Below are 57134 nucleotides of genomic sequence, written 5' to 3'. Positions count from 1 at the left end.
CGCAGGTCGGGGGCGATTTCTACGACATCCAGCCCGGGCCGTACGGCACCCGGGTGCTGGTCGGGGACGTCCAGGGCAAGGGGACGGGCGCGGTGGAGGCGGCCGCCGCGCTGCTCGGCAGCTTCCGGGAGGCGGGCTACTACGAGAAGGACCTCGGCACGGTCGCCGAGCGCCTGGAGATCCGGATGCTGCGGCTGCGCATCCACACCACCGCGATCGGCCGCCGCGACGGGGACCGGTTCGCCACCGCGGTGCTGGTCGCCTTCTCCCGGGACGCCCCCGACACGGTCGAGATCGTCAACTTCGGGCACGAGGCCCCGCTCGTGGCCGGCCCGCGCGGGGTGCGCGAGCTGCCCTGCGGGGAAGGGCTGCCGATCGGCCTGAGCGATCTGGCCGACGGGCTGCCGCCGGTGCACCAGGTGCCGCTGGCCGAGGACGAGACGCTGCTGCTGTACACGGACGGGGTGACCGAGGCCCGGGACCGGCACGGCGAGTTCTACGACCTGCTCGGCGACGTCACCGAAGCCGTCGCGGCCGATCCGTGCTGCGCCGAGCCCGAGCGCCTGGTGCGCCGCGTCCACGACGGCGTGCGGCGGCACAGCGGAGGCGTGCTCGCGGACGACACCACGATCTTCGCGGTGCGCCGCCTCCCGGTCGGCGACGAAGCACCGCGGACGGCGGTGTTCCCGGGGTGGGACAGCGGGAGATGGCTGCCGGACCGGGTGTGGGCGGGCGAGGACCCGGAACGGGGAAGTTCGGCGTCCTGAGGCGCGTCGGGGCGGTCGCAGCGGTTACGGTGCTGGCGGGAGAGTGCGGATCCACAGGGACCGCAGGGCCTACAGGGGGAGGGACCATGCCCGGAACCGTGCTGCTGCTGGCGGCCGCGCCGCTGGGCCGGGGACGCCTGGTGGACGCGGCCTCCGTGCTGCCGGTGCTGGCCGCCGTCGCCCCCGCCGTGCTGTCCGGCACCGACACCGCCAACGTCGTGGAACTCGCGGACCCGGTGGACCCGCAGGGCGTGCTGACCCGGCTGCGGGCCGCGGCGGCCGCGCCCGGACCGCTCACCGTGTACCTCACCGGCCAGCTGCACCTGGACCGCCGGCAGCGGCTGCCGCATCTCGCGCTGGCCCGCACCACCCCGGCCACGGTCCGCTACACCGCGCTGCCCTGGCACTGGATCCGCGAGGAGCTGCGGCTGCGGCCGCCCGGGCGGACCGCGCTCCTCCTCGATCTGCACGCGGACCCGGAGGCCTGGCGGCACCTGCACGAACAGCCGCTGGACGCGGGCCGCACGGCCGCGGTCTACGGCCGTGTCGCACCGCCGCGCGGGCGCCGGGGGCCGGCCGAGCCGACGTACATGAAGACGGTCGCCACCCTGCTGCGCAGCGGTCACCGTCCGCCGCTGGACGAACTCCACCACCAGGCCCTCGCCCGCATCGCGGAGGAGACCGCCGTCGACATCCTGCTGGGACCGCCGCAGGTCGCCGCGTACGCCGGTCCCGGTGACCACGGGTTCGGCGCGCCCCCGGGCGCCGCCGTGGCCGGCCCCGGACGGGCGGATCCCGCCGCGCCGTCCGGCGGGTTCGGCCCGGTGGCGGGCGTCGAGCACCCCGGCGGGTACGCGGAAACCGGCGGGTACGCGGGGACCGGCGCGATCCCGGGGCAGCGGGTGGACGTGCCGGACGCGGTGCGGGCCGGCGCTTTCGGACCCGGGTCCGCCGAGGACGTCCGGCCGGCTTCCGGCGCGGCCGTCGACGCCGGGGGCGCGGCCGGGGACGCGGGCGTGGCCGAACCGGCGGAGCCCGGCGCGGGCGAGGGGCCGGGGGACGTCGTGCGGGCGGAGGGCTCCGCCGCTCCGCTGCCGCCGGCCCCCGCGGCCGGGCTCCCGGAGGCCGGGGGCGATCCGCACGTCGCCATCAGCGACGCCGTGCGGGACGGGCGGCACGAGGAGGCCGACGCGATCGCGGCACGGCTCCAGGAGGCGGCCGTCGGGGAGCACGGGCCGGCGTCCGAGGACGCGTTGCACTGGGCCGAGGTGCGCGCCGACCTGGCGATGTTCGCGGGGGACGCGGGGCGCAGCTGCCGGGGCTGGATGACGGTGGCCGAGACCAGGCTCGCGGCGGGTCAGGCCCCCGACGCGCCCGCCGTGGAGGCCGCCGTCGACCGGGCGCACCACCAGTGGACTCGTGTCGACGACCCCGCGCGGGCCCGTGAACTGGGGCCCGCGCTCGCGGAGTTGCGCTCCAGGGTGCCGGGGCGCCGGCAGGGCGCGCTGGAGGACGTACAGCGGCAGCTGCGCGGGTTGCAGCGGACCTGAACCGGCTCACGCCTCCGACAGCAGCGCCAGGGCCCCCGACACCAGCGTCCGCACGCCCGGGGCGACCGTGGCCGGGTCGGGGGCGAAGTGGGGGCTGTGGTTGCTGGGAACGGCGGCGAGCTTCTCGGCGAGGGTGTCGCCGGACGAGCGGTCCCAGACGTCGGCGGGCGTGGTGGTGACGAACCAGTACGAGTAGGGGATGGCGCTGTTCAGCGAGAGTTCCGGGAAGTCCTCGCTGCCCATCGCCGGGCCCGGGTCGAACACCGTGCCCGCGCCGAACACCTCGGCGTGCACGGCGGCCACGGTCCGGTCGGTGTCCGCGTCGTTCACGGTCACCGGGAAGGTGTTGCCGAGGGTGACGTCGGGCTCGCGGGGGCAGCCGGCGGCCAGGCACTCGCCCTGGGCGATGCGCCGGATCGCGGCCAGCATCCGCTGCCGTACCGCCTCGGACTGGGTGCGCAGGTTGAGCGCGATGCGCGCCTCGCCGGGGATGATGTTGTGCCGGGTGCCCGCCTCGATCCGGCCCACCGTCAGCACCGCGGACTCGCCCGCCGCGACCTCCCGGGAGACCACCGTCTGCAGCCGGGTGACGAGGTAGGCCGCGGTCACCACCGGGTCCACCGTCGCCTCCGGGCGCGAGCCGTGCCCGCCCTTGCCGTACACCACGATGTCCACGTCCGTCGCGGCGGACATGATCAGCCCCGGCGCGTGCGGGTACAGCCCCGCCGGGCCCGGCGCGGCATGCTGGCCGAGCAGCACGTCGGGCCGCCCGAACCGCTCGTACAGCCCGTCCGCCAGCATCCGCTGGGCGCCCTGCCCGGTCTCCTCGGCGGGCTGCCCCACCACCAGCAGCGTGCCGCGCCAGGTGTCCCGCCCCCGTGCCAGCGCGGCCGCGGCCCCGGCCAGCCAGGTGACGTGCAGATCGTGGCCGCAGGCGTGCATCACCCCGTCCGTGGCGGAGGCGTACGGCAGCCCGGTCGCCTCCGGGACCGGCAGCGCGTCCATGTCGGCGCGCAGCAGCACGGTCGGTCCTTCACCGTTGGCCAGCCGGCCCACGACCCCGGTGCCGCCGACGCCCTCCGCCGTCTCGAACCCGGCGTCCGCCAGCCGGCCGGCCAGCTTGCCGGCGGTGCGGTGTTCGCGCAGGGACAGCTCGGGGTGGCGGTGCAGATCGCGGTAGAAGTCCTCCAGACCGGCGACCGGGAGGTCGGCGGTGAGGTCCAGCGCGGTGCGGGCGGCGGCAGAGGTCATGCGGGCAGGTTAGGCGGGTGCCGGGGTTTTCGACACCGGTGGGTTCAGCGCCGGGCCGCTGTGTCCGCAACGGTGGCCTGCGCGGCGGGAGTCGACGGTACCGTGGCGCGGGCCGGGCAGGCGTTGGCCGCGAGGATCAGGGAGGTGGCGGCGACCACGGCGGCGGCGACGGCCCTGCGCGCGGTGGAATTCCCGCAGGAACCGGGTGTACGTCCGGACACGGCGACCTCACAACACGACAGCGGCGTATTAAGCAGGTTTAATCCGCCGTTTAACCTAGAGGCAGTGGGACCCGAACAGCAAGGCGGACAGGGGGAGTTGGGGGTGCGGGTGGTGCGGGAAAGGGACGATCCGGGAACGGTGGGACGACGGGTGCAGCAGTTGCGTGCCCAGCGCGGGCTCACCCAGCGGCAACTGGCGGAGCCGGCCTACACCCCGGCGTACATCTCCACCCTGGAGGCGGGCCGGGTGCGCGCCTCCGACGAGGCGCTGCGGCACATCGCGGACCGGCTCGGCGTGAGCTTCGAGGAGTTGGCGCTGGGCCGCCCCGCCCACCTCGCCACGGAGCTGCGGCTGCGGCTGACCGAGGCGCAGCGGCTGCTGGCCGACGGCCGGGCCGAGGAGGCGGCGGCGCGCTACACGGACCTGCTGGCCGAGGCGGAGGCGCACGCACTCGTCGCCGAACAGGCCGCCGCCCTGCTGGGGCTCGGCGAATGCGCGCTGGAGACGGGCGAGTTGACGGATGCCCGGACCCACTTCGAGCGGGCCGAGGAACAGCTCGCCGACGCCTCACCGGCGGCCCGCGTCCCCGCCGTGCGCGGCCGCGCGGTCGCCCACTACCTGGCCGGTGAACTCCGGTACGCCGTCTACCTGCTGGAGACCACCCTCGACGAACTCAACCGGGGCGGTCTGCACGACCCGGACGCGCTGCTGCTGCTGTACGCCAGCGCCATCGGCCCCTATCTGGACATGGGCGCGCACGCCCGCGCCGCCCAGGCCGCCGAGTTCGCCCTCGCGCTCGCCCCGCGGTCCGGCGACCCCGCGCTGATCGCCCGGATGCACCGCTCGGTGGCCCGCACCCTGCTCGCCGAGGGCCGCGCCGCCGAGGCCGACGCCTCCCTCGCCAAGGCGGCCGAGCTGTACCGCCAGCTCAGCCTGCGCACCGAGCTGGCGCACTGCCACTGGATGCGCGGTTACGTCCACGCGCAGAACGACCACCTCGAAGCCGCGGAGGCGGAGTTGCGGCAGGCGCTGGACATGCTGTCGCAGACCCGGGCCGCCCTCTACCGCAGCCAGGCCGCGGTGGAACTCGCCGACGTGCTGCACCGGCGTGGCCGGTCCGCGGAGGCCGCCGAGCTGCTGGAGGGGGTGCTGGGCGACTTCTCCTCGGAGCGCGGCGCCGTGCACGCCGCCGCCGCGCATCGGCTGCTCGGCATCATCGCCGAGGACGGCCGCGACACCGAGTCCGCCGAGGAGCACTACGTGCGCGCCCTCAGCCTGCTGGAACGCGCGGGCGCCGCCGGTGACCTGGCCGACCTGTGCCGCCTCCTCGGCGATCTGCTGCGCCGTACCGGACGCGTCGAGGCCGCCCTGGACGCCTACCGCACCGGCCTCGGCCACCGCGCCGCCCCGGGCACCACGACGCTGGGCCCCGCACCGGCTCAGCCGCCGCTCTGAAACCGGCCTACACCTCCGCCCGGCCCTCCTTGCGCACCTGCGCGAGCCGCAGCGCCCCCACCTGGACGGCCGCCTGGGTGGCGTCGTTGGGGACGTCGGCGAGGCCGCCGTTGGTGAGGGCGAAGGCGTCGTCGCCCACGCGGACGGCGGCGATGTCGAGGGTGAGGTGGCTCTCCTCGTCGTCGGAGGTGGTGGCGTCGAGGGTGATGTGCAGGCCCTGGCGGGCGTCGCCGACCTCGGGCAGGGGCAGTTCGGTGACCCGGACGTCCTCCTGGGTGTCCTGCTGGGTGGTGGCGGTGAACCGGGCGCACCGGGCCGGCATCGTGCGCAGCCAGGCCAGTGCGGCGTCCACGTCGGACGGGCGGCGGGCGCCGATCTGGTAGCGCAGCTGGGCGTCGGTGTCGGCGTCGTCCAGGCCGACGGCGGCGCGGGCCGGGGCGCCGAGCAACTGGTCGCTGTAGAGGGCGTCGAGGAGTTTCTGGCAGTCGCCGGTCGAGGTGCTCGCCTTGAGCAGCCCGTCCCGCCAGGTCGCCGCGCCGCGGGTCGCGGCCCAGGGGGCGCCGAGGTCGGACTGGGTGAGCAGCGCGGACTGCGCCTGGCCGTCGCTGAGGGTGGAGCCGTCGGGCCGGACCGGGGCCTGCGCGTCGCGGGAGGGGCGGTCGATCGTCGGGAGGGGCTGCGGCGCGGTCTCCGGCTGCTTCAGGGTGAGGGCCGCGCAGCCGCCGACGCCGAGGAGGCCGGCGCCTATGAGGCAGGTCAGCAGGCGTCCGTGCGGTCGTATGCCGTCGTACATCGCGGTGCCTCCCGGTGCTGGTGCCTCCTCCCACGGCACCACCGCCCCGGACGCCCCACCAGCGCGCGGGCCCGGACGGGTGAGGAGCCGGGAGGACGGGGGAGGACCGGGAGGACGGGCGGGGGAGTCGGCGGCCGGAGAAAACCCGTCGCCGTCCCGGCCGGTCGGCGCCTTCCCGGTCTGGCTGGCGCCGGTCCAGCTGGTGGTGTTGCCGGTGGGCGCCGAGCAGGAGGAGCGGGCGGCGGCCGTCGTGGCCGAGGCGCGGGCGCGGGGGTTGCGCGCGGAGCCGGCCGGGCCCGGCCAGGGCTCCCTGGGCGCCCGGATCCGGGCCGCGCGCCTGGTGCCGTACGTGGCGGTGATCGGCGCCCGCGAGGCCGCGGCGGGCCAGGCCGCGGTACGGCTGCGGGACGGGCGGCGGCCCGGGGAGCTGCCGGTGGCGGAGCTGCTGTCCCGGATCGCCGCGCGGGTGGCGGCCCGCGGGACCGGGCTGTGGGAGTGACGGAAGCGTTGAACTAACGTTCGGGTCCCGTCAGCCGAAGGAGTCCGCAGTGCCCGGTCCGCAGCCCGTCCCCGTGATCATCGACTGCGACACGGGTGTCGATGACGCCCTCGCGCTGCTGTTCGCCGTGCGCCACCCCGGCCTGGAACTGCGCGCGGTGACCTGTGTCGCCGGGAACACGGACGTGGACCGGGTGGTCCGCAACACCCTGACCGTGCTGGAGCAGGCCGGGGCGCCGGCCATACCGGTGGGGCGGGGCGCCGAGCGGCCGCTGCTGGAGCCGGCCCGGACCTCGGGCTGGCACGGCGGCGACGGCATGGGGGACCTCGGGCTGCCCGAGCCGGTCCGCGCCCCCGCCGACGTGGACGCGGTGGCCCTGCTGCGCCGGGAGATCCTGGCCTCGCCCCGGCCGGTCACCCTGATCCCCACCGCGCCCCTGACCAACATCGCCCTGCTGCTGCGCACCCACCCGGAGGTGACCCGCAACATCGAGCGGATCGTCTTCATGGGCGGCGCGGTCGGCGCCGGGAACGCCACGGCCGTCGCCGAGTTCAACGTCTGGCACGACCCGGAGGCGGCGGCCGTCCTGCTCACCGCCGGGGTGCCGATCACGATGTACGGCCTGGACGTGTTCCGGGAGGTGGTGGTGACCGGCGCGTGGGCGCGGCGGCTGCGCGCGAGCACCGAGCCGGGGGCCCGGCTGGCCGGCCGGCTGCTCGGGCACCGCCCCGACGGGCCCGAGGAGACGGGCTGCCTCGGGGACGCGGGCGCGGTGTGCGCGGTCGCCGATCCGGCGGGGCTGACCACCCGGCCGCTGCCCGTCGAGGTCTGCCTCGCCCCCGGCCCCGCGCGCGGCCAGACGATCGTGGACCGCCGGACACGGCCCGGCGAGTCCGAGGTCCATCACGGACGGCGCGAACAGGCCCTGGTCGACGTCGGGTTGGCGGTGGACGCGGAGCGGTACGCGCGGCTGTTCCTGGAGACCGTCGGGGGCCGCTGACGGGCCGGTCCGGTTTCCAAGGTTCGCTTTCCGGGCAATGTGGACAGATTCCCTGCAACCGTCTTGAAGGGAGCCCGCATGGCAGACCTCTCCTCCAGGAACCCCGACTGGTGGCGTCAGGCCGTCATCTACCAGGTCTACCCACGCAGCTTCGCGGACGCCGACGGCGACGGGCTCGGCGACCTCCGGGGCATCACCCGGCGGCTCGGGCATCTCGCGACGCTCGGCGTGGACGCCCTGTGGCTGAGCCCGTTCTACCCGTCCGAACTGGCCGACGGCGGCTACGACGTCGCCGACCACCGGGACGTCGACCCGCGCCTGGGCACCCTGGACGACTTCGACGCCCTGGTCGCCGAGGCGCACCGGCTGGGCCTGAAGGTCGTGGTCGACCTGGTGCCCAATCACACCTCCCACCTGCACCCCTGGTTCCAGGAGGCGCTGCGGGCCGGCCCCGGCTCCGCGGCCCGCGAGCGGTACGTCTTCCGGCGCGGGCGCGGCGCGCACGGTGAACTGCCGCCCTCGGACTGGCAGTCCGTCTTCGGCGGCAGCGCCTGGCACCGGGTGCCCGACGGCGAGTGGTACCTGCACCTGTTCGCCGCCGAACAGCCCGATCTCAACTGGGACAACGAGGAGGTCCGCGCCGACTTCCGCACCACCCTGCGGTTCTGGTCCGACCGGGGCGTGGACGGCTTCCGCGTGGACGTGGCGCACGGCCTGGCCAAGGACCTGACCGAGCCGCTGCGCGACCTCGGGGACATCGGCGCCGCCGGGGAGACCGCCCTGCTTCGCGTGCCGCCCGGCGACCACCCCCACTGGGACCGTGACGAGGTGCACGAGATCTACCGCGACTGGCGCAAGGTCTTCGACGCCTACCGGCCACCGCGCAGCGCCGTCGCCGAGGCCTGGGTGCCGGGCCCCCGCCGCGCGCTGTACGCCCGCCCCGACGAACTCGGCCAGGCCTTCAACTTCGAGTACCTGCAAGCGCCGTGGGACGCGGCGCGGCTGCGCCGGGTGATCACCGAGGAGCTGGCCACCGCGCGCGCCGCCGGGGCCGCCGCGACCTGGGTGCTGTCCAACCACGACGTCGTGCGCCACGCCTCCCGGCTGGTCCTGCCGCCCGGCACCGACCCCGACGCCTGGCTGCTGTCCGGCGGTCACGCGCCCGCGATCGACACGGCGGCCGGGCTGCGCCGGGCCCGCGCGGCGACCCTGCTGATGCTGGCGCTGCCCGGGTCGTCCTACCTCTACCAGGGCGAGGAACTCGGGCTGCCCGAGGTCGCCGATCTGCCCGCCGAGGTGCTTCAGGACCCGATCTGGGAGCAGACCGGGCACGTCCGCAAGGGTCGCGACGGCTGCCGGGTGCCGCTGCCCTGGACGACCGGCGGACCGAGTTACGGCTTCGGGCCCGGCGGCGCCTGGCTGCCGCAGCCCGCGTCCTTCGCGGCGTACGCCGTCGAGGCGCAGAGCGGGGTGGCCGGGTCGACGCTGGAGCTGTACCGCACCGCCCTGCGGCTGCGCCGCAAGCTGCTCGGCGGGGAGGAACTGGAGTGGACGCCCGGATGCCCCGAGCGGGTACTGGACTTCCGGCGCGGCGAGGGATGGCGGTGCGTCGCCAATCTCGGGACGGAGGCGGTGGCGGTGCCGCCGAGTGAGGTGCTGCTGAGCAGCGCGCCGCTGCCGGGGGACGGCGGGCTGCCGCCGGACACCACGGTCTGGCTCGCCTGACCGGTCGAGGACCGCGGGTGACCTGGGGATTGCCAGGCATTGGTGTACATGACACACGGTTGGGGAAAGGTTGACCGGTCCTCGGGAGAAGGCCGCCGCGGCGCGGGCCTAGATTCGCCGCATGTCCCCACAGCCGGCCCCCAGGCCGCCCGCGGCCCGACCCGCGGGCGCGCTGCCCGTCCTGCCCTACCGCAAGCCGACCAGGGGCCGCGACTACTGGGTCCTGGACGACGTGCTGCCCGACCCGGACGCGGTGCGCGCGCGGTGCCTGGCCAAGGACGACTGGGCGAAGGGGCACCCGTACACGTCCGAGTCCTGGCCGGGCCTGCGCGCCATGCCCGGCCTGGAACCAGGTGAACTCGCGGTCGTCGAGAAGCTGGTGCGCAAGGCGACCGGCGCCGGGAGGCTGTGGGTGCAGCGGGCGCCCGGCGGCGGCACGCTCAACCACAACTGCGTCCAGGTCGTCGGCGCCGGCGAGAGCGAGCCCCGCCCGCACACCGACTCGCGGGCGCTGTGCCGGTACGCGGCCGTGCTGTACCTCAACCCCGGTGTCCCCAAGGACTGCGGGACCAGCTTCTACCGCCAGCACCTGCCCGGCGGCCGGCTCGGCGGCAATGTCGTACAGGCCCCGCACAACAACCTGGTGGACGCCCTGGGCACCCGCTTCGTGGCCCCGGACGCCTTCGAGGAGGACGTCCGCGTCCCCCACAAGTACAACCGGCTGCTCCTCTACAACGCCAACCTGGTGCACAGCGCCACCGGTTACACCGGGGACACGCTGGCGGAGAAGCGCATGACCGCCGTGTTCTTCTGGATGGCCTGACCGGCCGGGGTGCGGGACGGGCCGCCGTGGGGTACGGATGGTGGGCGTGAACACCGTCGCCATCGTGGGAGCGGGACCCGGGCTCGGTGCCGCCGTCGCCCGCCGGTTCGGGCGGGAGGGGTACGACGTCGCCCTCGTCGCCCGTGACCGCGCACGGCTCGACGCGCTGGCCGGGGAACTGGCCGCGGACGGCATCCGCGCGCGCGGCTTCCCCGCCGATGTGCGCGAGCCCGAACGGCTGGCCGGCGCACTGGCCGAGGCCGGGCGGGAACTGGGGACCGTGGAGGTGCTCCAGTACAGCCCGGTGCCGCACCGGGACTTCATGCTGCCGGTGCTGGAGACCGGGCACCGGCAGCTGACCGGTCCCATCGAGTTCTCGGTGTACGGTCCCGTGGCCGCCGTCCGGCAGGTGCTGCCCGGGATGCGGGAGCTGGGGCGCGGCACGATCCTGCTGGTCAACGGGGGCACCGCCGCCGTGCCCCACATCGAGCGGGCCGGCACGTCCATCGCGTTCGCCGCGGAGAGCGCCTACGGGCACCTGCTGCACGAACGGCTGGCCCCCGAGGGCGTCCACGTCGCACAACTGGTCGTCCCGGGCGCCATCACGCCCGGACACCCGCGCAAGGACCCCGCCGTGCTGGCCGAGATGCTGTGGGGCATGCACCGGGAGCGGCGCGGCTTCCGGCACTTCGCGGACGACCTCGACAGCCGCTGACGGCCGGGCACCCACGAAGGGGTGAGGGTCCCTCGGCTCACCCTGCGTGAAGAGCATTTCTGCGCCAATATGGTGACGTTGGCCGTATTGCTCCTCCTCAAGGGGGCCTTTCATGGCTGTCGAGATTCCGTCGCTGATCAAACCCTCCAGGCTGCGCGCCAGAGGCGGCCTGCTGGGCGAGTGCCTGGCGGAGTTCCTCGGGACGTTCGTCCTCATCTGCTTCGGCTGCGGTTCGGTCGCGATGGCCGTCGCCGCGCTGCCCGGCTCCGGCCGTGCCGCCACCCCCACCACCATCTTCCTCGCCGCCGGCGACTGGCTGCTGGTCACCTGGGGCTGGGCGATGGCCGTCGTCTTCGGCGTCTATGTGGCCGGGGGAGTCAGCGGCGCCCACCTCAACCCCGCGATCACCCTGGCGATGGCCGTGCGCCGCGGCTTCCCCTGGGTCAAGGTGGTGCCCTACTGGTGCGCCCAGGTGGTCGGCGCGTTCACCGGGGCGGCACTGGTCTACCTCGTCTACCACCAGGCGATCCACGCCTACGACGCCGCCGCGCCCGGCCCCAAGGTGAACGGGCACACGAACGCCACCTTCTCCATCTTCGCGACCTTCCCCGCCGCCTACTTCCACGGCGGGTTCTGGGGCCCCCTGGTCGACCAGATCGTCGGCACGGCGCTCCTGGTGATGCTCGTGGTGGCCGTCCTCGACCTGCGCAACCAGGCCGTGCGGGCCAATCTGGCCCCGCTGATCATCGGCTTCGTCGTGGCCGCCATCGGCATGTCCTTCGGCGCCAACGCCGGCTACGCCATCAACCCGGCCCGCGACTTCGGGCCCCGGCTGCTCACCTACGCGGAGGGCTGGGGGAGCCTGGCCTTCCCGGGCACCCTCTCGGGCGTGTTCGCCCACTACTGGTGGATCCCCATCGTGGGCCCGCTGATCGGCGGGGTCATCGGAATCCTGGTGTACGACCTGTTCATCGGTGACGTCCTGGTCGCACGCGCCCGGCAGGACAGGCTCCCGGAACCGGGCCGGGCCCGCCCGGAACGCCCGGTCGACGAGTAGCCTCCGGCACGTTCCGTGAAGTGCGCGGACGACACATGCGCGATCCGGGCCGGGGCGGGGACGTCCAGCGGACGCGCGTAACCGCGGTCCGTCGCGTCCCGCGCCCGCGGCATGCGCCGGTCGGTCTCCTCGGCGGCGCGGCCCACGGCGTCACAGCGGCTGGCCGGGCCAGCCGAGGAGGCGGGCCCCGATCACCGCGGTCTGGAGCATGTACCGGTGCGCGGGGTCGGCGGGGTCGGCGGCGGTGAGCTTGCGGATGCGCTCCAGCCGGTAGGTGAGCGCGCGCACGCTGAGCGAGAGCCGGCGGGCCGCCTCGGCGGCCACACAGCCCGCGTCGAAGTAGGCGACCAGAGTCTCCAGCAGCGGGCCCGCGCCGCCCCGGGCCCCGGTCAGCGGACCCAGCGTGTGCTGCACCAGGTCGGCCATGGCCTGCCGGTCGCGGGCCAGCACCGGATAGACGAGCAGGTCGGCGGCGTGCAGCACCGGCCCCGGCAGCCCCAGCCGCTCGGCCATGTCCAGCGCGGCCAGGGCCTCCTCGTACGACTGCACGACCCCGCCGGGGCCGGGCTGCGGGCGTCCGACGGCCACCCGGCCGCCCTCGGTGGCCGCGCACGCCTGCCGCGCGAAGTGGTCGAGCACCTCGTCGTTGTCGCCGGGCGCGATGCACAGCAGCCGGCCGCTCTTGGTGGTGAGCAGGATGCTGTGGGAGTCGAACCGGGCCAGCAGCTCACCCTCCACCCGCCGCGCCACCGGGCCGCCCTCGACGTACGGCTGCGGGCCCTCGGCGACCGCGACGGCGTGCGCGCGCGAGAGGCGCAGCCCGAACCGCTCGGCGCGCTCGGCCAGCCGGCCCAGGTCGCTGCGGCCGTAGAGCAGATCGTCGATGAACTCCCGGCGGGCCGCCTCCTCCCGCCGTACGGTGAGCCGCTGGGCGCGCTCGTAGCCCTCGGCGAACGCGTCGACGGCCTGTTCCACGGCGGCCAGCGCGGCCGGCGTGCTCTCCGCGCTGCCTGGGCCGACGGGCCAGGCGCCGCGCGCCGCGGCCAGATGGGCGACGACCAGCGCGCGCAGCCCGAGCCCGGCCTCGGCGGCCTGTTCGCCCAGGGTGCGGCGGGCCTTGATCTCCTCCCGGGTCAGCCGTCGGCCGGTGGCCGCGACCTCGGTCAGGATCGGGACGAATCCGTCCAGATAGCGCCCCGGTATCCCATGCTCGGCCACCCTGCCCCGCTCCCCCGTGATCTTGACGCGCCGGTGACGCTTTCTTGGCGCATGTCCGGCATGCAGACAGTAGTGAACACTGCCGGAAAGCGGCAATGCGCGAACGGGCGTTCCCGGCGCACCATCTGCGCGGGGAGCACTACGGAGGGCTCCGCCGCGGGGGCATGGGCGCATGCCCCCGCGGCCGGGCCTCGGGGGAGCTCCGACCCACCGTCTGACGCAAGGACGTATGCCATGGAAGCCCTCGGTGTGCTCGTCGCCGCCTGTGTGATCGTCGCCCTGCTTCTGCTGTTCGGTTTCTCCCGGCTGTACCGCAAGGTCGACCAGAGCCAGGCCCTGATCGTGTCGAAGACCCGGCGGGTCGACGTCTCCTTCACCGGCCAGGTCGTGCTGCCCATCCTGCACAAGGCCGAGGTCATGGACATCTCGGTGAAGACCATCGAGATCAGCCGGTCCGGCCGGGACGGGCTGATCTGCCGGGACAACATCCGCGCCGACATCCGCATCCTGTTCTTCGTCAAGGTCAACAAGACCGTGCAGGACGTCATCAAGGTCGCCCAGTCCGTGGGCACCGAGCGCGCCAGCCACCAGGACACGCTCCAGGAGCTGTTCCACGCCAAGTTCTCCGAGGCGCTGAAGACCGTCGGCAAGCAGATGGACTTCACCGACCTGTACACCAAGCGCGAGGAACTGCGGTACCACATCATCGAGTTGATCGGTGTCGACCTCAACGGGTACCACCTGGAGGACGCGGCGATCGACTACCTGGAGCAGACGCCGCTGAGCCAGCTGGACCCGGCCAACGTCCTCGACGCCCAGGGCATCCGCAAGATCACCGAGCTGACGGCCGTGGAGCACGTGCGCACCAACGAGGCCAAGCGCACCGAGCAGAAGGAGATCACCCGCCAGGACGTCGACGCCCGCGAGGCCATCCTGGAGCTGGAGCGCCGGCAGGCGGACGCCGAGATCAAGCAGAAACGGGAGATCGAGACCTCCCGGGCCCGCGAGGAGGCCGAGACCGCCCGCGTGGTGGAGGAGGAGCGGCTGCGCGCGCAGGGCGCGTTCCTGCGCACCGAGGAGCAGCTCGGCGTGCAGCGGGAGAACCAGGCGCGGGAGATCGCGGTCGCCGCGAAGAACCGCGAGCGGGTCATCGCCGTGGAGAACGAGCGCATCGAGAAGGACCGCCTGCTGGAGGTCATCGCCCGCGAGCGGGAGACCCAGCTGACCCGGATCTCCGCCGAGAAGGAGGTCGAGGCGGAGCGGCGGGACATCGCCGAGGTGATCCGGGAACGGGTCGCGGTGGACCGTACGGTCGCCGAGCAGGAGGAGTCCATCAAGAAGCTGCGCGTGGTCGAGGAGGCCGAGCGCGAGCGGCAGGCCCTGGTCATCGCCGCCGAGGCGGAGGCGCAGGAGAAGCTGGTCAAGGACATCAAGGCCGCGGAGGCCGCCGAGCAGGCCGCAACGCACCGCGCCGCCGAGGAACTCACCCTGGCCGAGGCGCGGTTGAAGACCGCCGACCTCGACGCGCGGGCCAAGCTGCGGCTCGCCGAGGGCGTCCAGGCGGAGTCCGCCGCCGAGGGGCTGGCCGCGGTGCAGGTGCGCGACAAGGAGGCCGAGGTCACCGTGAAGGCCGGCCGCGCGGAGGCGGAGGCCACCCAGGCGCGGCTGCGCGCCGAGGCGGAGGGCGTCCAGGCGAAGGCCCTCGCGGAGGCCGAGGGGACGCGGGCCAAGGGGCTCGCTCAGGCCGAGGGCGAACAGGCGGCGGCCGCGGCGACCGAGGCACGGCTCAAGGCCGAGGCGGAGGGCGCGCGGGCCAAGGCGCTCGCCGAGGCCGAGGGCGCGAAGGCGGCGGCGCTCGCGGAGGCGTCCGGCATCGGCGAGAAGCTGAAGGCCGAGGCGGCGGGGCTCACCGAGAAGGCCGCCGCGATGGCCGCGCTGGACGAGGCGTCGCGCGGGCACGAGGAGTACCGGCTGCGGTTGCAGGCCGAGAAGGAGATCCGGCTGGCCGGACTGGAGACGCAGCGCCAGGTCGCCCAGGCGCAGGCGACGGTGCTCGCGACCGGGCTGGAGAACGCCGACATCGACATCGTCGGCGGGGAGTCCGTCTTCTTCGACCGGCTGGTCTCGGCGGTCTCGCTCGGCAAGGGCGTCGACGGCTTCGTGGCCAACTCCCGCACCGCGCAGACGCTGGCGCGGCCGTGGCTGGACGGGTCGGCGAGCTTCACGGAGGACCTCGGCCGGGTGCTGGGCTCCCTGGGCTCGGCCGACGTGCAGAACCTGACGGTGTCGGCCCTGCTGATGAAGCTGATGAACGGGGGCGGCGCGGAGGCCGCGCAGTTCCGTCAGCTGCTGGAGAGGGCGGGCGAGCTGGGCCTGGCGGACACGCCGCTCGCCTCGCTGAACGGGGCCGCGCGCGCCTGAGGCCGGGCGGAACCGGGGCCGGGCGCGGCGGGCGCGCCCGACCGCGCGCCCGGCCGCCACGCGTTCGGCGGCGCGCCCCACCTTCCCGCACACGAAAGGGAACCCCATGTCCACCGCCCCCGGCCCGGAGACCTCCGTCGACGCCGGCACCTACGACGTCCTGCGCGACCGGCTGGCCGGACACGCGGCCGAGCTGGCGCGGCGGGCCGAGGCACTGAACGCCCGCCGCGCCGAGGAGTTCGGCTCGACCCGGCTGGAGCTCGCCGCCACCGCCCACCTGAACACCCCGCACGCGTGCGTGCGGCAGGACGTCGTGGCGGTCGGCGACGCCCTTCTGTTCGGCAGCACCGGCCGCGGCGGCGAGAACGCGGCCGTCGCGGACGTGCTCGCCCTGTACGGCCGGGACGGCGGACCGCCGGCAAAGGACGCCGTCCCCGGACTCCTCGACGACCCCGCGTTCGTCCGCGAGTTCACCGCCCTGCACCGCTACTACCGCGACGCCCGGCTGCTCCGCCTGCGCCGCACCGACACCCGCCTCCTCGCGGTGTTCCGCACCGGCGAGAAGGCCGAGGACGTCCGCGTCCTGCGCTGGCGGCTGACCGAGGACGGCCGCGCCCGATTCCTGGACGCGCGCGGCGACCGCGACGACGCCGTACCGCCCGCCCAGGACGTGACCTGGACCGGGACCGGCCGCGCCGACCACGTGCTGGGGCGGGAGCCCCATGTGGCGGTGCCCGGCGGGCTCGGCGTCTCGGCCGTCGGCGGCACGCTCACGGTGCGCACGCGGGACGGCGAGGAGCTGTACGCCGAGCCGGTGGCGGAGCCGTTGCAGTCCCTCGCCGACGCCGCCGTGGCCCACGCGACGACCGGCCCGCTGGTGCTGCTGCGGGTGCGGCCGTACAAGGAGGACACCGACCGGTACCTGGTGTTCAACGCCCTGACCCGGACCGTGGTCCGCCTCGACGGCCTCGGGCAGGCCTGCCGGCTGCTGCCCGAGGAGCAGGGCGTCGTCTTCCCGGGCGGGTACTGCCTGGCGAGCGGCCGCCACAAGACGTACGAACTCGACGCACGGGGCCTGGAGTTCGAGCAGGAGGTGCGCGCGCCCAACGGGGAGGACGTGCTGTACGCCTTCCGGGACCGGTCCGGCGGCGGCACGCTGCTGCTGTCGTACAACACCCTGCGCAAGGAGATGGCGACCCCGCTGACGTGCCAGGGCTGGGCGCTGTTCGAGGACGGCGCGCTGGCCGTGCTGCGCGCCGGGGGAGACGAGCCCGCGCACACCCACCCCCTCCAGTGGTGGACCTCGCCGTACGTCTCCGACACCCACGCCGCCGCCCTGCGCACCGGTACCGGCGCGCTCGCCCGGGTCGGCAACGCGGACCTGGTGCGCGGCCTCGCCGACTGTCTCTCCGTGGCCCGGCTGGTCGCCGACGGCATCACGACCGGCGAGGGCTACCGGGCGCTGACCGCCGCCTGCGTCCGCGCGGCGGACACCCACCACTGGCTCGACGAGCCCGAACTCGGCGCCGTCGGCGAGCCGTTGGCGGCGGTCCGGGAGACCGCCGAGCAGGTGCTGGCCGAGTACGAGACCGTACGGGAGCTGACCCGGCAGGCCGCCGGGGCGCTGGAGGAGGCCACGGAACGGATCGCGGCCGTGGTGCGCCGGCTGCGCGGCGAGGCCCCCCGCGAGGCCGATGCCTGGGTGCGCGGACTGACCGAACTGCGGCACGCCCACGGTCATCTGCTCACCCTGCGCGAGCTGCGGTACGTGGACGCCGAGCGGGTGGCGGAGCTGGCCGCCGAGACCGAGAACGACCTGGCCGCCTTCGGCAGGCGGGCGGTGGCGTTCCTGGCCCGCGAGGACGCCTTCACCGGCCGGCGCGCCGAGGTGGAGCGGCTGGTGGCGCAGGCGGAGGCGATCGAGACGGTCGCCGGCACGGTGCCGGTCGCCGCCCGCCTGGACGAGCTGACCGACGGGCTGCGCACGGTCACCGAGGTGGTCACCGGCCTCGACATCGCCGACGCCACCGTGCGCACCGCCGTACTGGAGCGGATCGCCGACGTGCTCGGCGGTGTCAACCGGGCGCGCGCCACGCTGGACGCCCGCCGCCGGTCGCTGCGGGACCAGGAGGGCCGCGCCGAGTTCGGCGCCGAGACCGCGCTGCTCGCCCAGGCCGTCACCGCCGCGCTCGCCGCCTCCGGCACCCCCGAGGCCTGCGACGACCAACTGGCCGCCGTGCTCGCCCGGCTGGAGGACCTGGACGGCCGGTTCGCCGAGTTCGACGACTTCCTCGGCGAACTCGCCGACAAGCGCGCCGAGATCCACGAGGCGTTCGCCGCCCGCAAGCAGTCCCTCGCCGACGCCCGCGCCCGCCGCGCCGAGCAACTGGCCGTGTCGGCCGGGCGGATGCTGGAGACGGTGGCCCGGCGCGCGGCCACCCTCGCCGACGCCGACGCGGTCACCGCGTACTTCGCCTCCGACCCGCTGGTCGCCAAGGTCGCCCGGACCGCCGGTGAACTGCGCGAACTCGGCGACAGCGTGCGCGCGGAGGAACTCGACGGCCGCCTCAAGGCCGCCCGCCAGGAGGCCGCGCGCGCTCTGCGGGACCGTACCGACCTGTACGCCGACGACGGCCGCACCCTGCTGCTCGGCGGCCACCGCTTCGCCGTCAACACCCAGCCACTGGACCTCGCCCTCGTCCCGCACGGCGACGGCCTGGCCCTCGCCGTCACCGGCACCGACTACCGCGCCCCGGTCACCGACCCCGACTTCGCGACGACCCGCGCCTACTGGGACCGGCACCTGCCCTCCGAGTCCCCCGCGGTCTACCGCGCCGAGCACCTGGCCGCCCGGCTGCTCGCCGAGCACGGCGCGGCCGCCCTCGCCGCCTGTGACGACCTGCCCGCACTGGTCCGCCGGGCGGCGCAGGAGGCGTACGACGAGGGCTACGAGCGCGGTGTCCACGACCACGACGCCACGGCGGTGCTGACCGCGCTGCTGCCCCTCCACGACACCGCCGGCACCCTGCGCCACGAGCCCGCCGCCCGGGCCACCGCCCAGCTCTTCTGGACCCACGGCACGACGGCGCAGGCCAGGACCGCCTGGGCCCGCCGCGCCGGCTCCCTGGCCCGCGCCCGGGACGCCTTCGGACCGTCGGCGGCCCTGGACGAGCTGGTGGGGGAGCTGGCCGCGGCCATCGGGGAGTGGGACCGGGAGACGGACGGCGCCGGCCCCGACCGGTCGCACGCCGCCGCCGCGTACCTCTTCGACGAGCTGACCGGCGGCCCCGAGGGGTTCGTGCTCGGCGCCGCCGCCCGCGCCCTCCTGGAGAAGTTCCGGCACGCGCCGGCCGGCCCGGAGTACGGCCGGGACCTGGCGGGACTGGCCGAGTGGCGGGACCGGCGGCAGGTGGCGCAGGCCTGGCTCACCGCGTACGCCGCGGCGAGCGGCACCGGCGCCGGGCCCGGCGAGCTGGCCGAGGCCGTCGCCGCCGAACTCTGCCCCGACCTGCCCCGCTACGACGGCGACGCCCCGCTCACCGCCACCGTCGAGGGCCTGCTCGGCGCCCACCCCCGGGTGACCGGTGGGCGGCTGGAGCTGCGGCTGGACGAGTTCCTGGCCCGCACCGCCCGGCACCTGGCGCACGACGTGCCCGGCTTCCGCGCCTACCAGCGCCGCCGCACCGCCCTGCTGACCGCCGAGCGCGAGCGGCTGCGCCTGGCCGACCACCGTCCCCGGGTGATGCCCGCGTTCGTGCGCAACCGGCTGGTGGACGAGGTGTACCTGCCGCTGATCGGCGACAGCCTGGCCCGCCAGCTCGGCACCACCGGCGCCGGCAAGCGCACCGACACCGGCGGACTGCTCCTGCTGGTCTCCCCGCCCGGCTACGGCAAGACGACGCTCATGGAGTACGTCGCCGACCGGCTCGGACTGATGCTGGTCAAGATCAGCGGCCCGGCGCTCGGCCACACCGTCACCTCGCTGGACCCGGCCGACGCCCCGAACGCCACCGCCCGCCGCGAGATCGAGAAGATCAACTTCGCGCTGGCGGCCGGCAACAACACCCTGCTCCACCTGGACGACATCCAGCACACCTCCCCCGAACTCCTGCAGAAGTTCATCCCGCTGTGCGACGCCACCCGGCGCGTGGACGGTGTGTGGGACGGCGAGCCGCGCACCTACGACCTGCGCGGCAAGCGGTTCGCGGTGTGCCTGGCGGGCAACCCGTACACCGAGTCGGGCGAGCGCTTCCGCATCCCCGACATGCTCGCCAACCGGGCCGACGTGTGGAACCTCGGCGACGTCCTCACCGGCAAGGAGGACGCGTTCGCGCTGAGCTTCGTGGAGAACGCCCTGACCGCCAACCCGGTGCTGTCCCCGCTCGCCGCGCGCGACCGGGCGGACCTGGACCTGCTGGTCCGGCTGGCCGCGGGGGATCCGACGGCCCGCGCGGACCGCCTCGCCCAGCCCCTGCCCCCGGCCGAACTCGACCGGGTCCTCGCGGTGCTGGCCCATCTGCTGGCGGTGCGCGACACCGTCCTCACGGTCAACGCGGCCTACATCGCCTCCGCCGCCCAGTCCGCCGACGCGCGCACCGAGCCGCCGTTCCGCCTCCAGGGCTCCTACCGCGACATGAACAAGATCGCCCAGCGGCTGCGCCCGGTGATGAACTCCGCCGAACGCGAGGCCGTGGTCCAGGACCACTACACCGCCGAGGCGCAGACCCTCACCACGGGCGCCGAGGCCAACCTCCTCAAACTCGCCGAACTGCGCGGCACGCTGGACGCGGGCCGGGCGGCCCGCTGGGCGGAGATCAAGGCCGCCCATATCCGCACCCGCACCCTCGGCGGCCCGGAGGAGGACCCGCTGACCCGCGCGGTCGCCGCCCTCACCCTGCTGGCGGACCGGGTGGCGGCGGTGGAGTCCGCCATCGACCGGGCCGTGGCCGAGCGCCCCGGCACGGGCCCGGTCAGGTGACGCCGGGCCGCGCCGGCCACCGGGGCGCGGCCTTGTTCACGAGCCGGCGCCCCCGGCGTCGTCCAGCGGGCAGCGCCAGGACAGGGCTCCGTTCGACACCCGCGGGGCCGCCGGGTGCGCGTGGCCGGGCACCGGACACGGGGGCACGGGACGGCCGCCGGTGGACTCGACGAGGCTGTCCTGGAGCTGCTCCGCCAGCAGGAGCAGCGCTTCGGGTTCGGGCAGGGCGTCGTCCAGGTCCACCGTGACGGAGGAGCCGTCCGGGTAGGCGAGGGTGACGTGCACCCCGGCCCCGGCGCCGGGGGCCGTGCCTTCCGCGACCTGGAGCACGGCCCCGTCCGGCGCCCCCAGCCCGCGCAGCACGGACTCCGCCCAGCCCCGTACCGTCCCCACGTCGAGCGCCATGAGCCACTCCCCGTCCGTCGCCCCTACTTCTTCGCCGTCACGTCCGCCGCCCAAACCAGGGAGCCGGTGCCGGGCCGGCCGCCGATGCGGACCCGGAAGGTCATGTAGTCCTGGAACTGGACGTGGTCGCCGTGCTTGACCGGCTTCAGCGTGCCGTGGAAGTGGTAGCTCTTGCCGACGACGTGGCCCGCGTTCTTCGGCATGCGCTTGCCGTTGCGCCACCAGGAGACGCCGGACTCGTTGACGTTGCTCGTGATGATGGACTGCAACCGGGCGGAGATCTTGAAGCCCCAGTTGATGTTCGAGTAGTGGCAGTTGAACCGGGCCGCCAGGGTGCCGTTGGCGTCGCTCCAGCTCGGGTTCTTGTCGCAGCGCAGCACCGCGGAACGGCGTGCGGCGGCGGCGCGCTGCGTCACCGAGCCCGACACCGCGCGCAGGCTGCCCTTGCCGAGCCCGAGTTGCGCGCCGACGCGGTCCAGGTCCGCGCGGGAGAGTTTCGCACCGCCGTCCAGGGCGAAGCGCAACGTCGTGCGCCCGCCCGCGGTGGTCGTGGTCGCCGCATAGGTCTGCGGTGCGGAGGCGGCGACCGATCCCGTGCTCACCGCCCCCGCACGGGGCGACTCCGGAGCCGCCTGGGCCACCGGAGCGGCCAGCAGCGCGGCGGCGACCGCGGCCACCACGGCCGGCCTCACCCGTACTCCCTTGCCGCCACGTCCCTCGTTCACCATGCCGTTCCCCCTTTGTCCGTGTGGGATCTCCACGTGTCCACGTGGGCTCTCCACGCCGTGATGCTCTCCCAAGTCATCCCGGACGAAGCGCAAACAAGCGGACATTCACCCAACAGAGCGACGGCGCACCCGGTTTCAGGGGGTCCTGCGCGCTGAAACCGGCTTGAAGCCGCACTGAATCCCCCGGGGCGCACGCTCTGGGGCATGACGAACGCGGAACTCGCCATCGCGGCCCACGGGTTGCGGAAGGCGTACGGGGACAAGACGGTGCTCGACGGGATCGACGTCGAGGTGCCGACGGGGTCGGTCTTCTCGCTGCTCGGGCCCAACGGGGCGGGGAAGACCACGGTGGTCAACATCCTGACCACGCTCATCTCGGCCGATGCCGGGCGGGCCCGGGTCGGCGGGTTCGACCTGGCCGCCGAGGCGCAGAAGGTGCGGGGGGCCATCGGGGTCACCGGGCAGTTCTCCGCCGTGGACGGGCTGATCAGCGGCGAGGAGAACATGCTCCTCATGGCCGACCTGCACCACCTGTCCAAGGCGGAGGGCCGGCGGGTCACCGCGGCGCTGCTGGAGCGGTTCGACCTGGTGGAGGCCGCGAAGAAACCCGCCTCCACCTACTCGGGCGGGATGAAGCGGCGGCTCGACATTGCGATGACCCTCGTCGGGGAGCCGCGGATCATCTTCCTGGACGAGCCCACGACCGGTCTCGACCCCCGCTCCCGGCACACCATGTGGGGGATCATCCGCGAACTGGTCTCGGGCGGCACGACCGTCTTCCTCACCACCCAGTACCTGGACGAGGCCGACCAGCTCGCCGACCGGATCGCGGTGCTCAACGGCGGCCGGATCGTCGCCGAGGGCAGTGCCGAGGAGCTGAAGCGGCTGGTGCCCGGCGGGCACGTACGGCTGCGGTTCGCCGACCCGGCCGGCTACGAGCGGGCGGCGGGCGCGCTGCGCGAGGCCACCCGCGACGACAGCGCGCTCACCCTCCAGATCCCCAGCGACGGCACTCAGCGCGAACTGCGCGCCATCCTCGACTGGCTCGACACCGCCGGCATCGAGGCCGACGAACTCTCCGTGCACACCCCGGACCTGGACGACGTGTTCTTCGCGCTCACCGGCTCCGCCGACGTCCCCGCCCAGACCAACGGTTCCACCGAACCCACCGAGAAGGAGACCGCCCGATGAGCGCCGCAGCACCGTCCCCCCGGGCCCACGCCCTGCGCGACAACCTCACCATGCTGCGGCGCAGCCTCCTGCACGCCCGCCGCTACCCCTCCCTCACCCTGAACGTGCTGCTCACCCCGGTGATGCTCCTGCTGCTGTTCGTCTACGTCTTCGGCAACGTGATGAGCGCCGGCATGGGCGGCGGGCACGCGGACCGCTCCCAGTACGTCGCCTACATCGTGCCCGGCATCCTGCTGATGACCGTCGGCATGATCTCGCTCGGCACCGCGGTGTCCGTGGCCACCGACATGACCGAGGGCATCATGGCCCGGTTCCGCACCATGGCGATCTCCCGCGCCTCCGTGCTGGTCGGTCACGTCATCGGCAGCGTGATCCAGACGATGCTGGCCCTGGTGCTGATCCTGGCCATCGGACTCGCCATCGGCTTCCGCCCGAACGCCACACCGGTCGAGTGGCTGGCGGCGGCCGGGCTGATGGCCCTGGTCAGCCTGGCGCTGACGTGGATCGCGGTCGGCATCGGCCTGGTGAGCCCCAACCCCGAGGGCGCCAGCAACCTCGGCCTGCCGCTGACCATGCTGCCGCTGCTGTCCAGTGCCTTCGTGCCGGTCGACGCCATGCCCACCGGGTTCCGCTGGTTCGCCGAGTACCAGCCCTTCTCGCCCGCCATCGAGACCCTGCGCGGGCTGCTGCTCGGCAGCGGGATCGGCACCGTGAACGCGGTCTTGGCGATCGGCTGGTGCCTGGCGCTGACCGTGCTCGGCTATGTGTGGTGCAGGGCGCGCTTCAACCGCGAGCCGCGGCGGTGAGCTCGCGCAGGGCCTCGGCCCGCAACTCCTCCGGCCCCAGGGCGGTGTACGCCGATCTCGCCTCGGCGTAGGCCGCCCCGGCGGCGCTCTCGGCCGCCTGCCGGCAGCGCGCCGAGGACAGCGTGGGGTAGTCCCGCAGCACCGGCATCCGCTCCGCGAGCGCCATCAGCCGTACGGCCGCCGTCTCGCCGCGGGCCAGTCCCGCGAGGCCGAGCGCCACCAACACCGTCCCGTACACCGGCAGTTCCACCAGCTCACCGGCACCGGAGGCACCGGACAGCATGGCGAGCAGCTTCTCCCGCAGCCGCTCGGCCAGCCCGGTCACCGGCTCCAGCCGGCCGTGCTGCGCGTGCGCCGCGAGCGCGGCCGCCTGCATCTGGAGCGACCAGGAGTCCGCGAAGGGATCGCCGGGCTCCAGGGCGCCGTCCCGCATCCGTGCCGTCGCCTGGCGCCACAGGCCGAGCCCGACCTCGCTCAGCCCCCGGGCCAGCGCCACCTCCGCGCGGGCCGACAGCAGTTCCGGGGACGCGGACTCCGGCTGCCGGTCCCCGGCCGCGAGGCCCAGCCAGTACTCCGCCTCCTCGATCTCCCCGCGTTGCAGACAGGCGGAGACCAGCCCGTGCCGGACGCCGATCAGGTCCGTCCAGTCGCCGTGCTCGCCGAGCGCCTCCGCGGCCCGCAGATGGTCGTACGCCTCCGCGCCGCGCTCCAGCTTCAGGCACAGCTCGCTGATCCGGCCGTAACTGAGCAGCAGCGTGGACGGGTTGGCTCCGGGCTCCAGCGCGGCCAGCATCCGGCGGGCGCAGTCCAGCGCGCGTTCCGTCTGCTGCTCGGCCTCCCACACATAGCTGGCCACCCCCGACGCGATGCCCGCCAGCATCGGCTCGGGGGCCTCGCACAGCCGCGACAGCCGCTCGTAGCCGGGCGGGCGCATCTCCGGGACGGCGGCCAGGACGACCGCCAGGGCCCGCAGCGCGGTGTCCGGCGGGGCGGGCGGCAGCCGGCGCAGCGTGACCAGATGGCGTCCGGCGCGCGGGCCGTAGCCCATGAACAGGCAGGTCGTGCAGACCACCGCGGCGCTCCGGGCCGTCTCCACGTCCTCGGGGTGCTCCGGCCGGAAGTGGGACAGCGGGCCCGCGGTCTCGGCGACGAGGGCGGTGAGCCGGGTGTAGCTGTTGCCGGCGGACCACAGGGCGGCCAGTACGGCGGTGAGGGCGGCGGTCGCCGGGCCGTCGGCGCGGGCCAGGGCGTGCCGCAGCGCCAGGACGAGGTTGTCCTGTTCGGCGCGGGCGAGGTGGAAGGAGGACGGCGTGTGCCCGCCGAACAGCACGTCGTGGTGGGTCCGGCCGAAGTCCCGCGCCCAGGCGAGGAACCGGTCGGTCACCGTCTCCTCCTCGCCCGCCTCCGCCCGCCGGGCCGCGCTGAACTCGCGCAGCGTCTCCAGCATGTGGAAGCGCACCCCGAAGGGGCCCTCGCCCACCTTGATCAGGGACTGGGCGGCGAGCTGCTCCAGCAGGCCGAGCGCGTCGCCGTCCTCGCCGAGCACGTACTGGGCGGACTCCTCGGTGAAGCCGCCCGGGAACACCGACAGCGCGCGCAGCGCCGCCCGGCCGTCCGGCTCCAGCAGGTTCCAGCTCCACTCGACCACGGCCCGCAGCGTGCGGTGCCGCTCGGGGGCGTCCCGGGCGCCGCCGCGCAGCAGCGCGAAGCGGTCCCGCAGCCGGTGCGAGATGTCGGCGACGGACAGCACCCGCACCCGGGCCGCGGCGAGTTCCACGGCGAGCGGCAGCCCGTCCAGGTGCCGGCAGATCTCGGCCACCCGGTCGGCGGGCAGCTCCACGCCGGGCCGGGCGGCCCGCGCCCGCTGTTCGAACAGCTCGATGGAGGTGGCCAGGGAGAGTTCGGGCACCGCGTAGACGGCCTCCGAGGTGAGCCCGAGCGGGGCCCGGCTGGTGGCCAGCACCCGCAGTTCGCGGGAGCGCGAGACCAGTGCCTGGGCGAGCGCGGCCGCCCCGGCGAGCACGTGCTCGCAGTTGTCCAGCACCAGCAGGGCGGGGCCGGGGCCGAGCGCGGCGGCGACGGCGCGCACGACGTCGCCGTCGCCCGGGCCGGTGGGCTGGCGCGCCTCGCCCGCGCCCACGGCCGAGGCCACCTCGGCGGCCACGTCCTCGTCGGCGATGACACCGGCCAGCGGCACGAAGTGCACCACCGGATGCTCGACGGCCCGGCTCACCGCGTGCGACAGGCGGGTCTTGCCGAGCCCGCCGGGGCCGAGCAGGGTGACCACCCGGGCGTCCCGCAACAGGGCGGTGACGGCGGCGACATCGGCGTCCCGGCCCAGCAGCGGGTTGGGCTCGTGCGGTACGCCGTGCCGGGCCGGGGCGGTGTCGGGGCGCAGCAACTCGGTGTGCAGCGCGCGCAGTTCGGCGCCCGGGTCGGCGCCGAGTTCCTCGCGCAGCCCGCGCCGGTACTCCTCGTACCGCAGCAGTGCGGCGGGCCGTCCCGCCGTGGCGGCCTCGCAGCGCAGCAGCTGCGCCAACAGCTCCTCGTCGCGGGGGTGTTCGCGGTGCAGTCCGGTGAGGAGCGGGAGGGCCTCGGCCGGGCGGCCGAGGCGGGCGAGGGCGAGCGCCCGGTGCCGTATCAGCGCCCGGTACGGCCGCACGCGGGCCGTCCGCAGCGCCGTCACCGGGTCGTCCGGGTCGCCGTCGCCCACGTTCCCGTCCCACAGCGCGAGGCCGGCCTCGCTGCGCGCCAGGGCGCCCGCGTGGTCCCCGGCCCGGGCGCACGCGGCGCTCGCGGCCTCGTGCGCGAGCAGCGCGGAGCTGTCCACCCGGGTCTCGTCCAGGGCCAGCCGGTAGCCGGTCGGCGTGCTCACCACCACGTCGGCGCCGAGCTGGGTGCGCAGCCGGGACACCAGCACCTGCACGGCCTTGCCCGGCCGCTCCGGCTGTTCGTCCGGCCACAGTCCCGCCACCAGCCGGCCGGTGCCGCACCCGGCGCGCAACTCCTCGGCCAGCAACGCCAGCAGCCCGCGCAGCCGGGGCGCGGTGATCTCGCGCCCGCGATAGGCGACGCGGGACAGCAGGGCCAGGTCGGTGGTCACGGGGGCACCCTAGCCCCAGGGTGCCCGGTTCAGTGGTGGTGGTCGTGCTGCTCGTGCCCGTGCTCCTCGGTCTGCTGCGGGGAGCCGCCCATCATGCGCAGCATCGCCGGGCCGCCGGTGCGCAGGAAGCGGACGACGAGGCAGGCGGCGAGGAGGAGGAAGGCGATGTTGAGCCAGGTCGTGTAGTTCCAGCGGACGCCCTCCTCGGGGAGCTTGGCCACGGCCTGGTCGGGGACGAGGCCGAGGCCGCCGAAGGCGAACTCCACGACGTAGCCGGCCACCGCGATGGCGGCGAAGAAGGCGGCGAGCAGGAAGCCGGCCATGCGGGCGCCGTAGTACTTCCGGTAGATGTTGAGGATCGGCAGGATCAGCAGGTCGGCGTAGATGAAGGCGATGACGCCGCCGAAGCTGATGCCACCCTTCCAGAGCACCACCGCGAGCGGCACGTTGCCGATGGAGCAGACGAACGTGGCGACGGCGACGACCGGTCCGATCAGCGGTCCGACCAGCTTGGCGGCGAGGGGGTGGCCGGCCAGGAAGAAGGTGTGCCAGAAGTCGCCCGGCACCCAGGCGGCGATGGCCCCGGCGATCAGCAGCCCCACGACCAGGTCGCGCAGGATCGCGGCCCACTCCATGACGAAGATGTGCGACACGGAGGTGAGGCCGTCCCGGGACAGCAGCCGGCGCAGGAAGCCGCCCTCGCCCTGGACGGACATGTCCATCGCCGCGTGCCCCTCCATCGACCCGGCGAGCCCGCGCTCGGCCTGCCGGCGTGCCTCGCGCAGCAGCCGCTCCCGCAGGAACACGCGGAACAGCACCGCGAGGACGACGATCATGACCGGGCCGCCGACGAACTCGGCGGCGGTGAACTGCCAGCCCATCAACAGGGCCAGGATGACGCCGAGTTCGATGACCAGGTTGGTGGAGGCGATCTCGAAGGCCATCGCCGCGGTGAAGTCGGCGCCCTTGCGGAACAGGGAGCGGGCGAGGGCGACGGCGGCGTAGGAGCAGGAGGACGAGGCCGCGCCGAGCCCCGCGGACAGGGCGAGGGTGCGGGGCCGGTCGTCGCCGAGGAGCCGTACGACCGTCGAGCGGCGCACCACCGCCTGGACGACGGCGGAGAGGGTGAAGCCGAGGATCAGCGCCCAGGTGATCTCCCAGGTCATCGAACCGGTGATGGACAACGCGTGCCCGATCGCGTGCATGCAGCGCACTCCCTTCCCGGTGGTGCGGTTCCGCCACTCGGCGGAGAGTACCCCCTCGGGGTATTCGGAAACGCGGCGAAGGTCCCGGTTCGGTGATCGGTATCCTCCCGGCATGGATATCCGTGTAGAGGTCGTCCGGGAGGCGGGCCAGGAGCTCGTCGACGCCTTCGGCAGGCTGCTTCCGCAGCTGTCCCGGACCGCCGAGCCCCTGGACCGCGCCGCGATCGACCGGATGGTGGCCTGCGACGCCAACACGGTGCTGGTCGCCCGGACCCCCGAGGCGATCGTGGGCGCCCTGGTCCTGGTGCTGCTGCCGCTGCCGTCCGGGCTGCGGGCCCGGGTGGAGGACGTGGTGGTCGACGGCGCCGCGCGCGGCCGGGGTGTGGCGGGGCTGCTGCTCGAAGAGGCCGTGCGGCTCGCCCGGAAGGCGGGGGCGCGCACGGTCGACCTCACCTCCCGCCCCGACCGCACCGCCGCGAACCGCCTCTACGACCGCGTCGGCTTCCGCCCCCGCGAGTCCACGGTCTACCGCCTCGCGGAGTGACACCGTCCGGGGCCCGCCCGTTCAGCGGGTGGCGGTCAGCCGGCGCAGGGCCGCACGGGCCGGCGGGCCCCAGGCGGGTTTGCGGCCGGAGTGGTCGGCCGCGGAGATCAGGAGGCAGCCGAGGGCGCGCACCAGGGCCCAGCCGCGCGCCCGGCGCACGGTCGCGGGGCCGGGGGCCGGGCGGTACGCGGCGAGGCAACGGTCGGCGGCGCCGTCCGGCAGGAGGGTCCAGGCGGCGGCCAGGTCGCAGGCCGGGTCGCCCGCGCACAGGTCTCCGAAGTCGATCACCCCGCAGAAGGTGCCGTCCGCCGTGAGCACGTTGGCCGCGTGCAGATCGCCGTGCAGCCAGACCGCCGGGCCCGGCCACGCGGGCGCGGCGACGGCGTCCGCCCACAGCGCGCGGGCCGCGCGCACCGTCCCGGCGGACAGCAGGCCCAGCTCGGCGGCGTGGGCGAGGCCGCCGCGGACCCGCGCGTCGTGGCCGGCCAGGCTGCCGCCCCGGTCGCGGCCGGCGGGCGCGTCGGCGGGGGCGGGCTCGTGCAGCGCGGTCAGGAAGGCGGCCAGGGCGTCGGCGGCCTCCCGGGCGCGGGTCGCGGGGGCCAGGTCGGCGGGGGTGCCCGGCAGCCAGGTGGTGACGAGCCAGGGGCGCGGGAACCGGTCGGAGGGCTCGCCCAGGTGCCGGGGGACGGGCACCGGCAGGGGGAGGCGCGGGGCGAGCAGGGGCAGCCAGGCGTGCTCCTTGCGCAGCAGCGTGTCCGCGTCGGCGGTCGCCCACGGCAGCCGGACCGCGAGGTCGTCGCCGAGCCGCCACAGCTGGTTGTCCCAGCCGCGCGCGCCCAGCCGCAGGGGCCGTTCGGCCAGGTCCGGGTGGCGGGCCCGGAGGAGGTCGCGGATCAGGTCCGCGGTGATCTCGGTGCCGGAGTGGGTCATGCCGGACGACGGTAGTGGTCCGGCGCGGCGAGGGCCGTGCGTACGACGCGCACGGCCCGGTCGGGCGTCAGGACGGCTGTGCGACGGCAGCGGGCGCAGCGCGCCGGTGCGCAGCCGGTCGACCAGCGGTGGCGCGAGACGGCGCGGCACCAGGACGGTGATCGGCGAGACCATGCTGCCGACCAGCGCGTCCACGGCCACGTCGTGCGGGTAGCACGCGCCGACGCACACCCGGGAGGAGGTCGAGGATCAGGGGCGCGACGATCCCGGTTCCGGGGTGGGCCGTGCGTGACGGCGCTGACGGTCCGGCTGTGACGACAGCAGCGGGCGCAGCGCGCCGGTGCGCAGCCGGTCGACCAGCGGTGGCGCGAGACGGCGCAGCACCAGGACGGTGATCAGCGAGACCACGCTGCCGACCAGCGCGCCCACGGCCACGTCGTGCGGGTAGTGCGCGCCGACGTACACCCGGGAGGCGCCCATCGCGATCGCGGTGATCAGGGCGAGGGAGCCGAGCCCGCGGGCGATCAGCAGCAGCGCCACCGCGAAGGCGAAGGCGACGGTGGTGTGGTTGCTGGGGAAGGCGTAGTCGTCGGGCGCCGGGCACGCCTCCAGGAGGAAGTCGTGCGGGAGCGCCCGGCACGGCCGGGGTTCCACGAAGACGTCCTTGATCCCGCTGTTGACCACGTAGGCGAGGACGACCGCGATCGGCGTCGCCAGCACGGCGGCCATCGCGGTGCTGCCCTGCCCCCGCGCCCGCCACCAGGCCGCCAGCAGGTACACCACGAACAGGCCGATGCCGATGGAGCTGAACACCGTCGCCGGCTCGTTCAGCCAGTGCGTGTGCCGGGCGAAGTCGGTGACGTCGGTGTAGAGGCCGCCGTCTATCGCCGCGCCGTCGAGCGCCAGGGCGGTCGGGGAAGAGGTCGTCATCAAATGGGTCTCCGGGCCGTGCAGCATGTGCCGTGCGCTCCGTGAGAACGGGAGCGGACACAGATCGGACGTACGGATGAAGCTCGGACGTCTCCAAGGTAAACGTCTACAAATATGTAGACGATATCAGGTCCCCGCATCCCGGCGCGCCTCCCCGTGACCCGAACGGCTCCGCCCTGCTCGCGCCCGCGCCCGGACGGCGTTCCGCTGGCAGCCGGAGCAGCCTTCGGCGGCGGCCCGGAACGATCCGTACGGTGCGGAGGTGCGCGGTGACGAACGACGCGACCCCCGGCGGCCCCGGCCGCCCGGAGCCGGCCCGGCGCGGGCGCGGGGTCCGCCGCGGCCTCGCCTCCGCCCTCGGCGGCCTGCTCCTCGTCCTCGGCTGCCTCCTCGTGCCGCTCGCCGTCGTCGCCACCTGGGCCGCCGACCTGGTGGGCGACACCGACCGCTATGTCGCCACCGTCGCGCCGCTCGCCTCCGACCCCGCCGTGCAGGAGGCCGCCGCCGACCGGGCCACCGACGCGCTCATGGCCCACATCCACCTGCCGGACCTGCTGGCCGGAGTGGCGCCGAAGGACCGGCCCGCCCTGGAGAAGGCGCTGGGCACCGGACTCGGCGGCGCGCTCCAGGGCGCGGTGCGGGAATTCGTGCACGACCGGGCCCGCAAGGCCGCCGCGTCCCCCGCCTTCGCCACCGTCTGGACCGACGCCAACCGCCGGGCGCACGGCGTCCTGGACAGGACCCTCACCGGCACCGGCGCGGTCCGGCTGACCGACGACACCGTGACCCTCGACCTCGCGCCCCTGGTGGACGACGTGAAGCGGCGCCTGGTCGGCGACGGCATGGCCTTCGCCGCCCGTCTGCCCACTCCGCACGCCGAGTTCACCCTGCTCCAGTCCCACCAGGTCGGCACGGCGCGCACGTACCTCCGGCTGCTGCGCATCGCCGGGAACTGGCTGCCGGTGCTCGCCGTCGTGCTGATCGCCGCCGGGGTGCTGCTGTCCCGGCGGCGGCGCCGGGCCCTGGCCGCGGGCTGTCTCGGCGCGGCCGTCGCCACCGCCCTGCTCGGCATCGGGCTGCGGGTCCTGCGCGGGTTCTACCTCGACCGGCTGCCCGCCGACGTCTCCCCGGCCGCGGCCGGCGCGGTCTACGACACCCTGACCCGGTTCCTGGCGACCGCCGTGCGCACGGTGATCGTGCTCGCCGTGGTGATCGCCCTGGGCGCCTGGCTCACCGGCACCGGACGGCGGGCCGGGCTCGTCCGGGGCCTGTGGAACTCCGGCATCGGCGCGACCAGGGCGACCGCCGGCCGCGCGGGACTGCGCACCGGCCCGGCCGGGCCGTTCGTGCGCCGCCACCGCGCCTGGTTCACCTGGCTGCCGGTGGCCGCCGCCGTGGCGGCCTGCGCGCTGTGGCCCCACCCCACGGGATGGGTGGTGCTCGGCATCGCCCTGTGCCTGCTGTTCGTGCTGGCGGTGGTCGAGTTCCTGGCCGCGGGCACCGCGTAAGGGGTGCGCCGAAGCGCGGCGGGCCACGGAGCGCAGTGCTGATCCAGCAGCTTCTCCCCGGTGCAGTAGCTTTCCGGAGCCCTGCGAACTCCCCGACCGCACCGGAGACCCGCCATGCCCCGAGAGGCGCCCTACCTCGCCGTGGCCGACGCGCTGCGCGCGCGGATCGTCGCCGGGGAGTGGGCGGTCGGCGGGCGGCTGCCGTCCCGGGCGCGGCTCGCGGTGGCGTACGGCGTCGGGCGCAATGTCGTCCAGCGGGCCGTGGACCGGCTGATCGCCGAGGGCCTGCTCGAAGGGCGCGCGGGCTCGGGGACGTACGTCCGCACGCCCCGCGAGCGGCTGCCCATGGTCCGTGCCCGCCGCCACGGCCGCAGCGGTCATCCGGCCACCGCGCTGACCGAGCGGGGCCGCGCGGGCGCCTGGGACTTCCGCACCCGGGTGCGCGTCCCGGCACCGGAGGCGATCGCCGGGCGGCTCGCCATCGCGCCCGGCGACCTCTGCGTCAGCACGCACTACGAGTTCCTCGCCGACGGCGTTCCCGTCCAGCTCTCGCACTCCTGGGAGCCGTTGGCGTTGACCGGCGGCACCCCCGTCGTGCTGCCGGAACAGGGACCGCTGGCCGGCAAGGGGGTGGTCGAGCGGATGCGCGCCATCGGGGTGAGCGTCGAGACCGTGGCCGAACTGCCCCGCCCGGCCCGCGCCACCCGGGAGCAGGCCCATCTGCTCGGCATCGCCGTCGGCGACCTGGTGCTCCGCATCGAGCGGACCCTCTACGACGCCGGGGGCCGCCCGGTGGAGACCGCCGACATCGTCATCCCGGACGCGCGCCGGGAGGTGCTCTACGAGTTCGCCGTCGACCAGAGGCGGCAGCCGTCCTCATGACTCCTTCCCGCAGGCCCGGTCTGCTGCGCGACCGGGACTTCCGCCTCCTGTGCGCCGCCACCGCCCTCGGCCAGCTCGGCGACCGCGTCGTCTTCCTGGCCCTGCCGCTCGTCGCCATCACGGCGCTGGACGCCGACGCGTTCCAGATCGGCCTGCTGACCGCGACGACCACCGCCGGCTCCCTCCTCGTCGGGCTGCCGGCCGGCGCCTGGGTGGACCGGGTGCGCAAACGCCCGCTGCTGATCGGCACCGACCTCGCCCGGGCCCTGGTCCTCCTGTCGGTCCCCGTGGCCTGGTGGGCCGGGGCGCTGACCGTGCCCTGGCTCTACGCGGTCGCCCTGGCGCACGGTCTGCTCGGCGTCCTCTTCGACGTCTCCTACGCCGGCTACCTGCCCCGTCTGGTCGGCCGCGACCGGCTGCTGGAGGGCAACTCCACGCTGTCCGCGGTCCGTTCGGTGACCAGCATCAGCGGGCCGGCGCTCGCGGGCCCGCTGGTCGGCGGCCTGGGAGCGGCCCCGACCCTGGTGGCGAGCAGCGCCGGGATGACCGCGTCGGCCCTGCTGGCGCTCGCCATCCGGGGTCGCGAGGACAAGCCGCGGCCGGCCGCCCGTCCGCGGCTGCGCCGGGAGGTCCTGGCGGGCCTGCGCTTCGTGCTCGCCCGTCCGGCCCTGCGCGCGACCGTCCTCGGCGACGCCCTCTTCAACCTCTTCCTGGCCATGTACCAGACCATGCTCCTGCTCTTCCTGGAACGGCGGCTGGGACTCGACGCGAGCGGGGTCGGGCTGATCCTGTCCGGCATGGGCTGCGGCGCCCTGCTGGGCGCGCTGACGGCCACCCGTCTCGCGCGCCGGCTCGGGCAGGGGCGGGTCATCTGGCTGGCGCCCCTGCTGACCTGCCCGCTCACCGTGCTGACGCCCCTGGCACACCCGGGCGGCGCCGGCGTGTACGCGGCGGCGGCCGGACTGGCGGCGCTGTCCTTCGGCGGGGTCGTGCGCGTCGTCGCCCAGTCCAGCTTCCAGCAGGCGCTCACCCCGGACGGGCTGCTGGGCCGGATGAACGCGACCGCCCGGTTCGTCTCCTGGGGCGGCCTCCCGCTCGGGGGCCTCCTCGGCGGCGCCTCGGGCACGGCGGTCGGCGCGCGGACCACCCTGTGGCTCGCCGCGGCCGGCATGACCCTGAGCTTCCTGCCCGCGGCGCTGTCCCCGCTGCGGGGCATGCGGACCGCGGACCGTGCGCCCGGCGCGGACGCGCACCCTTGACACCGGCGCCCCCGGCGGCCACCTCCCGGTCGGGGCGACGGTCCGGATCGGCTGAACCCGCGCCGGACGGGTCCCGGCACGCCCGGGGCCCACAACTCCGCCATGGGCCACCGGGGTTGGCGCGGGCTAGGATCCCGGTCATGGCCCTGACGGCGAGCGAAGTGGACCGGTTCGAGGCGTCCAGGCACCGGCTGGAGGCCCTCGCCTACCGCCTGCTCGGCTCGGCGAGCGAGGCCGAGGACGTCGTACAGGAGACGTTCCTGCGCTGGCAGGGCGCCGACACCGGGCGCATCGAGGTCCCCGAGGCCTGGCTGACCAAGGTGCTCACCAACCTGTGCCTCAACCAGCTGACGTCGGCCCGCGCCCGCCGCGAGACCTACGTCGGCGCGTGGCTGCCCGAGCCGCTGCTCGCCGGGGACCCGATGCTGGGCCCCGCCGACACCGCCGAGCAGCGCGAGTCGGTGTCGTACGCCGTGCTCACCCTGCTGGAGCGGCTCACCCCCAACGAGCGCGCGGTGTACGTGCTGCGCGAGGCGTTCGACTACCCGCACCGGGAGATCGCGGAGATCCTCGACCTCACCGAGTCCGCCAGCCAGCAGATCTTCCACCGCGCCAAGAAGCACGTCGCGAGCGGCCGGGCCCGCGCCGAGATCGACGAGGCGGCCGCCCGGCGGATCGTGGACGAGTTCCTCGCCGCGGCCACCAGCGGCCGTACCGAACCGCTGGTGCGGCTGCTCACCGAGGACGTCTTCGCGATCGGCGACGGCGGCGGCAAGGTCCCGGCCCGCGCGCGGGCGTTCGAGGGGGCCCGCGCGGTCGCGACGTTCATGCGGGGCCTGTTCAAGCCGGGCAAGGCCAAGCGCAACCTGGTCGGCGGCTCCCCCGACGTCCATGTGGTGGCCGCCAACGGCATGCCCGCCATCGTGGTGGTGCTCGACGGCCGGGTCATCGGCGTCACCTGCCTGGAGATCACCGAGCAGGGCATCACCGCCTTCCGCAGCCAGGTCAACCCGGACAAGCTGGTCCGCGCGACCCGGCGGTGGGCGGCCGGCGACCATGGCGAACCCGTGCTCAGCCTCTTCTGATCCATAGGTGACCGGCGTCACAGCACACTTCTGTCAGGAAACGGCGGGCCGCCCGGTTCAAGGGGCGAACCGCGCACGACGCGGCGCACGCACGAGCGACAGGAGCAGGCAATGCAGCACCGCATCATCGTCCTCGGGGCCGGATACACCGGAGCCATCGCCGCCGGCCGCATCGCCCGCCGGCTGCGCCGCGAGGACGTCGCCATCACCCTCGTCAACGCCGAGCCCGACTTCGTCGAGCGGGTCCGGCTGCACCAGCTCGCCGCCGGGCAGGACCTCACGCCCCGGCCCCTGGACGCGATGTTCGCGGGCACCGGCGTGGCACTGAGGCTCGCGAAGGTCACCGGAGTGGACGCCGACCGCAAGACCGTGACCGTGGCCGACGCGCGGGGCGCCCGGGAGGAACTGCCCTACGACAGCCTCGTCTACGCCCTCGGCAGCACCGGGCACGACCAGGGCGTCCCCGGAGTCGCCGAGCACGCCTACGACGTCGCCGGCCGCCCCGGCGCGCTGCGGCTGCGCGAACGGCTGGCCCGCCTCGACGCGGGGGCGCCCGTGGTCGTGGTCGGCGCCGGGCTCACCGGACTGGAGGCCGCGACCGAACTCGCCGAGACCCGCCCGGACCTGGCCGTCGCCCTCGTCGCGCGCGGCGCCCTCGGCGACTGGCTCTCGCCCAAGGGCCGCCGCCATGTGCGCGAGGTCTGCGACCGGCTCGGCATCACCGTGCACGAACACACCACCGTCACCGCCGTCGCGCCCGACCGCGTCACCACCGCCGACGGCACCGGCATCGCGTCCCTGGCCACCGTCTGGACCACCGGCTTCGCCGTCCACCCGATCGCGCGGGCCACCACCCTGGAGACCGGCGACAGCGGGCAGATCGTGGTCGACGCCTCCATGCGCTCGGTCTCGCACCCGGACGTGTACGCCGTCGGGGACGCGGCCCTCGCCATGGGCCCCGGCGACAAGCCGCTGCGGATGTCGTGCGCCTCGGGCGTGCCCGGCGCCTGGCAGGCCGCCGACGCCCTCGTGGCCCGGCTGACCGGGACGAAGGTGCCCACCACCGCGGTGCGCTACTACCAGCAGTGCGTCTCCCTCGGCCGCAAGGACGGCCTGATCCAGTTCGTCACCGCCGACGACCGCGCCGTCGACCGGGCCCTGACCGGACGCCTCGCCGCCCGCTACAAGGAGGCGATCTGCAAGGGCGCCGCCTGGGGCGTCGCCCACCCGCTGCTGCTGCCGGCCCGCGTCCGCCCGGTCGCGCCGGCCGCGCGGCGGACGGCGGACCCGGCGGTCGGCACGGCCGCCTGAGCGGCCACCGGGCCGCGCCCGCGCCCGCCGGCCGCGGGTGCTCGACGCCGGGTCGGTGTCGCCGGGCCGGGACGGGGTGGCGGTGACGGTGGCGCAGGGGCTTCGGGGCGTCCTCGTGCACGCGGCGGCAGGGCGCGGCGGCGGTCGCGGTGTCCGAAGGTCTCCGGGGGTGCGGTGGTGTCCGGCAATTCCCAGGACACGCGCGGGTCGGGCCGTGTTCACCCGGCCCTCGGTCGGCTTCACACCGGGCGCGTTCTCGCACTACGTTGGGGGCGAACGACCGGGTGCCGCCATGGGTCGTGCCGTGTCGGCGGCCGCGTTCGCTCCGTCCCGAGCGCGCAAGGAGCCCGCATGCCGCACTCGACCTCGCCCCTCGACGCCGTGCCCGCCCGGGAGACACCGGGAGTTCCGCGCCTGCTGTTCGCGGCCGTGCGGCTCGCCGGCGCCCTGCCCGCGACGCGCTCCACCCTCGGCGTCGTACGCGGCCGGCACCAGTCGGATCGCCAGCGGGCCGGTGCCCTGCGCGCCCGGCTGGCCGAACGGGGCGTGCACAGCACCGAGTTGAGCCCGCTGCCGGAGCCCGGCGAGCGCGGCGGCACGTACGGCCTGCCGGTGCGCGGGGTGGGGCTGCTGCTGCACACGCCGGGCGTGCGCCCGGAGCAGGCGATGCGGGCCGCGGCGTTATGGCGGCTGCCGCTGCTGACCGAACGCCCCGAGGGCGCGGCGGGCGGCGAGCCGGGCGCGCTCGGCGGCCGGCGGAGCGCCGTCATCGGCATCCATCTCGCCGACCGGGGCTATGAACTCGCCCTGCACCGCGTGGGTCTGGTGTCCCTGCGCCCCGACCCCGGGCCCGCCCGGCTGATCCTCGACAACGAGAAGATCACCATGCCGGGCGGCCGTCCCCTGTGTGTCACGGTCACCGGGTCGGGGCTGCTGGAGGTGCGCGGTGACTCCTTCGGCATGCGCCGGGTACGGCGGCTGCGCTTCGAACGGGCCGCGGGCGGCCACCGGCTGGACCTGGACGGCACTCCGGTGCGCGAGGTGCGCGCCCCGCTGCGGATGGCGGCCGAACCGGGCCGGCTGCACCTGCTGTACCCCTGAGCCTCAGCCCTTCGCGCGTGGCTTCATCCGGGCAACGTCGGGGAAGGGTTGTTCAGAAAAGCATGCATGTCATGGGCACGCAAATAAGGGTAAGAAAAATGGCTTCCATTGGCGCTGTTCTCTCGGGGAGTGGGAAATTCGGCGCACGCGTGATGGCATCAGGCGTCGGGTGCCGGATGATCTAGGCACTGGCGCCATTACACACTATTCGAGCCCACGAGCGAAATCGGATACAGGCAAGTCCGAAAGGACTGGTCAGCCCGCGCCTTCCCGCCTGCCCCCCTGCAAGGTCGTGATGATCCGCGACGCGCGGTCCGCCTCCGCGTGGGCGCCAATGCGCATACTCATTTGGCAACTTTCTTTGGCATATGCCAGCGCCTGTGCCGTCCGGCCGGTGTCCATGTGGGCCAGGGCGGCGTCGTGGGCCGCGTCGACCACCTCGCCCGCGGCGTTGATGCGCCGGGCCAGGGCGAGCGCGGCGACATGCAGGGGTATGGCCTGCTCACTGCGGCCGGCCGAGCGGTGGGCCCGGCCGATTCGGTTGAGCGCGATGGCCTCGCGCCGCCGGTCGCCCACGGCGCGGAAGAAGTCCAGGCTGTGCTGCGAGAGAGACAGGGCTTCGTCCGTTTCGCCCAAGCCGATCAAGGCGTTGGCCAGGTTCATCCGGAGCGTTTCCAGCTCCCTTTTGTCGGACCTTCGCAACGCCAGTGAAATGGCCTTTCGGTAAGCCTGCTCGGCGCCTTTCCAGTCACCTGTCCTGGTGGCGAGTTCGGCCATGTTGTTGAGCGTGCTGAAGATTCCCCGCTCATTGTTTATGGAGGTGAACTCGGTCAGTGCGCGGTCGAAATACTGCCGCGCCGAGTCGATCTCCGACAGGTGGAGGTGGGTGACCCCCAGGATGTTGTAACTGCGTGCTGTCTGGAGTCTGTCGCCTATTTGCAGAAGGGAATCAAGGATCTGTTTTTGAAGATCGCGCATCAGTTCGTACTGGCCCGTCTGCCACAACGGAATGCATATCTGGTTGACGCATTCGATCTCCAGTTCCGGGTCCCCCAGTGCCCGGGCCAGCTCCAGTGCCTCCCGTTCGGCCGCGATCGCCTCCTCGTAGCGGGAGTGATGGCCGTGCGCCACGCCGAGGTCGAGCAGGGCCCGGGCCCGCGCCCCTCTGTCGCCCACGGCGGCCCAGTGGTCGACCGCCCGTCGCAGCAGCGGCTCCGTCGCGGCCGGATGCCCGCGCATGTCGAGCAGTCCCGTCAATACGTGGACGGCCAGCGCGAGTTGGCGTTCCGAACCGTTCCGGATGAACCAGTCCAGGGTGTCCGACAGATTCCCGCTTTCGCCGTCCAGCCAGTGCTGGGCCGCATGTACGTCTTCGAACTCCGGCAGTGTGGTCCATTCGGCGGAGTCCGGGCTCGTACGGGATCGGTAGGGATGTACGAGACGATCCGCGCGATCGGCGGCACTCGTGTAGAACGCCGCCAGGCGCTCCAGGGCCGCCCGCGAGTCGTGCTCCGTTTCCTCCTCGTCGATCAATGACCGCGCGTACCTGCGCAAAAGGTCGTGCAGGGTGAACCGGTGCGGCGCGGGTTCGGTAAGGAGATGGCGGGTGAGGAGTTGCTCCAGGGCCCGTTCCGTCGCGGCCAGGGAGAGACCTGTCAGTGCCGCCACCGCATGCGGTCCGAACTCCATTCCGGTATGCAGACTGATCCGGCGGAAGACCAGCCGCTGTTCCGTGTCGAGCGCCTGATAGGACAACGCGAACACATGCTCCAAAGTGCGTTCGCCGTCGCGCAGTTCATCGATCCGCCCACCCCCCGCGGCCAGCTGCTTCAGCAGATCCGCCGTGGTCCATGACGACCGCGTGAGCAACCGGCTCGCCGCGATCTCGATCGCCAGCGGCAGATGTCCGCAGATGTGCACGATGTCGGCGACCTCGGACCTGTCGGCCCGACCGCCCGCCCCGAGCCGCCGCATGAACAGGGCGATCGCGTCCTCGGGGGGCAGCACGGCGAGCGAGACCGGACGGGCGCCCGGCAGACCGGTGAGCCGGCGGCGGCTGGTCACCACGACCGCGGTCGGCGAGGCCCCGGGCATCAGCTGACGCACCTGCTCCGAGCAGTCGGCGTCGTCGAGGATCACCAGCATGCGCCGGTCCCGCGCCAGCGACCGCCACAGCGCGGTGAGTTCTTCGGTGTCCCGGGGCAGCTCGCGGCCCTCCGGGCCGAGCACCCGCAGCAGCGTGGTGAGCGCACGGTCCGGGGAGCCGGCCGTCCGGTCCGCCCCGTGGCCACCGAGCCGTATGAAGCAGCGGCCGTCCGGATAGCGGTCCGCGAGTCGATGCCCCAGGTGGGTGGCGAGGGCCGACTTCCCGACCCCGCCCATCCCCTCGATGACCACCACCGGCCCCGTCTCGCCCCCGCCCTCGGACAGGGCCGCGGTGAGCCGTCGCAGCTCCTCTCGGCGGCCGATCCAGGGCACGTCCCGCGGCAGGTTGTCCGGCACGGGCCGGACCGGCCGGGCGGGGGGCTTGTGACGGGAGGCACGCCCGTACAGCGCACCGGCCGGCGCGCCGGCCAGAATGCCCTCCTGGACGCGGTGGAGGCGCCGTCCCCCGTCCAGGCCGATGTCCCGGATGACCCGCTGCCGGGTCCGTTGCAGCAGCTTGGTCGCCTCCGCCGTGCGGCCGGCGCCGTACAGCGCGACGGCCAGTAGTCCCACCAGCGCCTCGTCCACCGGGTGTTCGTCCAGCAACGGCATGAGAAGGGGCACGGCCGGTGCGAACTTCCCCGCGTCCATGAGGAGTTCCGCCCGTGTCATGGCGGCGCCGAGGCGGGTCTCGCCCACCGTCGCGCGCAGGTGGTCGGGCCAGGAACCGGTGATCCCGGCGAGCGGTTCGCCGTACCAGTGGGCGTCCGCCCGCTCCAGCAGTCGCAGGGCCGCGCCGTCGTCGCTGTCCTTGAGCGCACGGGCCTGTTCGACGCAGCTGGTGTAGGCGCGCAGATCCACGCGGTCCGGATCGATGTGCAGGACGTAGGAGTTGGTCCGGCTGGTGAGGGCCGGCGCGTCGGGGCCGGCCGCCCGCAGGGCGCGGCGCAGGCGCGAGATGTGGGCGTGCAGCGTCTCGCGGGCGGTGGCCGGCGGGTGGTCGTCCCAGATCCGGTGGACCAGGCTGTCCACGCTCACGGACCGGCCCGCGTCCCAGGCGAGCGAGGCCAGGGCCAGCCGCGTCTTCGTGGGGCCCAGCGGCCCGTGCCGCCCGTCGACGCACAGTGTCACCGAACCTGAAAGCCGAATCTCCAACTCCACCAGCGTCCTCCCGCCGGTAGGGCCTGCACTGGCCGGGCATTCGAGGGTGTCATGAACCTGATTGCATGGCCATGCATCTGTCGCGCGATCCTGAATTTGACCGATAAACAAGATATTTTCACCGGCCCGCCGACCGAGACCGGACGCCCGCGGAAGGGCCGTCGACGTGCGCACTCCCGCCCGGCGCGGAGGGAGCGTGCGGGGACCGTGCGGGCGGTGCGCCGGGCCCGGTCGCTGTGGCGGAATCGTGTCGGAAACCCGCACGGTTCCTGGTGTTCCGTGCCGTTCGGCGGTCGGCGCCCCGGCGGTCGGCGGTTGCGTGAAAGAGTGGGCCGACCGTTGACGATCAAGGAAAGGTGCGGGCATGGCGGCGCGGTTGACCGAGCAGGTGCGGGGGCGGCTGGAGGCGCCGAACTTCTGGTTCGTGGCCACGGTGACGCCGGACGGCGCGCCGCATGTGACGCCGATGTGGGTGGGGCTGGAGGACGGGCTGATCGTCTTCAACACCTCGGTGGGCCGGATCAAGGAGGAGAACCTCCGCCACGACCCGCGCGTCCACCTCTCCCACATCGACGCCGACAGCCCCTACGACCGGGTGCAGATCTCCGGCCGCGTGGTGCGCCTCGTGACGGGCGAGGAGGCCGAGCACGGCATGGACCGGCTGGCCCGCAAGTACCTGGGCCTGGACGGCTACCCCTGGCTGATCGAGGGCGAGCAGCGGGTGCACGTCCTGGTCGAGCCGGAGCGCGTGCGCCACATCGTCGGCGTCGAGCCGTTCCGGCCGGGGATCATCCCCGCCTGACGCGGCGGACCCCGGCGCACGGCACGGCCCGGCCGGCCACCGGCCCCGGCACCTACACTGTCCGGGCACGTGAGTCGGCTTCGCGTGCGGAACGGGAGGGCGGCGGGTCGTGGGGGAGAACGGCGGTGGGTTCGAGGATCCGCCGGCCGAGGTGCTGGCGGCCGCCGCCGGTGCCTTCGGGTTGCTCGCCTCGTCCGTCCGGCTCCATCTGATGTGGGCGCTGTCGCAGGGGGAGAGCGATGTCACGCACCTCGCCGACCGGGTGGGCGGCGCCCTGCCCGCCGTCAGCCAGCACCTGGCGAAGCTGAAGCTCGCCGGGCTGGTGCGCGCGCGCCGGGAGGGCCGGCGGCAGGTCTACTACATCGACGACCCGGACGTCGTGACGCTGGTGAGGGTGATGGTCGGGCAGCTGACGGCACGTTCCCACCACGGCGCCGCGCCGATCCGGCTTCTGCACCGGACCAGTGGCTGAGACCACCGCGGCCTTCGACCGGGACGCCGAGCCGCCCGCCGCGGTGGCCGTTCGGGCGGCGGACGCCGCCCCCGGCGGGCCGGGTGTGGCCGCGCCGACCCTGCTGGAGGTCCTGCGGCGGCTGGACACCGGCCCGCGCGGGCTGACGGAGGCCGAGGCCGAGGCGCGCCTGGCCCGGTTCGGCGCGAACACCCTGCCGGACCGGCGTGCGGCCGGCCGGGGCCGGCTCTTCGTGCGCAGCCTGCGCGATCCCTTCACGGCGGTGCTGCTCTGCCTCGGCCTGGTCTCCGCCGCCGTCCTCGCCTGGGGCACCGCCTCGGTGATCCTCTTCCTCGTCGTGGTCAGCTGCGCGCTGCGCACGGCCGGCGAGTACCGGGCCGACCGGTCCACGGCCGCGCTGCGCGAACTGGTCGCCACCACGGCGACCGTGCTGCGGCGCGCCGACGAGGAGGCGGCACCCACCGCCCGTGAGATCCCCGTGCGGGACCTCGTGGCCGGCGACGTGATCCGCCTCGGTCCGGGCGACCTCGTCCCCGCGGACGTACGGCTGCTGCGCGCGAGCGGACTGACCGTGCACCAGTCCGCGCTCACCGGCGAGACCGCCCCCGTCGCCAGGCACGCCGACGCGGGACCGCCGGGCGGCGGGCCGTTCGACCAGCCGCAGTGGTGCTTCCAGGGCAGCGGCATCGCCTCCGGCAGCGCCACCGCCGTGGTCACCGCGACCGGCGCGCGCACCCGGTTCGGCGCCGCCCACGGCCGGGCGCCGGGCCGCCCGCAGCCGAGCGCCTTCGACCGGTCCGTACACGGCGTCTCCTGGATCCTGATCCGGTTCATGCTGCTGACACCCCCGCTGGTGCTGATGGCCAACGCGGCGCTGCGCGACCGGGGCCTGGAGACACTGCCGTTCGCGGTCGCGGTGGCGGTCGGGCTGACCCCGGAGATGCTGCCGGTCCTCGTCACCACCTGCCTGGCCCGCGGCGCCGCGCTCCTGGCCCGCACTCGGGGCGTGATCGTCAGACGGCTCCCCGCCCTGTACGACATCGGCGCCGCCGACGTGCTGTGCCTGGACAAGACCGGCACGCTCACCCAGGACCGGCCCGTGGCCGACCGCGGCCTCGGCCCGGACGGCCGGGACGACCCCGAGGTGCTGCGCTGGGCCGCCCTCAACTCCTGGTGGACCCTGCAACTCGCCGACCTGCCCGAGCCCGACGCCCTGGACGAGGCGCTCCTCGACGCGGTCGACGAGGACGACCTCCTCGCCCACGACGGCGTCGCCGCGCTCCCCTTCACCCCGGGCCGCCGCCTCGCCACCGCGGTCGTCCGCACGCCCGGCCGGCTCGGCACGCACACGCTGGTCGTCAAGGGGGACGCCGAGGCCGTCCTCACGCGCTGCGCCCTCGACGAGGAGGAACGCGTCCGCCTGCGCGCCCTCGCCGCCCGGCAGGCCGAGGGCGGGGCGCGCGTTCTGGCCGTGGCCACCGCCGAACGCCCGGCCCGCGCCCGCGGCTACACGGAGGCCGACGAACGCGGCCTCGCCTTCCGCGGCCTGGTCACCCTGCGCGACGCGCTCGCACCGACCGCCGCCGAGGCGCTGAAGGTCCTCACCGGTCAGGGCGTCACGGTCAAGGTGCTCACCGGGGACCACCCCGGCACGGCGGTCCGGGCCTGCCGCGACCTCGGCGTCCCGGTGTCCGACGACGCGGTACTGACCGCCGGTGCCCTCGACGCCCGCACGGACGCCGAGCTGACCGAACTCGTCGCCCGCACCACGGTGTTCGCCCGGTGCACCCCCGAACACAAGGCCCGCGTGGTCCACGCGCTGCACCGCGCCGGGCACACCGTCGGCTTCCTCGGCGACGGCGTCAACGACCTGCCCGCGCTGCGCACCGCCGACGTCGGCATTGCCCCGCAGGGCTGCGCCGACGCGGTCCGGGAGTGCGCCGACGTGGTGCTCGCCGAGAAGGACCTCACCGCGATCGCCCACGCCATCGACGCGGGCCGGCACGCGGGCGCCAACATCGCCACCTATCTGCGGATCACGCTCTCCTCCAACCTCGGCAACGTGATCGCGATGCTCTGCGCCGGTCTGCTGCTGCCCTTCCTGCCGATGCTCCCCGCCCAGGTCCTCGCGCAGAACCTGTGCTTCGACGCCGCCCAGCTCACCTTCGCCCACGACCGCCCGCACCGCCTCGCACTGCGCCGCCCCACCACACTGCGCCCCGGCGAACTGCTGCGCTTCATCACCGGGTTCGGGGTGCTCAACGCCGTGGCCGACGTCGCCACCTTCACCGTGCTCGCCCTCACCCTGCACGGCCTCGGCCGGGGAATGGACGAACCGGCCTTCCACGCTGGCTGGTTCACCGAGAACCTGCTCACCCAGGCCCTGGTGATGGTGCTGCTGCGGACCGGCCGCCGGGCCGCGCGGGGCCGCGGTCCCGGACCCGTCGGCCGGGCCGCGCTCGCCCTGGCCGTCATCGGCCTGGCGCTGCCGCCCTCCCCGCTCGGCCCGCTGATCGGCCTCGCCCCGCTGCCCGCCGTCTCCTACCCGCTGCTCGGCGTCGTCCTCGCCCTGTACGCCGCGGCCCTGCTGGTCGCCAGGGCGCGCCACGAGCCACCGGACGCCCCGGCCGGCGGCAGCGCCTCACGCCCCTCTTAGCTCCCCCGCGGTACAAGGGCGTCGGCTGACGACGGACGCGGGAGGCCGGGGGCATGGCGGAATCGACGGCACCGAGGCGCGGCCGATGGCTGCTCCTGGCGGTCCTCGCCCTGGTGCTGTACGGCATCGTCCGGGCCGCGGGGACCCCGTCCACGCCCGAGGCGCCGGCCCGCCCGTCGGCCGGACCGTCCACTTCCCGGACGACACCGCGCACATCGGGCCCGCCGCCCGCACCGCGCACATCGAGCCCGCCGCCCGCACCGGCGTCCGCCGGGTACGACCCCGCCGACTACGCCGCCCAGGTCCGGGCCCGTGCCCGCCAGGCGGGCGTCAGCGCCCGGCTGGTGATGGCCATCCTCTACAACGAGTCGTACAAACCGCACGACCCGTCCTTCGAGCGGGCCTGGCAGAAGTACAAGCCGGACGCCGCCTTCGGCATCGCCGACATGCACCGCGCCACCTTCGACGAGGTCAAGCGGGGCCGCCCCTTCGCCGGCCGCCGCTGGGAGGAACTGCCCGACGACCGCGACCTGGCGATCGAGGCCGAGGCCTGGTACCTGCGCGATCTGGCGGACCGGCTGCCCGCGCACTGGGCGGGCCCCTACACCAAGGACGAGCTGCTGGCACTCGGCTACAACACCGGCGCGGGCAACATGCTCGCGTTCGCCCGCGGCGCCACCCCGGGCAGCCAGGCCCGCTCGTACCTGGACCGGCTGCGCGCGAACTGGGCCGAGGCAGGGCGGGCCGTCGGCGCGCACTGACGCGCCCACACCAGCCCCTGCACCCCCGTGACTTGCAAAATTGCGCAATAATCGCGGTCGTCCGGGGTGCGTCCTGTGGCCCGGGGGAGGAAGGGCGTCCATGTCGCGCGGTGACATCCGGCGGGTGCGTGAGGCGAATCTGCGGCTGGGTGCCGCCCTGGCCGAGGTGGAGGGCCGCTACGCGGCGCTGCTGAGAGCGGGCACCTCGGCGCGCCGCTGGGAGTTGCAGGCCGAACTGGCGCGCGCCGCCGCCCGCCTGGCAACGGTGGCGAGCGCGTCGGCACCGGCCCTGGCCCTCGGTGTGCCGCGCTCGCGGCGGGCGCGGCGCAGGGTGCTGGCGCAGCGCGGCGCCGCCTGGATCATCGCGCGCTACGGGCGGGGCCGCGGCTGACCGGGGCGGGGCCGCGGAACCCGTGAGCGTGGCCGAGGAAGCTGCGCAGCCCAGGCCCATGATTGTCGGATTGCGCAGTCACGCAAGTGACGGGCCCGGAGCGAGCCCGGCTCCGACTCCTGAGCACCCTCAGGCGCCCCGCCGGGACAGCGGCCCGGCCGACGCGGCCGCTATCGCCTCGTCCAGGACCTCCCGCGAGCGGACCAGGTCGGCGATCAAGCGGTCGATACGGTCGCGCTCCTCGGCCAGCTCGTCCACCAGCCGCGCCGTGGCGAACTCGTTCGGCCCGCCGTCCGCGTCCCGCATGCAGGGCAGCAGCCGCGCGATCTTCTTGCTGTGCAGACCGGCCGCGTACAGCGCCTGGATGCGCACGACACGGTCGACGGCCCACTCCCCGAACTCCCGGTGCCCGCCGGGACTCCGCTCGGAGACCAGCAGCCCCTGACTCTCGTAGTACCGCAGGGAACGCTCGCTCACCCCGCTGCGCCGGGCCAGCTCACCGATCCTCATCCCTCACCTCGCATGCCGAAGCGGGCTTGAACCTGACACCGGTGTCAACTTCTACCGTACGGCCATGACGAACGCACCCGCCGATTCCGGCCTCTTCGACCCTGCCCGCCTGGGCCCCCTGCACCTGCCCAACCGCCTGGTGATGGCCCCCCTGACCCGCAACCGCGCCGCGGCGGACGGGGTCCCCGGACCGCTCATGGCCACCTACTACGCGCAGCGCGCGTCCGCCGGACTGATCATCGCCGAGGCCACCACACCGAACGCCGTGGGCCAGACGTACCCCGGCATCCCCGCCATCCACGGCGCGGCCCACGTGGCCGGCTGGCGCCGGGTCACCGACGCGGTACGGGCCGAGGGCGGCCGGATGTTCCTGCAACTCCAGCACGGCGGCCGGGTCGGCCACCCCGACAACAGCGGGCTGACGCCGATCGCCCCCTCGCCCGTCCCGCTCCCGGAGACGATCCACACCCCGACCGGCCGCCAAGAGGCCGTCACCCCGCGGGAGATGACGCGCGCCGACATCGAGACCACCGTCGCCGACTTCGCCGCGGCCGCCCGCAACGCGATCGAGGCGGGCTTCGAGGGCGTCGAAGTGCACGCGGCCAACGGCCACTTGCTGCACCAGTTCCTGGCGGCGAACACCAACCACCGCACCGACGCGTACGGCGGCCCGGTCCCCCGCCGGATCCGCTTCGTGGTCGAGGTGGTGCGCGCCGTCGCCGCCGCGATCGGCCCCGCGCGCGTGGGGCTGCGGATCTCCCCCGGGAACACCGTCAACGGCATCGAGGAAGGGGCCACCGAGGACATCTACCCGGCACTCGTCGAGGCCCTCGCGGACAGCCGACTCGCCTATCTGCACCTCGTGTTCGCCGACCCCGGCCAGCCCCTCTTCCACGAACTGCGCAGGGCCTGGCCGGGCACGCTGATCGCCAACCCGGCACTGGGCCGGGGCGAACCGCTTCCGCACGACGGCGGCCGGCGGGCGGGCGAGCGGCTCCTCGCCGCGGGCGCCGACCTGATCGCCCTCGGCCGCGCCTTCCTCGCCAACCCCGACCTGGTCGAACGACTGCGCATCGGCGCCCCGCTCAACCAGGTGCGGGACGAGTACGCGATGTACACGGGCGGTGCGACCGGCTACACCGACTACCCCACCCTGGCCGCCGCCGACGCCCCGGTCGCACAAATGAACTGACAGCACGGCCCGGCGGTGCCTACCATGCCCGCGATGAAGAACTTCTCCTCGCTCGGATTGGGGGACTCGTTCGCGCAAGGTGAGTGCTGATGGCCCACCACGTCGCGAACGACCTTCCGCCCCACCTGTCGATGTGGCAGCGCGTACGCGAGTACGCCGTGCCACCGTCCATGATCGAGACCGCGACCGCCCGCCGCGCGGCCGGTGACTGGGCGGGTGCCTGCGCCGCCGCCCGGATCGACGTCGACCTCGATCTGCGCGCCGTGCGCGACCGCCACGGCACCGACCTCGTCACCCGCCTCCGCGCGGATCTGCGTCGGCTGGCACCCGACCTGCTCCGCTGGCACATGCCCCGGATCGCCCCCGACGGACGCCTGCGGCCCGGCCTCACCCTCTCCCTCGCCCGGTACGGCGACCCGGGCACCCCCGTGCAACTCGTGGTGCGGACACCACCGGCCCGGGCGGACGCCGGACAGCGCATGTCCCTGTCCCTGTGGACGGGCCCCGGGGACGACGCTGCCCGCCACCACCCGCATCCGCACCCCGACCGCCGTTTCCGCCTCGACCTGCACCGGCACCTCTGGGACGCCACCCGCAGCGGCGAACTGGCACGGCGCTCCGGCTGGTCCGGCACCCCCACCGTGCCGTCCGCCGACTCGCCCTGGGCGAAGGGACGTTGGGCCGCCGAGGCGGAACTGCTGCTGCGCGCCGAGGGCCGACCCCGAGGGGCCTTCACCGTACGACTGGCCGCGCGCGACCGCCTCGTACTCGAACTCGTCGCCCCGGACGACGCCCACGTCCCGGTGGTCCGGCCGCCGCGTGCCGCCCCGCCGCCGCAGGAGGCCGCCGCGCTCCCGGTGCTGCCCGAGGCGGCGGCCCGGCTCCTGCCGGACCTGGAGCTGCTGCGAGCCGGGCTGGTCGCGCCCGAGCGGCTGCACCCACTCGTCGCCGCGGCCCTGCCGCTGCCCGGGCCGGCACCGGCGGCCGGTCCCGCGTCCGCGCCCGGCGATCCGCACCGGGTGGAGTGCCGGGGCGAGGTCCACCGGCTCGCGCTGCGCGACGGGGTGCTCACGGCCGTCGATCACGACCCGGACCAACTGCGCCGCGAGGAACTCCTCGTGGCGCTCGGCGGCCCGCCACTGCCCTGCCTGCGGGCCATCGACGCGGTGCACCGCAACCCGGAGGCGCTGCCCGCGGTCCGGGAGCGGCTCGCCCACGGCGACGTCACCGGAGCGCTGGCCGTGGTCGAGGGCCTGCTCGGCCCCGGCGCGGTGCTGCGCGACGGACCGCTCCGCGCGGAACTGGAGTCGGCGGCCGCCCGCCGTGTCGACCACGGCCTCTTCCGCTCGGGGCTGGTCGCCGAGCACCCCGGGGCCCGTACGGCCGGGGACGGGGGTGCCGCGGGCCCGTACCAGGGCCACCGCCCCCGGCTCGACCGCCGCAGCCGCCGTACGCCTCCCGTGCTCCTCAGCAAGCGGATCAGCCGGTCCCGCCCCCGCACCGGCCAGCCCTGACCCCGACCGGCGCCCCGCCGGACCCCGGCCCCTTGCCGCGCCCGCCGACCGGCGTCCCCGCCGGCACCCGTGTCCCGCGCCGCGCGCCCCAGACATCCGGGACGGCCCTCACCCGTCCCCTCCTCCCACCCCAGGTGATGCCCATGACCCCCAGCGCCCTCCTGCCCGCCCCGCCCGCCACCGACGCCCAACTCGCGGTCGCCGACGATCTGTTGGCGCTCTTGCGGACGACCACCACCGAGCCGCGCCCCGACGAGCAGCTCGAAGCGCTCACGCTTGCCGTCGCCGCCGACCTGCCCGTGCTGCTGTGGGGCGAGCCGGGCATCGGCAAGACCGCGGCCCTCACCCAGCTCGCCGCCTCCCTCGACCTGCCGTTGACCACCGTGATCGCGAGCGTCCACGAGCCGTCCGACTTCTCCGGGCTGCCCATCCCGGGCGAGGACCCGGCGGTGCGGGGGGTGCCGATGGCGCCGCCGCAGTGGGCCGTGGAACTGGTACGCGCCGGGCGGGGCCTGCTCTTCCTCGACGAACTCTCCACCGCCACCCCCGCCGTCCAGGCCGCGCTGCTGCGGGTCGTCCTGGAACGGCGGGTCGGCGCGCTCCAACTGCCGCCGGGCGTACGGATCGTCGCCGCCGCCAACCCGCGCGCGTCGGCCGCGGACGGGTGGGAGCTGAGCCCGCCGCTGGCCAACCGGTTCGTGCATCTGCACTGGGTGCACGACCGGGAGGTGGTGGTGCGCGGACTCGGCGGGGTCTGGCCCCGGGCGGAGCTGCCCCGGCTGGTGCCGGAGCGGCTGGCGGAGGCGGTGGCGTTCGCCCGGCGAGTGGTGTGCGGGTTCCTGGAGGCCAGGCCGACGCTGATCCACCGGCTGCCGAGCACCGAGACCCGGCGCGGCGGCGCCTGGCCCTCGCCCCGCAGCTGGGAGGCCGCGCTGACGCTGCTGGCCTTCGGCACGGCCGCCGGCGTCTCCCGGGACGTGCTGGCACTGCTGGTGCGGGGCGCGGTGGGGGACGGGCCGGGGCTCGAACTCCTCGCTCACATGGACCGGATGGACCTGCCGGACCCGGAGTCGTTGCTGGCCGACCCGCCCACCGCCGAGCTGCCGGTGCGGGGCGATCTGCGGCAGGCGGCGCTGGAGGCGGTGGTCGCCGCCGTCGGCGCGCGGCCCCGGCGGGAGCGGTGGGAGGCGGGCTGGGCGGTGCTGGTCCGCGCCCTGGAGACCGGCGCCCCGGACCTGGTGGTCGCCCCGGCGACGGCACTGGCCGCGCTTCGACGCGACGACTGGGAGGTACCGGAGGCCGTGACACGGCTGGCCGGAGTGATCGACCTCGCCCGACGGGCGGACCGCTCGGTGGCCCGCTCCAAGCCCCCGGCCACCACCGGTCACCCGACGGGAGCGGCCCGATGAACGGCCCCGCGAATCCCCGGCGCCCGGCGCCCGGCGCCTCTGATCGGCCGCTGCCGCCCCCGGCGTCCGGGCCTGCCGGTCAGGCGTCGCCGGGCCTGGTGCCTGGACCCGGTGGCCTGGTGTCGTCGCGCCTGGTGCCCGGACCTGCCGGGCCCCCGCCGCCGTGCCCCGTGCCCGGACTCGTCGGGCAGGTGCCGCCGGGCCCGATGCCCGCCTCCGCCGGGCAGGTGCCGCCGGAACCCGTGCCCGGACCCGGTAGGCAGGCATTGTCGCGCCCGGTGTTCGGGGCCGCCGGCCAGGGGTCGTCGCGCCTGGTGTCCGGACCTGCCGGGCCCCCGCCGCCGCGCTCCGTACCCGGACTCGTCGGGCAGGTGCCGCCGGGCCCGATGCCCGCCTCCGCCGGGCAGGTGCCGCCGGAACCCGTGCCCGGACCCGGTAGGCAGGCGTCGCCGCCCCCGGTGTCCGGCCCCGCCGGCCAGGCGTCGCCTCGCCTGGTGTCCGGTCCCGCCAAGCCCCCGCCGTGCCCCGCGCCCGGACTCGTCGGGCAGGCGGTGCCGTGCCCCGCGCCCGAACCCACCGGGCAGGCGTCGCCGCACCCGGTGCCCGGCCCCGCCGCACAGGTGTCACCCCGCCCCGCGCCCGGTCCCGCCCCGCAAGCGTCACCCCGCCCCCTGCCCGGACCCGTCAAGCGCCCGCTGCCGCGCCCGATGTCCCGGCCCGCTCCGCCCCGCCCGGTGCGGGCCGCCGTGCCGGGTTCGCCGGCCGGCTCGACCGGGTCGCCGCTGGACATGGAGAAGCTGCTGGCCGCCCGGCTCCACGCGGTGAAGGTCCGCCCCTACCTGGCCGACGCGTTGTTCGCGCTGCACGTGGTGGAGGACCGGTCGGTGCCGACGATGGCGGTGGACCGGTACTGGCGCTGCTACGTGTCGCCGGCGTTCGTGGCGCGCACCCCGGTCGAGGAACTGGCGGGCGTGTGGGTGCACGAGGTCTCCCACCTGCTGCGGGACCACCACGGACGCGGCGAGCGCCACGCCCGCGCACACGAGGAGCAGGGGCCGGGCGCCGCGGACCGCGCGGCCGAGGACCGCGGCAGGCTGCGCCGCAACATCGCGGCCGACTTCGAGATCAACGACGACATCTACGGCGACGGGCTGCCCCGGCCCGCCGGTGCCGTGCTGCCGTCGCTGCTGCGGCTGCCCCCGGGGCTGCTGATGGAGGAGTACCTGCGGACGGCGTCGCTGACCGGGCTCACCACGGAGCTGGCCTGGCTGGACTGCGGCAGCGGCGCCGACGGGCAGCACCGGCCCTGGGAACTGGGTCCCGAGGGAGCCCACGGGCTGACCAGGCAGCAGCGGGACGCGGTCCGCTTCCGGGTCGCGGAGGGCATCAGGGGCCGGCCGGGCGACGCGCCGGAGGGCTGGCGCCGGTGGGCGGACGAGGCGTTCCATCCGCCGCAGCCGTGGCGGCAGTTGCTCGGCGCCGCGGTCCGCTCGGCGGCGGGCGCGCCGGGGGTGGGCGAGAACCACAGCTACCGGCGCCCGTCCCGGCGCTCGGCCGGTGTCCCCGGGGTGCTGCTGCCGAGCCTGCGCCGCACACCGCCCCGGGTCTGCGTGGTGATCGACACCTCCGGCTCGGTCAGCGACGCCGAACTGGGCGGCGCGCTGCTGGAGGTGGCGGCGATCTCGCGGGCGGTCGGCGGGCGTCGGGACCTGGTCTCGGTGGTCTCCTGCGACGCGGCGGCCGGCCTCGCCGTACCCCTGTGCCGCGCCGAGAGCATGACGCTGATCGGCGGTGGCGGAACGGACCTGCGCTCCGGCTTCGCCCAGGCCCTGTGCTCCCGTCCCCGCCCGGACGTGATCGTCGCCCTGACCGACGGCCAGACCCCGTGGCCCTCCGCCCAGCCGCCCTGCCGCACGGTCGTCGGCCTCTTCCCGCGCCCGGCCCGCGCCGTGCACGAGGAAGACCCCGACTACATCCCGGCCGGTCCGCCGCCGTGGGCGCGGGTGGTCACCATCGGCTGACGGGGCACGGCGTGGCGGCACCGGCCGGGTGCGGACGGCGCCGGGGGAGGGCCATGGGTGTCAGTTGCTGCGCGGGGCGGAACGACGGGTCCGCGCGCCGGGCCGTCCGCTTCCGCCGCGGGCGGCGCCGGCGCCGCGCCGCCTGCGCCCGCCGGACCCCCCGCGGCCACCGCGTTCGGCGCCCTCGGCGACCGGTACGGCGATGACGACGGGCACCCCGGACGGGGTCCGGGCGCCGGTGATGCGCTGCAACTCGGCGTCGCCGGGGCGCACCACGGCGGTCCGGGGAGCGATGTCGGCGTCGGCCATCAGCCGGTCCATGGCGCGCCGCTGGTGCGGCAGCACCAGGGTGACGACGGTGCCGGACTCACCGGCCCGCGCGGTCCGGCCGCCCCGGTGCAGATAGTCCTTGTGGTCGCCCGGCGGATCGACGTTCACCACGAGGTCGAGCCCCTCCACATGGATGCCACGCGCGGCGACATTGGTGGCCACCAGCGCCGTGACCTGCCCGTCCTTGAACTGCGCGAGGGTCCGGTTGCGTTGCGGCTGGGACTTTCCGCCGTGCAGGGCCCCGGCCCGCACTCCGACGGACAGCAGGTGCTTGACCAGCCCGTCCACCGCGTGCTTGGTGTCCAGGAACATGATCACCCGCCCGTCGCGGGCGGCGATCTCGGTGGCGGCGGTGTGCTTGTCGGCGTCCCGTACGTGCAGCAGGTGGTGCTCCATCGTGGTGACCGCGCCGGCGGACGGGTCGACCGAGTGCACGACCGGGTCGTCGAGGTAGCGGCGGACCAGCTGGTCGATGTTGCGGTCCAGGGTGGCCGAGAACAGCAACCGCTGCCCGTTCGCGGGTACTTGGTCGAGCAGCTGGGTGACCTGCGGCATGAAGCCCATGTCGGCCATCTGGTCGGCTTCGTCCAGGACGGTGACGGCGACCTCGTCCAGCCGGCAGGCGTCGCGTTCGATGAGGTCCTTGAGCCGGCCGGGTGTCGCGACGACGACCTCCGCGCCGCCGCGCAGCACGCCCGCCTGCCGGCCGATGGACACGCCGCCCACCACGGTGGCGAGCCGCAGGCGCAGGGCGCGGGCGTAGGGGGTGAGCGCGTCGGTGACCTGCTGGGCCAGTTCCCGGGTGGGGACGAGGACCAGGGCCAGCGGCCGGCGGGGCTGGGCCCGCTGCCCGTCGAGCCGGGCGAGCACGGGCAGGCCGAAGGCGAGCGTCTTGCCCGAGCCGGTACGGCCCCGGCCCAGGACGTCCCGGCCCGCCAGCGCGTTCGGCAGGGTGGCCGCCTGGATCGGGAAGGGCGTGGTCAGTCCTTGCTGGACGAGGGCCGCGGTGAGCCGGGCGGGCATCTCCAGTTCGGCGAACGTCTCGACCGCCGGGAGCGGCTCGGTGAGGGTGACCGGCAGGGCGAATTCCTGCCGGCGCGGGGCGGGGGACGCGCCTTGGCGGCCCGGCTTGCGGGAGCGGAAGCGGCCACCGCGGTCGGCGCCCGCCGAACGTGTGGGCCTGCCGCCGGTATGACGGGTGCGGTTCATGGGAGGAACCCTCCTCGATGCGGCGTATCGAGGAATTCCGTCAGCGGAGGCGACCGCGCGAGATTCGCAAGAATGTGCCGAAGAAAAGTATTGAAAGGCCGGCCCGTTCGGGAAACGGGCACAGCAATGGGCTGGGGCCCGCACCCCGAGGGCGCGGGCCCCAGCCGCATGATGCGCGAACCAGCGGCTCGCTAAGACTGGCGTCAGGTCAGGCGGGAACGATGTTCTCGGCCTGCGGGCCCTTCTGGCCCTGCGTGACGTCGAAGGTAACCTTCTGGCCTTCCTGAAGCTCACGGAAGCCGCTGGTGGCGATGTTCGAGTAGTGGGCGAACACGTCGGCGCCGCCGCCGTCCTGCTCGATGAAGCCGAAGCCCTTTTCCGCGTTGAACCACTTCACGGTGCCAGATGCCATATTGAATCTCCCTTGAGGGGCAGTGCCGGACTCCGCACTTTACGGAGCCGAGTCGCCGCGATGATCACCCCTCCGGAAAGATCCGGAAAGTTTTGCAAAGAAAAATCTCTGGCAACCAAAACTGCAACTGCTATCACGCTAACACAGGTCGGTCCGCGGCGCCCGGACGTTTTTCCGGGTGTCGCGAAAGTATCCCCCGTCACGGACCGTAATTCTGTATCGGCGAGACCAGATAATCGCGGTGCCCTCGTCCGGTGCCCGGCGCATTGCCTGGTCCGGCGGGAGCGTGGCGTCCGTTTGGATCTTGAGAATGACGATGTGGCGCGTGGCCTCGACCGGCTGCCCTGCTCGGTCGGCGCCCGGTGTGGGCGGCGATGTGTGGCGGCCCGCGCGCGTACTGGCGGTGGCTGCCGTCCGGCTACGGCGAGATGATCGGCCTTACGTCACTGGGTCAGAAAATATGCACTGCTCGTGACAGGTTTCCACACGTGATCGGCGAAACCGATGCCGCACCCCGGGTCGGTCGCGTGAGACGTGTCTCTCGTCCCGGACCGCGAGGTCCTGGGCGGAGCCGGCCCGCGCGCCGAGATCGGGCAGGCCGGGGAGCACGGTGGACGCGGCGGACCGTACGGGCGTCGGCGATCGTACGGTCCGGGCGGCCCTGGCCGCGCACGGCTGTGACGCCCGGCGCGTGGCCACCCGGCGGCCTGCCGCGCGAGGGTTCAGCCGGAGCCGCCCGCCGACTGGCCGGCGGCACGGCGGTACTCGGCGTTGATGCGCTGCGCCTCCTCGAGCTGGTCCTCGAGGATGACGATGCGGCACGCGGCCTCGATCGGGGTCCCCTTGTCGACGAGCTCGCGGGCGCGCGCGGCGATCCGCAGTTGGTAGCGGGAGTACCGGCGATGTCCTCCCTCCGAGCGGAGCGGAGTGATCAGGCGGGCCTCACCGATGGCTCGGAGGAAGGCCGGGGTGGTCCCGAGCATCTCGGCTGCCCGGCCCATGGTGTACGCGGGGTAGTCGTCGTCGTCCAGACGATCATTCAGAGAGTTGTCCGATGTCATGTCACCTCGCTGTGCAACGCGTCGAGGGGCCCTGGCGCCGAACGGCACCAGGGCCCCGAAGGAAATTCAACACCATCTGTCGGCGCCTACTGCTGTGCCGACCTTCTGTTTCCGCTACCCGGCCCGGCAGGGCGGAGCGGGGGATCGCAGCTGCGTGACCGGGGACCACCATCCATTCCGGGGTCTTGCGGTACCCGGGCCGAGTGCCTCTCGGACCGGGCGATCCTGATGGCGTCTGCTCCTCCATTCCTCTCTGAACCGAACCAGCCACCGAAATGAGCCGGTGCCGCTGGTGGCGGCTCCTCGTCGGACGAGCCGCGCTGACCTGCGTACTTCGTGTTCAGGCTGCCGCCAGTTCGTGTCTGGCGGGTCTCTTCGACCGTGTCTACGAGAAGAAGCGTACCCACGATGGGAATGAAAAGCTACTCCCACAAGAGTAGATTTCACTCTTCCGCTGGAGAAAGAACGCCGGCCTGGACGGGGCGGGCCCGCACCGGCCGCCGGGAACCGCCTGCCGGAGCGCGGCCGCATCGGCTCCCGCCGGAGGGCGGGGCGCGGCGGGCCGCATAAGCTCTGCTGTCATGTCGAACCCTGATGAGCTGCTTGTCGCCCTCTCCGCCGCGGTGGAGTCCGAGCGAAGCAATCAGATGGTCCTGACGGTGGTTCTCGGCGGCACCGTCATCACCGGCCGACTGGCTCCCGAGGCCGTGTGGCGGGAGCGGGTGGCGGAGGTCCTGAAGGACTCGGACCGTCTCGGCCCGTTCGCGGACGTCTTCGCCGGAGGTCCGCCGGAGGACCGGCCCGCTCGCGGCGAGGCCCCCACGCATCTGCACTTTCATCTCGCCCGGATCGTGCAGGGCAGCATCGGAATCCCGGAGACGGGAGGCATGTACCGCGTCGCGATCAAGGACGTCAGCGCCTGGAGCGTGGGGGATCTGGTCCACTTCGACCGGTGAGACGCCGTCCGCGCCCCTGTCCCGGCCGCGGTTTCCGAACGGGCGGTGACATGGCGATGGGGGCCCTGCCGACGCGCGTCGGCAGGGCCCCCACCGGGTTCCCGCGGCGGTCTCCCGCCTGTCCTCTTGTCCTCCCGGCCCGCGTCGGCGCGCCGGGGCGGCGGCGGTGGCCGCCGGTCGCGGACTCAGCCGTGACCGATCGGGGCCCGGCGCCCTTCACCGAGGCGCCGCGCGCCGCCGGGGAATCCGCCGGGCGAGGGCAGTGACCCGGCGAGAACGTCCCGCAGACGGATCCGGTCGGAGTACGCGGCACTGGCGCGGAGCACGGCGAGCCGGACCCGGGTGATCGAGCCCGTGCTCTCGTCGTCCCCGTCGCACACGGTCAGGTACTCGACCCCGGCGCCCGCCATGACGGCCAGAGCCACCTCGACGGTCATGTCGTCGCACACCCGGGGCCCGTGCCCTTCGGCGTCGTCGGCCACGCGGGCGGGGGCGGGGTCGGGCGTGCGGTACTGCGTCCGTGCCGGCGTCAAGGGTGGCTCCTTCGTCGAGGTTGGTCGGCCTGATGGCCTGTGCGGTCCCGGTCCGGACGAGAGGTCCTAGGCGGCCGAGTCGTCACCGGGCCGCCGCTGTGCTCCACGCCGCACCCCCGCGCCGACGGTGCGGCCCC

The 57134-nt window shown here is 74.8% G+C and carries 46 protein-coding genes and 1 pseudogene (2 of these 47 only partly in view); 30 read left to right on the top strand and 17 right to left on the bottom strand.

All coding sequences use genetic code 11. The annotated features are described in order from the left end of the window. A protein-coding gene (locus tag ACSP97_RS17560) for a PP2C family protein-serine/threonine phosphatase (protein WP_440558449.1) crosses the window boundary here: on the top strand, window positions 1-767 show its 3' portion. 454 nt of this gene lie to the left of the window's left edge; the window shows 767 of its 1221 coding nt (coding positions 455-1221); its start codon lies off the left edge, out of view; it ends in the stop codon at window positions 765-767. Between the two features lie 86 nt (window positions 768-853). Further along, complete coding sequence (locus ACSP97_RS17555; RefSeq protein ID WP_440558237.1) at window positions 854-2317, top strand: hypothetical protein; 1464 nt, start codon at window positions 854-856, stop codon at window positions 2315-2317. Between the two features lie 6 nt (window positions 2318-2323). Here the strand turns inward: ACSP97_RS17555 and ACSP97_RS17550 are convergent, their stop codons facing one another. Next, a complete protein-coding gene (locus ACSP97_RS17550) occupies window positions 2324-3568 on the bottom strand; it encodes an amidohydrolase (protein WP_358297832.1) in 1245 nt (414 codons plus the stop codon). A gap of 44 nt (window positions 3569-3612) precedes the next feature. Beyond that, a complete protein-coding gene (locus ACSP97_RS17545; protein WP_435643436.1) occupies window positions 3613-3789 on the bottom strand; it encodes a hypothetical protein in 177 nt (58 codons plus the stop codon). Window positions 3790-3901: 112 nt separating this feature from the next. Here ACSP97_RS17545 and ACSP97_RS17540 point away from each other — a divergent pair, with 112 nt between their 5' ends. Continuing rightward, window positions 3902-5245, top strand: a complete 1344-nt coding sequence (locus ACSP97_RS17540; protein WP_355146835.1) for a tetratricopeptide repeat protein — start codon at window positions 3902-3904, stop codon at window positions 5243-5245. Between the two features lie 7 nt (window positions 5246-5252). Here ACSP97_RS17540 and ACSP97_RS17535 read toward each other — a convergent pair whose 3' ends face one another. Further along, window positions 5253-6038, bottom strand: coding sequence for a hypothetical protein (locus ACSP97_RS17535; protein ID WP_440558234.1), 786 nt, complete (start codon window positions 6036-6038; stop codon window positions 5253-5255). 166 nt (window positions 6039-6204) lie between these two features. Between ACSP97_RS17535 and ACSP97_RS17530 the strand changes: the two are divergent. The 6 genes and pseudogenes from ACSP97_RS17530 to ACSP97_RS17505 all read left to right on the top strand — a co-directional run. Beyond that, window positions 6205-6537: pseudogene (locus ACSP97_RS17530) on the top strand (His/Gly/Thr/Pro-type tRNA ligase C-terminal domain-containing protein); the annotation flags it as partial. Between the two features lie 49 nt (window positions 6538-6586). Then, window positions 6587-7537: a nucleoside hydrolase gene (locus ACSP97_RS17525; protein WP_440558232.1), complete on the top strand. Its 951-nt coding sequence runs from the start codon at window positions 6587-6589 to the stop codon at window positions 7535-7537. Window positions 7538-7615: 78 nt separating this feature from the next. After that, complete coding sequence (locus tag ACSP97_RS17520) at window positions 7616-9262, top strand: glycoside hydrolase family 13 protein (protein ID WP_440558230.1); 1647 nt, start codon at window positions 7616-7618, stop codon at window positions 9260-9262. 121 nt (window positions 9263-9383) lie between these two features. Continuing rightward, on the top strand, window positions 9384-10085 hold the full coding sequence (locus ACSP97_RS17515) for a DUF6445 family protein (RefSeq protein ID WP_355321606.1): 702 nt from the start codon (window positions 9384-9386) through the stop codon (window positions 10083-10085). Window positions 10086-10122: 37 nt separating this feature from the next. Further along, window positions 10123-10800 (top strand): SDR family NAD(P)-dependent oxidoreductase, encoded by a 678-nt coding sequence (locus tag ACSP97_RS17510; RefSeq protein WP_388292069.1) that lies wholly within the window; start codon window positions 10123-10125, stop codon window positions 10798-10800. Window positions 10801-10912: 112 nt separating this feature from the next. After that, window positions 10913-11857 (top strand): MIP/aquaporin family protein, encoded by a 945-nt coding sequence (locus tag ACSP97_RS17505; RefSeq protein ID WP_355146331.1) that lies wholly within the window; start codon window positions 10913-10915, stop codon window positions 11855-11857. Window positions 11858-12007: 150 nt separating this feature from the next. On the opposite strand, the gene ACSP97_RS17500 is transcribed toward ACSP97_RS17505, so the two are convergent. Next, window positions 12008-13075 carry a PucR family transcriptional regulator gene (locus ACSP97_RS17500; protein WP_440558229.1) on the bottom strand — a complete coding sequence of 356 codons (1068 nt, stop codon included), beginning with the start codon at window positions 13073-13075 and terminating at the stop codon, window positions 12008-12010. A gap of 234 nt (window positions 13076-13309) precedes the next feature. Between ACSP97_RS17500 and ACSP97_RS17495 the strand changes: the two genes are divergently transcribed. Both ACSP97_RS17495 and ACSP97_RS17490 read left to right on the top strand, forming a co-directional pair. Continuing rightward, window positions 13310-15496 carry a flotillin family protein gene (locus ACSP97_RS17495; RefSeq protein ID WP_440558227.1) on the top strand — a complete coding sequence of 729 codons (2187 nt, stop codon included), beginning with the start codon at window positions 13310-13312 and terminating at the stop codon, window positions 15494-15496. 106 nt (window positions 15497-15602) lie between these two features. Further along, window positions 15603-20474 (top strand): DNA repair ATPase, encoded by a 4872-nt coding sequence (locus tag ACSP97_RS17490; RefSeq protein WP_440558225.1) that lies wholly within the window; start codon window positions 15603-15605, stop codon window positions 20472-20474. Between the two features lie 36 nt (window positions 20475-20510). Here the strand turns inward: ACSP97_RS17490 and ACSP97_RS17485 are convergent, their stop codons facing one another. Both ACSP97_RS17485 and ACSP97_RS17480 read right to left on the bottom strand, forming a co-directional pair. Further along, window positions 20511-20879, bottom strand: coding sequence for a hypothetical protein (locus ACSP97_RS17485; RefSeq protein ID WP_355321612.1), 369 nt, complete (start codon window positions 20877-20879; stop codon window positions 20511-20513). 23 nt (window positions 20880-20902) lie between these two features. Continuing rightward, window positions 20903-21607 (bottom strand): hypothetical protein, encoded by a 705-nt coding sequence (locus tag ACSP97_RS17480; protein ID WP_355146321.1) that lies wholly within the window; start codon window positions 21605-21607, stop codon window positions 20903-20905. A 204-nt stretch (window positions 21608-21811) separates the two neighbouring features. Here ACSP97_RS17480 and ACSP97_RS17475 point away from each other — a divergent pair, with 204 nt between their 5' ends. Together ACSP97_RS17475 and ACSP97_RS17470 are read left to right on the top strand one after the other, a co-directional pair. After that, window positions 21812-22798: an ATP-binding cassette domain-containing protein gene (locus ACSP97_RS17475; RefSeq protein ID WP_440558223.1), complete on the top strand. Its 987-nt coding sequence runs from the start codon at window positions 21812-21814 to the stop codon at window positions 22796-22798. Further along, window positions 22795-23604, top strand: a complete 810-nt coding sequence (locus tag ACSP97_RS17470) for an ABC transporter permease (RefSeq protein WP_355528673.1) — start codon at window positions 22795-22797, stop codon at window positions 23602-23604. The genes ACSP97_RS17475 and ACSP97_RS17470 overlap by 4 nt, the downstream gene beginning before the upstream one ends. Here ACSP97_RS17470 and ACSP97_RS17465 read toward each other — a convergent pair. Together ACSP97_RS17465 and ACSP97_RS17460 are read right to left on the bottom strand one after the other, a co-directional pair. Beyond that, window positions 23582-26707, bottom strand: coding sequence for an ATP-binding protein (locus ACSP97_RS17465; RefSeq protein ID WP_355528671.1), 3126 nt, complete (start codon window positions 26705-26707; stop codon window positions 23582-23584). The genes ACSP97_RS17470 and ACSP97_RS17465 overlap by 23 nt on opposite strands. A gap of 29 nt (window positions 26708-26736) precedes the next feature. Next, the gene (locus tag ACSP97_RS17460; RefSeq protein WP_355146313.1) at window positions 26737-27912 is read right to left on the bottom strand and encodes a permease; all 1176 of its coding nucleotides are present in this window, start codon (window positions 27910-27912) and stop codon (window positions 26737-26739) included. A gap of 112 nt (window positions 27913-28024) precedes the next feature. On the opposite strand from ACSP97_RS17460, the gene ACSP97_RS17455 reads away from it, so the two are divergent. Continuing rightward, window positions 28025-28456 carry a GNAT family N-acetyltransferase gene (locus ACSP97_RS17455; RefSeq protein WP_355528668.1) on the top strand — a complete coding sequence of 144 codons (432 nt, stop codon included), beginning with the start codon at window positions 28025-28027 and terminating at the stop codon, window positions 28454-28456. A gap of 21 nt (window positions 28457-28477) precedes the next feature. On the opposite strand, the gene ACSP97_RS17450 is transcribed toward ACSP97_RS17455, so the two are convergent. Next, window positions 28478-29386 (bottom strand): aminoglycoside phosphotransferase family protein, encoded by a 909-nt coding sequence (locus ACSP97_RS17450; RefSeq protein WP_355322389.1) that lies wholly within the window; start codon window positions 29384-29386, stop codon window positions 28478-28480. Window positions 29387-29635: 249 nt separating this feature from the next. Further along, on the bottom strand, window positions 29636-30316 hold the full coding sequence (locus ACSP97_RS17445) for a phosphatase PAP2 family protein (protein ID WP_355146309.1): 681 nt from the start codon (window positions 30314-30316) through the stop codon (window positions 29636-29638). A 269-nt stretch (window positions 30317-30585) separates the two neighbouring features. On the opposite strand from ACSP97_RS17445, the gene ACSP97_RS17440 reads away from it, so the two are divergent. The 6 genes from ACSP97_RS17440 (at window position 30586) to ACSP97_RS17415 (ending at window position 37462) form a co-directional block, all read left to right on the top strand. Next, complete coding sequence (locus ACSP97_RS17440; RefSeq protein ID WP_358673473.1) at window positions 30586-31824, top strand: hypothetical protein; 1239 nt, start codon at window positions 30586-30588, stop codon at window positions 31822-31824. 114 nt (window positions 31825-31938) lie between these two features. Then, window positions 31939-32706: a GntR family transcriptional regulator gene (locus ACSP97_RS17435; RefSeq protein WP_355146305.1), complete on the top strand. Its 768-nt coding sequence runs from the start codon at window positions 31939-31941 to the stop codon at window positions 32704-32706. Continuing rightward, on the top strand, window positions 32703-33965 hold the full coding sequence (locus ACSP97_RS17430) for an MFS transporter (RefSeq protein ID WP_440558220.1): 1263 nt from the start codon (window positions 32703-32705) through the stop codon (window positions 33963-33965). Before ACSP97_RS17435 ends, ACSP97_RS17430 begins: the two co-directional genes overlap by 4 nt. 140 nt (window positions 33966-34105) lie before the next feature. Next, entirely contained in the window at window positions 34106-35050 is a 945-nt protein-coding gene (locus tag ACSP97_RS17425) for an RNA polymerase sigma-70 factor (protein WP_355146301.1), read from the top strand. A gap of 111 nt (window positions 35051-35161) precedes the next feature. Continuing rightward, window positions 35162-36361, top strand: coding sequence for an NAD(P)/FAD-dependent oxidoreductase (locus tag ACSP97_RS17420; protein ID WP_355146299.1), 1200 nt, complete (start codon window positions 35162-35164; stop codon window positions 36359-36361). Between the two features lie 351 nt (window positions 36362-36712). Beyond that, window positions 36713-37462, top strand: a complete 750-nt coding sequence (locus ACSP97_RS17415; RefSeq protein WP_440558218.1) for a hypothetical protein — start codon at window positions 36713-36715, stop codon at window positions 37460-37462. Between the two features lie 255 nt (window positions 37463-37717). Here the strand turns inward: ACSP97_RS17415 and ACSP97_RS17410 are convergent, their stop codons facing one another. Beyond that, window positions 37718-40768 (bottom strand): AfsR/SARP family transcriptional regulator, encoded by a 3051-nt coding sequence (locus tag ACSP97_RS17410; RefSeq protein WP_440558216.1) that lies wholly within the window; start codon window positions 40766-40768, stop codon window positions 37718-37720. Between the two features lie 364 nt (window positions 40769-41132). Between ACSP97_RS17410 and ACSP97_RS17405 the strand changes: the two genes are divergently transcribed. The 5 genes from ACSP97_RS17405 to ACSP97_RS17385 all read left to right on the top strand — a co-directional run bounded on the left by ACSP97_RS17405 (window position 41133) and on the right by ACSP97_RS17385 (window position 45850). Then, window positions 41133-41570 (top strand): PPOX class F420-dependent oxidoreductase, encoded by a 438-nt coding sequence (locus tag ACSP97_RS17405; protein ID WP_355146293.1) that lies wholly within the window; start codon window positions 41133-41135, stop codon window positions 41568-41570. A gap of 109 nt (window positions 41571-41679) precedes the next feature. Then, entirely contained in the window at window positions 41680-42042 is a 363-nt protein-coding gene (locus ACSP97_RS17400) for an ArsR/SmtB family transcription factor (RefSeq protein ID WP_358270149.1), read from the top strand. Next, a complete protein-coding gene (gene mgtA, locus ACSP97_RS17395) occupies window positions 42035-44698 on the top strand; it encodes a magnesium-translocating P-type ATPase (protein WP_440558213.1) in 2664 nt (887 codons plus the stop codon). The genes ACSP97_RS17400 and mgtA overlap by 8 nt, the downstream gene beginning before the upstream one ends. Before the next feature lie 53 nt (window positions 44699-44751). Next, entirely contained in the window at window positions 44752-45459 is a 708-nt protein-coding gene (locus tag ACSP97_RS17390) for a lytic transglycosylase domain-containing protein (RefSeq protein ID WP_382008519.1), read from the top strand. Window positions 45460-45559: 100 nt separating this feature from the next. Next, window positions 45560-45850 carry a hypothetical protein gene (locus ACSP97_RS17385; RefSeq protein WP_440558211.1) on the top strand — a complete coding sequence of 97 codons (291 nt, stop codon included), beginning with the start codon at window positions 45560-45562 and terminating at the stop codon, window positions 45848-45850. Window positions 45851-45979: 129 nt separating this feature from the next. On the opposite strand, the gene ACSP97_RS17380 is transcribed toward ACSP97_RS17385, so the two are convergent. Then, complete coding sequence (locus tag ACSP97_RS17380; RefSeq protein ID WP_355146286.1) at window positions 45980-46360, bottom strand: MerR family transcriptional regulator; 381 nt, start codon at window positions 46358-46360, stop codon at window positions 45980-45982. 64 nt (window positions 46361-46424) lie between these two features. Between ACSP97_RS17380 and ACSP97_RS17375 the strand changes: the two genes are divergently transcribed. From ACSP97_RS17375 to ACSP97_RS17360, 4 genes are all read left to right on the top strand, one after another. After that, window positions 46425-47552 carry an alkene reductase gene (locus ACSP97_RS17375; RefSeq protein ID WP_440558209.1) on the top strand — a complete coding sequence of 376 codons (1128 nt, stop codon included), beginning with the start codon at window positions 46425-46427 and terminating at the stop codon, window positions 47550-47552. An 89-nt stretch (window positions 47553-47641) separates the two neighbouring features. Continuing rightward, window positions 47642-49066 carry a hypothetical protein gene (locus ACSP97_RS17370; protein ID WP_440558207.1) on the top strand — a complete coding sequence of 475 codons (1425 nt, stop codon included), beginning with the start codon at window positions 47642-47644 and terminating at the stop codon, window positions 49064-49066. A 143-nt stretch (window positions 49067-49209) separates the two neighbouring features. Beyond that, window positions 49210-50475 (top strand): AAA family ATPase, encoded by a 1266-nt coding sequence (locus ACSP97_RS17365; protein ID WP_388312566.1) that lies wholly within the window; start codon window positions 49210-49212, stop codon window positions 50473-50475. Window positions 50476-51263: 788 nt separating this feature from the next. Then, a complete protein-coding gene (locus tag ACSP97_RS17360; RefSeq protein WP_440558447.1) occupies window positions 51264-52496 on the top strand; it encodes a vWA domain-containing protein in 1233 nt (410 codons plus the stop codon). Window positions 52497-52556: 60 nt separating this feature from the next. Here the strand turns inward: ACSP97_RS17360 and ACSP97_RS17355 are convergent, their stop codons facing one another. The 3 genes from ACSP97_RS17355 to ACSP97_RS17345 all read right to left on the bottom strand — a co-directional run bounded on the left by ACSP97_RS17355 (window position 52557) and on the right by ACSP97_RS17345 (window position 55508). Continuing rightward, the gene (locus ACSP97_RS17355; protein WP_355146278.1) at window positions 52557-54035 is read right to left on the bottom strand and encodes a DEAD/DEAH box helicase; all 1479 of its coding nucleotides are present in this window, start codon (window positions 54033-54035) and stop codon (window positions 52557-52559) included. A gap of 208 nt (window positions 54036-54243) precedes the next feature. After that, window positions 54244-54447 carry a cold-shock protein gene (locus tag ACSP97_RS17350; RefSeq protein WP_007383480.1) on the bottom strand — a complete coding sequence of 68 codons (204 nt, stop codon included), beginning with the start codon at window positions 54445-54447 and terminating at the stop codon, window positions 54244-54246. Window positions 54448-55169: 722 nt separating this feature from the next. After that, entirely contained in the window at window positions 55170-55508 is a 339-nt protein-coding gene (locus ACSP97_RS17345) for a MerR family transcriptional regulator (RefSeq protein ID WP_355528627.1), read from the bottom strand. 581 nt (window positions 55509-56089) lie between these two features. On the opposite strand from ACSP97_RS17345, the gene ACSP97_RS17340 reads away from it, so the two are divergent. Further along, window positions 56090-56464 (top strand): hypothetical protein, encoded by a 375-nt coding sequence (locus tag ACSP97_RS17340; protein ID WP_355146276.1) that lies wholly within the window; start codon window positions 56090-56092, stop codon window positions 56462-56464. A gap of 185 nt (window positions 56465-56649) precedes the next feature. On the opposite strand, the gene ACSP97_RS17335 is transcribed toward ACSP97_RS17340, so the two are convergent. Next, window positions 56650-56997 carry a CBS domain-containing protein gene (locus ACSP97_RS17335; RefSeq protein ID WP_358270167.1) on the bottom strand — a complete coding sequence of 116 codons (348 nt, stop codon included), beginning with the start codon at window positions 56995-56997 and terminating at the stop codon, window positions 56650-56652. A gap of 66 nt (window positions 56998-57063) precedes the next feature. Next, window positions 57064-57134, bottom strand: partial view of a DEAD/DEAH box helicase gene (locus ACSP97_RS17330; RefSeq protein ID WP_440558201.1) — the 3' portion only. Its footprint extends 1420 nt past the window's final position; only the last 71 of its 1491 coding nucleotides appear in the window; its start codon lies beyond the right edge, outside the window; the stop codon is at window positions 57064-57066.

This window comes from Streptomyces sp. SCPE 10, assembly GCF_051980735.1.
Lineage (GTDB): Bacteria > Actinomycetota > Actinomycetes > Streptomycetales > Streptomycetaceae > Streptomyces > Streptomyces misionensis.
The sequence above is the reverse complement of the archived record's forward strand: the minus strand, read 5'-3'. Positions and strand labels throughout refer to the sequence as shown.

What these genes read in the sequence shown, in the direction of transcription:
- ACSP97_RS17555 (WP_440558237.1), top strand. Translation starts at nt 854, where the DNA reads ATGCCCGGAACCGTGCTGCTGCTGGCGGCCGCGCCGCTGGGCCGGGGA.
- ACSP97_RS17550 (WP_358297832.1), bottom strand. Translation starts at nt 3,568, where the DNA reads ATGACCTCTGCCGCCGCCCGCACCGCGCTGGACCTCACCGCCGACCTC.
- ACSP97_RS17535 (WP_440558234.1), bottom strand. Translation starts at nt 6,038, where the DNA reads ATGTACGACGGCATACGACCGCACGGACGCCTGCTGACCTGCCTCATA.
- ACSP97_RS17520 (WP_440558230.1), top strand. Translation starts at nt 7,616, where the DNA reads ATGGCAGACCTCTCCTCCAGGAACCCCGACTGGTGGCGTCAGGCCGTC.
- ACSP97_RS17515 (WP_355321606.1), top strand. Translation starts at nt 9,384, where the DNA reads ATGTCCCCACAGCCGGCCCCCAGGCCGCCCGCGGCCCGACCCGCGGGC.
- ACSP97_RS17510 (WP_388292069.1), top strand. Translation starts at nt 10,123, where the DNA reads ATGGTGGGCGTGAACACCGTCGCCATCGTGGGAGCGGGACCCGGGCTC.
- ACSP97_RS17505 (WP_355146331.1), top strand. Translation starts at nt 10,913, where the DNA reads ATGGCTGTCGAGATTCCGTCGCTGATCAAACCCTCCAGGCTGCGCGCC.
- ACSP97_RS17495 (WP_440558227.1), top strand. Translation starts at nt 13,310, where the DNA reads ATGGAAGCCCTCGGTGTGCTCGTCGCCGCCTGTGTGATCGTCGCCCTG.
- ACSP97_RS17490 (WP_440558225.1), top strand. Translation starts at nt 15,603, where the DNA reads ATGTCCACCGCCCCCGGCCCGGAGACCTCCGTCGACGCCGGCACCTAC.
- ACSP97_RS17485 (WP_355321612.1), bottom strand. Translation starts at nt 20,879, where the DNA reads ATGGCGCTCGACGTGGGGACGGTACGGGGCTGGGCGGAGTCCGTGCTG.
- ACSP97_RS17480 (WP_355146321.1), bottom strand. Translation starts at nt 21,607, where the DNA reads ATGGTGAACGAGGGACGTGGCGGCAAGGGAGTACGGGTGAGGCCGGCC.
- ACSP97_RS17475 (WP_440558223.1), top strand. Translation starts at nt 21,812, where the DNA reads ATGACGAACGCGGAACTCGCCATCGCGGCCCACGGGTTGCGGAAGGCG.
- ACSP97_RS17470 (WP_355528673.1), top strand. Translation starts at nt 22,795, where the DNA reads ATGAGCGCCGCAGCACCGTCCCCCCGGGCCCACGCCCTGCGCGACAAC.
- ACSP97_RS17460 (WP_355146313.1), bottom strand. Translation starts at nt 27,912, where the DNA reads ATGCACGCGATCGGGCACGCGTTGTCCATCACCGGTTCGATGACCTGG.
- ACSP97_RS17455 (WP_355528668.1), top strand. Translation starts at nt 28,025, where the DNA reads ATGGATATCCGTGTAGAGGTCGTCCGGGAGGCGGGCCAGGAGCTCGTC.
- ACSP97_RS17450 (WP_355322389.1), bottom strand. Translation starts at nt 29,386, where the DNA reads ATGACCCACTCCGGCACCGAGATCACCGCGGACCTGATCCGCGACCTC.
- ACSP97_RS17445 (WP_355146309.1), bottom strand. Translation starts at nt 30,316, where the DNA reads ATGACGACCTCTTCCCCGACCGCCCTGGCGCTCGACGGCGCGGCGATA.
- ACSP97_RS17435 (WP_355146305.1), top strand. Translation starts at nt 31,939, where the DNA reads ATGCCCCGAGAGGCGCCCTACCTCGCCGTGGCCGACGCGCTGCGCGCG.
- ACSP97_RS17430 (WP_440558220.1), top strand. Translation starts at nt 32,703, where the DNA reads ATGACTCCTTCCCGCAGGCCCGGTCTGCTGCGCGACCGGGACTTCCGC.
- ACSP97_RS17425 (WP_355146301.1), top strand. Translation starts at nt 34,106, where the DNA reads ATGGCCCTGACGGCGAGCGAAGTGGACCGGTTCGAGGCGTCCAGGCAC.
- ACSP97_RS17420 (WP_355146299.1), top strand. Translation starts at nt 35,162, where the DNA reads ATGCAGCACCGCATCATCGTCCTCGGGGCCGGATACACCGGAGCCATC.
- ACSP97_RS17415 (WP_440558218.1), top strand. Translation starts at nt 36,713, where the DNA reads ATGCCGCACTCGACCTCGCCCCTCGACGCCGTGCCCGCCCGGGAGACA.
- ACSP97_RS17405 (WP_355146293.1), top strand. Translation starts at nt 41,133, where the DNA reads ATGGCGGCGCGGTTGACCGAGCAGGTGCGGGGGCGGCTGGAGGCGCCG.
- ACSP97_RS17390 (WP_382008519.1), top strand. Translation starts at nt 44,752, where the DNA reads ATGGCGGAATCGACGGCACCGAGGCGCGGCCGATGGCTGCTCCTGGCG.
- ACSP97_RS17385 (WP_440558211.1), top strand. Translation starts at nt 45,560, where the DNA reads ATGTCGCGCGGTGACATCCGGCGGGTGCGTGAGGCGAATCTGCGGCTG.
- ACSP97_RS17380 (WP_355146286.1), bottom strand. Translation starts at nt 46,360, where the DNA reads ATGAGGATCGGTGAGCTGGCCCGGCGCAGCGGGGTGAGCGAGCGTTCC.
- ACSP97_RS17375 (WP_440558209.1), top strand. Translation starts at nt 46,425, where the DNA reads ATGACGAACGCACCCGCCGATTCCGGCCTCTTCGACCCTGCCCGCCTG.
- ACSP97_RS17370 (WP_440558207.1), top strand. Translation starts at nt 47,642, where the DNA reads ATGGCCCACCACGTCGCGAACGACCTTCCGCCCCACCTGTCGATGTGG.
- ACSP97_RS17365 (WP_388312566.1), top strand. Translation starts at nt 49,210, where the DNA reads ATGACCCCCAGCGCCCTCCTGCCCGCCCCGCCCGCCACCGACGCCCAA.
- ACSP97_RS17360 (WP_440558447.1), top strand. Translation starts at nt 51,264, where the DNA reads ATGGAGAAGCTGCTGGCCGCCCGGCTCCACGCGGTGAAGGTCCGCCCC.
- ACSP97_RS17355 (WP_355146278.1), bottom strand. Translation starts at nt 54,035, where the DNA reads ATGAACCGCACCCGTCATACCGGCGGCAGGCCCACACGTTCGGCGGGC.
- ACSP97_RS17350 (WP_007383480.1), bottom strand. Translation starts at nt 54,447, where the DNA reads ATGGCATCTGGCACCGTGAAGTGGTTCAACGCGGAAAAGGGCTTCGGC.
- ACSP97_RS17345 (WP_355528627.1), bottom strand. Translation starts at nt 55,508, where the DNA reads ATGACATCGGACAACTCTCTGAATGATCGTCTGGACGACGACGACTAC.
- ACSP97_RS17340 (WP_355146276.1), top strand. Translation starts at nt 56,090, where the DNA reads ATGTCGAACCCTGATGAGCTGCTTGTCGCCCTCTCCGCCGCGGTGGAG.